The following is a 55,865-nucleotide window of genomic DNA, read 5'->3' as shown; positions in this document are numbered from 1 at the left end:
GCAATGGGAAAGGATGACGAGCACGCTGAAGATGATCACCTTGAGGAACGACCAGAGCACGTCCTCGGGCGGCAGGAACAACGTGAAGTAGTGGTCGTAGGTGCCCGCGGACTGGCCGTAGAGCCAGATGGTGATCTGCCGCGAAGCCAGGTAGGACGAAAGCAGGCCGACGGCGTAGAGCGGGATGACCGCGGTGACACCGGCGATCACCCGCGTCGTCACGAGGTACGGCAGGCTCGGCACGCCCATCACTTCGAGCGCGTCGATCTCCTCGGAGATCTTCATCGCCCCTAGTTGCGCGGTGAAGCCGCAGCCGACGGTGGCCGAAAGCGCGAGCCCGGCCGAAAGCGGCGCGACCTCGCGGGTGTTGAAGTAGGCCGAGATGAACCCGGTCAGCGCCGCGGTGCCGAGTTGGTTCAGCGCGGAATAGCCCTGCAAGCCGACGATGAGACCGGTGAACAGCGTCATCCCGATCATCACGCCGAGCGTCCCGCCGATCACCGCGAGCGCGCCGGTGCCGAAGCTGACTTCGGTCAGCAGGCGGAAGATCTCGCGTCCGTAGCGCCGGATCGTGCGCGGGGTCCAGGCCAGCGCCCGGAAGTAGAACGACAGCTGGCCCCCGAAGCCTTCCAGCATGGCGCCCGGACGCGCGATGATCTCGAGGGTCCGGTCCGAAACATTGGGTTCGGCTGCCATGTCACATCGCCTTCGGCGGGACGATCCGCAGGTAGATCGCGGTCAGCACGACGTTGATCAGGAACAGCAGCAGGAACGTGATCACGACGGCCTGGTTCACCGCGTCACCGACGCCCTTCGGCCCGCCCGCCGGGTTGAGCCCGCGGAAGGCCGCGACCACCCCGGCGACGAAACCGTAGAGGAGCGCCTTGATCTCGCTGATCCACAGATCCGGCACCTGTGCGAGCGCGTTGAAGCTCGCGAGGTACGCGCCCGGGGTGCCGCCCTGCATGACGACGTTGAAGAAGTAGCCGCCGAGCACGCCGACGACGCTGACCAAACCGTTCAGCAGCACCGAAACCACGATCGCGGCCAAGACGCGGGGGACGATCAGGCGCTGGATCGGGTTGACCCCGAGTACCTCCATCGCGTCGATCTCTTCGCGGATCTTGCGGGCGCCGATGTCGGCGCAGACCGCGCTGCCGCCCGCGCCGGCCACCAGCAGCGCGGTGATCAGCGGGCTCGCCTGCTGCACGATGGCGAGCGCGCTGGCCGCGCCGGTGAACGACTGCGCGCCGATCTGCTGGGTCAGCGAACCGAGTTGCAGCGCGATGACCGCGCCGAACGGGATCGCGACCAGCGCCGTCGGCAGGATGGTGACGCTGGCGAAGAACCAGCACTGCTGAATCCACTCGCGGAACTGGAACGGGCGTTTGAAGATCGCGCGCAGGACCTCCCACGACAGCGTCGCGAGCCTGCCGACCTGTGTGAGCGCACCCATACCGGGGACAGACACCGTCGCTCCCACAGAACCTCCCAGTCGTCTGCCCCGAGTCTTACTCCACCCGCTGACGCCTCGTTGCGTTAGCGGTGTTCACTTTGCTCTCGGCACCTCCGCGTCAGAACTTGAGAGCGTGCGTGGCCGTGGCACCACCATCGGCGACGAACTCCGAGCCCGTGCTGTACGAACTTTCGTCACTGGCCAGGAACAGTACGAGTTTCGCGATGTCCTCCGGCTGCCCGACGCGGCCCAGCGCGACTTTCTTGCCCACCCACGACATGTCGACTTTCTGCCCGCCCGCGGCGGCGGCGACCATCGGGGTGTCGATCGCGCCGGGATGGACCGAATTGACCCGGATGTTCTTCGCGCCGAGTTCGAGCGCCGCGACCTTGGTCATGCCGCGGATCGCGAACTTGCTCGCGCCGTAGGCGACGAGATAGGGCATCCCGGCGAGCCCTTCCACTGAGGACACGTTGACGATGGAGCCGCCTCCGGCCCCGGTCATCGGTTCAACGACCGAACGCATCCCGAGAAACGCCCCGATCTGATTGACCCGGATGACGCGTTCGTAGTCGGCGAGCGTGGTCTTGCCGAGTTCCGAGAAATGCAGGATGCCCGCGTTGTTGACCAGCACCGTCGGCGGGCCGAACTCGGAAACCGTCCGCTCGATCGCGGCATCCCACTCGGCCTCGTCGCCAACGTCGAGATGCTGGTAGACGGCCGATTCGCCAAGATCGGCGGCGAGTTTCTCGCCGTCGAGGTCGTTGATGTCGGCGATCACCACCCGCGCGCCCTCGGCGACGAACAGCCGCGCGGCCGCCTCGCCCTGTCCGCGGGCGCCACCGGTGATCAGGGCGACCTTGCCCTCGAGCCTGCCCATCGTCATCTCCTCTGATTCACGGCAGCGACATGATTTCGGACGCGGAGAACATGCGTTCCGGGTCTCGATCGGCGAAGTAGCCGCCCACGTTCGTGACGAGTTCTTCGGTGGTCCACGTGCCATTGACGGTGTCGAACCGCTGCTCCACCGACGGCGGCCGCATGAGCGCGACCATCCCGCCGTAGACGAGGAAGACCTGACCGTTGACGCGGTCGGCCTCGGGCGAACAGAGGAAAGACACGAACGGCGCCACATGGTCGACCGAGAGCGGGTCGACGCCCTCTGGTGCGTCGGCCCCGAAGACGGCTTCGGTCATCGCGGTCCGGGCGCGCGGGCAGATCGCGTTGGCGCGGACGCCGTAGCGGGAGAGACCGCGCGCGGTGGAGACGGTGAGCGCGGCGATGCCCGCCTTGGCCGCGCCGTAGTTCGGCTGGCCGGGGGCGCCGAGCAGGAACGACTCCGACGCGGTGTTGACCACCCGGCCGTACACCGGCGCCCCGTCCACTTTGGACTTGTCGCGCCAGTACGCCCCGGCGTTGCGGGAAAGCAGGAAATGCGCGCGCAGGTGGACGCCGAGCACGGTGTCCCATTCCTCGTCGGACATCGAGAAGAGCATGCGGTCGCGCAGCACGCCCGCGTTGTTGACCAGGACGTGCAGCCCGCCGAAATGGTCGACGGCGGCGGTGAGCAGCGCGTCCGCGGTCGCGGACTCCGAGACGTCACCGGTGACCGCGACGGCCTTGCCGCCCTCGGCCTCGATCTCGTCGGCCACCACCTGCGCCGCGGCCGAGACGTCGTTGACCACCACCGACGCGCCCGCCGCGGCCAGCGCCAGGGCCTCCGCCCGGCCGAGTCCCGCGCCGGCTCCGGTCACGATGGCCGTCTTGCCGTCCAAGCTCACTCCAGGCCTCCTTGCCTCTCCGCACACACTAGAATCTGTTCTCGCCGCATGCAAGGTCCAAATAAACGGCGCTAACCGCGTATGAGCAGGGCGTTTTTCGGACAGCTCGCTACAGCTTGAGTAACACGTTCTACTTGATTCTGGGACACCTCGGCCGATGCGAGGACCAGCTCCTCCTCGTCGTCGAGATCGAAGACCTCGGGCGCGAAGCCGACACAGATCGCGTTCGCCTCGCAGAGCGAGCGATCGACGTCGATCTCCATATTCCCTCCTCGCCGCCACACCTGGTACAACTAGAACAGGTTCTACCCTACCGCCGCGAGCGGCCATGGCACCAGTAACGAGCACCGACGGCAGAGGTGACGGATGCGGATCGACTACACGCCGGAACAGCGCGCCCTGGCCGGGGAACTCCGGGAGTACTTCGCCGGGCTGATGACCCCCGAACGCCGTGAAGCCCTGGCCGGTGACGGCGGCGAGTACGGCGACGGCCTGGTGTACAAGGAAATCGTGCGAGACCTCGGCAGTTCGGGCTGGCTCGCGATCGGCTGGCCCCGCGAGTACGGCGGGCAGGCCAGGCCGATGCTCGACCAGCTCATCTTCACCGACGAGGCGGCCGCGGCCGGGGTGCCGGTCCCGTTCCTCACGGTGAACACCGTCGGGCCGACCATCATGCGCTACGGCACCGAAGAACAGAAGGCGTTCTACCTGCCGAAGATTGCCGCCGGGGAGTTGCATTTCGCGATCGGCTACTCCGAGCCGGGCGCGGGGACCGACCTGGCGTCGCTGCGCACCCGCGCGGTCCGCGACGGCGACGACTACGTGATCAACGGCCAGAAGATGTGGACGAGCCTGATCGAGTACGCCGACTACATCTGGCTGGCCGCGCGCACCGATCCCGAGGCCCGCAAGCACAAGGGCCTGAGCATGCTGATCGTGCCGACGACGGCCGACGGCTTCTCCTGGACGAAGGTGCGCACGGTCGCCGGGCCGGGCACGAGCGCGACCTACTACGACGACGTGCGGGTTCCGGTGACCTCCCGGGTCGCCGGGGAGAACGAGGGCTGGCCGCTCATCACGAACCAGCTCAACCACGAACGGGTCGCGCTGACCTCGGCCGCGCCGATCCAGACGTCGTTGCGCGACGTGCGGACGTGGGCGCAGACGACCAAGCTGCCCGACGGCACCCGCGTCGCCGACCAGCCGTGGGTGCGGCTGCACCTGGCGCGGATCCACACGCACGCCGAATACCTGAAACTGCGGAACTGGCGGATCGCGTGGGCGGCCGCGAGCAGTGACCTCGGCCCGGCGGAGGCGTCGGCGACCAAGGTGTTCGGCACGGAATTCGCGACCGAGGCGTACCGGCTGATGATGGAGATCCTCGGCGCGGGCGCCGTGGTCCGCGAAGGCTCCCCCGGCGCGCTGCTGCGCGGCCGGATCGAACGGCTGCACCGCTCGTCGCTGATCCTCACCTTCGGCGGCGGCACCAACGAGATCCAGCGGGACATGATCGCCGCGACCGCCCTCGGCCTGCCCGTCACGCGCTAGGAGGCATTGATGGACTTTTCGCTCACCGAAGCGCAGCAGGATCTCGCGTCGCTCACGCGCCGGATCCTGACGGACAAGGTCACCCCCGACGTGCTGGGACCACACGGTTCCGGCGGGTTCGACGCTCCACTGTGGACAGCGCTGGCCCAGGCGGGAGTGGTGGACGCCGCGCTGCCGCAGAGTGTCGGCGGTGGCGGGTTCGGGTTGCTGGAGCAGTGTTCCGTGCTGGCCGAGATCGGCCGCGCGGTGGCGCCCGTGCCGTATCTGACGTCGGTCGTCATGGCCGCGGCGGCGGTAACCGAGTTCGGGGACGGGCGGTTGGCCGAGCGCTGGGTCGTCCCGGTCCTGCGCGGCGAGCACGTCCTCGCGGTGGCGCTGCCGGACTACGGCGTGCCGTGCGGCTTCACCGCCGAGGCCGACGGCGACGGCTGGCGGCTGACCGGCGCGCAGACCGCGGTTGCTTCGGGCGCGTTCGCGCACGGATTCCTCGTGGAGGCCGCGATCGACGGCGGTCGTCAGGTGTTCCTGCTCGACCGGGACTCGGTGACCGTCTCGCCGCAGCGGACCGTCGATCACGCCGACGCCGCCCTCGTCGAACTGTCCGGCGCGAAATCGGCGGTGTCGCTGGGCGACGTCGGTGAATGGCTGCGGCTGCGCGGCACGATCGGCGTCTGCGCGCAGCAACTCGGCGTCGTCGAACGGGCGCTGGAGCTGACGGCGGCGTACGCGCGGGAGCGCGAGCAGTTCGGCCACCTCATCGGGAGTTTCCAGGCGGTGCGGCAACGGCTCGCAGACGCCTATGTCGACGTCGAAGCCGTCCGGCTGACGTTGTGGCAGGCCGCCTGGCGGCTGAGCGAAGGACTTCCGGCGGCCGAAGAGGTCGCGACGGCGAAGTTCTGGGCGGCCGAGGCAGGGCACCGCGTCGCGCACACCGCCGTGCACGTCCACGGCGGGGTCGGCATCGACGTCGACCACACGCTGCACCGCTACTTCGTCGCCGCGAAACGGCTCGAGTTCACGCTGGGCGGGGCGACCGCGCAGGCGCGCGGGCTCGGCGACCTCCTGGCCGCGGACCCGGCATGACGCCCACGGTCACGGAACTCCTGCTCGCCCGGGCAGAAGACCCGTCGACCGGGCTGCTGTTCGAGGACCGGCGCTGGTCCTGGGCCGAGCACGTCCAAGCCTGCGCCGGTCACGCCGCCGCGCTCACCGCGATGCTGCGTCCCGGCGGGCATTTCGGGCTGCTCGCGGACAACATCCCGGAGTTCTCGTTCCTGCTCGGCGGCGCGGCGCTTTCCGGACATGTCCTGGTCGGCCTGAATCCGACGCGCCGGGGCACGGCGTTGGCCCGCGACATCGCGCTGGCCGACTGCGAGCTGGTGTTCGCCGAGGACCACTATCTGCCGCTGCTGTCCGAGACCGGCGTCCCGGTACTGCCGCTGAGCGATCTCGAACCGCTGCGGGAGGCTGTCGTGCCCGCGGCCGCGAAGCCCGAAGACCTGCTCATGCTGATCTTCACCTCCGGCACCAGCGGCGACCCGAAGGCCGTCCGGTGCACACACGGCAAAGTCGCCTACCCCGGCGAGATGCTGGCCACCCGGTTCGGACTGTCCACACAGGACACCGTGTACGTGTCGATGCCGATGTTCCACTCCAACGCCATCATGGCCGGCTGGTCGGTCGGGCTCGCCGCGGGCGCGGGGATCGCGCTGCGGCGGCGGTTCTCCGCCTCCGGATTTCTTCCGGACGTCCGGAAGTTCGGGGCGACGTACGCCAACTACGTCGGCAAGCCGCTGTCCTATGTGCTCACCACTCCCGAGCGGGACGACGACGCCGACAACCCGCTGAAACTGGTCTACGGCAACGAAGGCGCGGAAGCCGACCTCGCCGCGTTCGGCACCCGGTTCGGCTGTCATGTGGTCGACGCGTTCGGTTCGACCGAGGGCGGCGTGAACTTCGGCCGGGACGCCACCACGCCGTCCGGTTCGCTAGGCCGCCTGCTCGACAGTGTCGCGATCCGCGACCCGGAGACCGGGAAACCCTGTCCCCCGGCGGAATTCGACGCCGCCGGGAAGCTGCTCAACGCCGCCGAGGCGGTCGGCGAACTGGTCAACACCGGCGGCGCGGGCTTCTTCGCCGGGTACTACGGCGATCCCGACGCCGAGGCCGAGCGGATGCGCGACGGCATGTACCACACCGGCGACCTGGCGTACCTCGACGCGGACGGCTACTGCTACTTCGCCGGTCGGCTCGGCGACTGGCTCCGCGTCGACGGCGAGAACCTCGGCACCGCCCCGATCGAACGCGCGCTCCTCCGGCATCCCGCCGTCCGTGAGGCGGCCGTGTACGGGGTGCCGGATCCGCGAGTGGGCGACCAGGTGATGGCCGCGCTGGTCTGCCGGACCCCAGTCGACGCGGCCGAACTCGCCGCTTTCGTGGTGGCGCAAGGCGATCTCGGGCCGAAACAGCGGCCCCGGTTCGTGCGGGTGGTCGAGGAACTACCGCAGACGGCGACACACAAGGTCCTCAAACGAGAACTGGCCGCCGAGGGCTCCAGAAACGCCTGGAAACTCCGGTACCCCCACCCCTAACCTCCGCAATTAGTCACCTACTTGCGGTAGTTGGCAACGCGAACCCCCGCAAGTAGGTGACTAATTGCGGGGTGGGTGGGATCCCAGGGTCGGGACCGGTGATCTTCCCGATGCCCCGGCATCGGTGCGCTCCCTACGTTCGGTGCCATGACACGAACACTGCGCCGGATCGGCGTCCTCGCCACCGCGCTCGCACTGCCCGCCGTACTCGTCACGCCGTCCGCGTCGGCGGCACCCGTCCGCTTCAGTCTTCCCGCGCCGACCGGCCCGTACGCGGTCGGCAGCACCGACCTGCATCTGGTCAATCACTCCCGCCAGGACCCGTGGGTTCCCGGCGTCACCAGGGAACTGATGGTCACCGTGCGCTACCCGGCCCTGCCGAGCGGAAAGCCGAAAGCGCCGTACATGGCGCCGGGCGTCGCGAAGACGGTGGCCGAGGGCGACGCCGTCAAGCTGGGCATCGACGCGGATCGGCTCGACTACCGCTTCCCCACCCACTCCCGGATCGGCGCGCCCGCGCTCGGCGGCGAGCGGCCTGTGGTGCTGTACTCGCCCGGCGGTACCTTGTCGCGTTCACACGGCACCACGCAGATGGAACAGCTCGCGAGCGAGGGTTACGTCGTGGTGGCCATCGACCACACCCACGAGGCCGAAGCCGTCGAGTTCCCCGATGGCCGCGTCGCGAAGAAGGCCTTGCCGCCGTCGAGCATCGAGGTCTCCCAGCGGATGATCGCGACCCGCGTCCAGGACACCCGCTTCGTCCTCGACTCACTCCACCTGACCCGGGTCGGCATGTTCGGCCACTCCGCCGGCGGGTTCACCGCGGGCGAGACGATGGTGGAAGACCGGCGCGTCGTCGCCGGGGCGAACATGGACGGCAGCATGGCCCACTCGCAGTCGAAGCGGATCTTCGGCCGCGTCGCCGACGAAGGGCTGGACCGGCCGTTCCTGCTGATGAGCGCGGGTAACCACAGCGCCGCGTCGGACGCGTCCTGGCAGGAATTCCTGCGCAACCAGCGCGGCTGGACCCGCGAGACGCGGCTGCCGGACGGCGAGCACTTCAGCTTCACCGACTACCAGACCTTGTTGCCACAGCTGGGCAACACCCCGGCCGCGTTCATCGGCACCGTCGACCCGGCGCGGAGCGTCGCCGCGCAACGCGCGTGGCTCTCGGCGTTCTTCGGCAAGAACCTGCGTCACCGAAGCAGCGACACGACCAGTGTGTCCTTGAGCCAGGCCTCGTAGTCGTCGTGCGTCCACCCGGCCTCGGTGACGAGGTCGGCGTGGACGCCGGCGCCCATCAGAGCCACGGCGACGTCGGCCGCCCGGGGAACCACCTCGCGACCGCTCTCGCAGACCTGTCCGATGACCAGTTCGATCCCGAGCCGGTTGCGCCGCGCACCCTCGGCCTGCGTCGCGGCGATGTCCGGGTCCACGGCCGCACCGGAACCCAGCATCGTGACGATGTCGCCGCAGCGTTCCCGGACCTGCCGCGCGACCCTGGCCAGCAGGCCGAGCAGCTCGACCGGGTCTTCGGTCCGCCGCGCCTCGGCGACGAGGTCGGGAATCCCGGCCTCGTCGTCGAGGAGGTCGACGAGCCCGCCGAGTACACCGGCCTTCGAACCGAAGTGGGCGTAGATGGTCTGCGGGGACACCCCCGCTTCCTGAGCGATGAGGCGGATCGGGGTCCGCGCGTACCCGCGATCGGCGAACAGCCCGCGGGCCGCGGTCAGGATCGTGCGCAACGTCAGCGCCTCGCGGCGGTCGCGCAACCGGACGATGCCGGGAAGGTCCGCGGGCATGTACACTCCCGAAACTTGGAACGTTGTTCTAAGTAATGGATCGCTGTTGCAAGGGAGGATAGCGATGACCACCGAGGAAATCATCACCGAACTGGAACGCGCCTGGAACGCGGGCGACGGGGCGGCGTGGGCAGCGTGCTTCGCCGAGGACGCGGACTTCGTCGACGTCGTCGGCCGCATCCAGCGCGGCCGCGCGACCATCGCTCGCGAGCTCCAGAACATCTTCGACACCATCTACCGCGGTAGCACGCTGGAGATCCGTCAGCTGTCGAGCCGCCCGCTCGGCGGCGGGTTCGACCTCGTGCACACGGCGACCGTGCTGTCCATCCCCGCCGGCCCCCTCGCCGGTCAGGTCCGCGGGGTACAGACGAAACTCGTCCACGACGGCGAGATCGTCGCGTTCCACAACACGATCCGGGGCAATATCGCGGAGTTCACCGGCCACGACGCGGATCTCGCCGCCCGGTCGCCCCTGGGTTGGGATTCCTGATCGGGGCCGTCCACGGGACACTGTCGGCGTGACGCACCTGAGAAAGCACTGGCTCTGGCCGCTCGTGATCAGCGTGCTCGCGCTCGGCGCCTTCGCCGGGCTCGGCCTGCTGACCCGGGCGGTGCTCGGCTCGCGGGGCAACCGGGCGCTGGCCGACACCGGCGAGTTCGGGGTGTGGTCGCTGCTGATCGGGGCGTCGGCGGTGCTGTTCGCCTTCCTGTTCGCGCACTCGGTCCGCCTGACGGCCTGGCGCCGCCTGGCCGGTGTCGCGGCCTGGAAGCCGGCGCTGGCGTACGGGATCTTCGCGGCGATCCTGTTCGCGTTCCAGTGGAAGACCGGTTCGCCGATCGGAGACCTCAAGCCCGCGACGGCGATCGGGATATCACGGACCCTGCTCGCTCTCGGCCTGATCGCGGCGGCGCCCGCGGTACTGGGCTTGTGGCTCAACCACACCCGGCTGCGCCGGATCTCGCGGGTGTTCGACGGCGAGACGCGGGCGCACGCGGACGACGTGCTCGGCGAACTCCTCGACTGCAAGCGCGCCAACGGGGTCTGTCTCACGGTACTGGCGCTCATCGTGTCCACGGCGGTCATCGACGCGGGGGCCCAGCGCCGGGCGTTCCTCGCGACCGGCACCCCGAAGGAGGCCTTCCCGGCGGAAAGCGTGCTGCTCTACGGCGCGCTGTTCACCGCGATCTCGTTGCTGTTGTACGTCCCGGTGTTCCTCGCGTGGAAGAGCCGGTGCGTGCGGCTGGTGGACGAGATCTACCCGCTGCCGCGCGACGCGCGCCCCACCGAGGACTGGCTGGCGGGCCGCGCTCGCCTGACCCAGCTTCTGGGCACCGACGCCACCGTGGGCAAGACCGTCACGGCGGCGTTCGGGATCCTCGCGCCACTCGCGACGAGCGTGCTCAGTGTGGTGCTGCCCAGTCTCAAGTAACGGCGTTGATCGGCCGCAGCCGTCGCGGCCCGGTGTCGGGGCGGGACGGTGGCGGGCCCAGCACGATTCGGGCGTTGGCGACGAAAGCACCGTCCGGTGAGGCCAGGATCGGGTCGAGCGTCATCGAGCGGATCTCGGGGTTGTCCTCGGCGAGCGCCGCGACGCGCAGCACGATGTCCTGCAACGCGGCCAGATCAGCCGGTTCGTCGCCGCGGTACCCGGTGAGCAGCGGTGACGTCCGCGGTTCACGCAGCAGCGTGGCGGCGTCGACGTCGGTGAGCGGGACGGCGCGGTAGGCCCGGTCCCCCAGCAGGGTGCTGACCAGACCGGAGAGACCGAACGACACGAGCGAGCCGAACGACGGGTCGTCCTGGAGCCCGATCACGCACGAGATGCCCTTCGGTGCCATCCGCTGGACGTAGACGTCGTCGTCACCGGAGACCTCCCGCAGATCGAGGTACGCCCGGCGCACTCCGTCCACAGAGGACAGATCGAGTCGCACCCCGGCGAGGTCCGGCCTGCCGCGCAGCCGCTCGTCGACGGCCTTGAGGGTGACCGGGAAACCCAGGTGCTCGGCCGCTTTCACCGCGTCGTCCGCGGAGGTCACGACCTGGAACGGGACGACGTCGACGCCGTAGCAGCCCAGGAGCCGGACCACGTCGTCGTCGGAGAGCAACGTCGCCTTGCCGTCCTCGCCGGCCAGCAGCTCCTCGACGACCGCCTGCGCCTGCTCCGCGTGCAATCCCGCCGGCCGCACCAGGTTGCCCTGCGGCCGCTGCCGCCAGGCGGCGTAGCGCACGACTCGCGCGAGCGCGTTCACCGCGCGCTCCGGGCTGGGGTACGACGGGACCGAACCCCGCGTCGGCACGCCGTCCTCGGACAGCACGGCCAGTTCGTCCGGCACCCCCTCGACGGCGAGGAAGGTCGACACGATCGGCTTGTTCTTGTCCATCTCGACGACTGCCTCCCGCAGCGCGCGGGCGTAGGCGGTGCCCGGGATCGCGAGCGGTGGCACGAAGACCACGACGAGCGCGTCGGTCTCCGGGGAGTTCAGTGCTTCGCGCACGGCACCGGCGAACTCCTCCGGACTCGCCTGCGGCCCGACGTCGACCGGATCGGAGGCCAGCCGGAGGCCCTGCGCCCGCGCGGTGTCGGCGGCGAGCAACCCGATCGCGCTGGAATTGCCCACGATGGCGATCCGTGGCCCGGCGGGTAGCGGCTGGTGGGCGAAGACCAGCGCGGTGTCGAAGAGTTGCGCGAGCGTGTCGACGCGGACGACGCCCGCCTGCTCGAACAGGGCCTGGACGCTGGATTCGTCGACCTCGGCCGAGGTCGCGGCGAGCTGCGGGCGAACGGCGTGCCTGCCGGACTTCACCGCCACCACCGGCTTCGTCCGCGCCAGCCGCCGGGCGAGCCGCGCGAACTTGCGCGGATTGCCGAACGATTCCAGGTACAGCAGGACGAGGTCGGTCGCCGGATCGGTTTCCCAGTACTGGAGGAGGTCGTTGCCGGAGACGTCGGCCCGGTTCCCCGCCGAGACGAACGTCGAGAGCCCGAGGCCGCGCGACTCGGCGTCGGCGAGGATCGCGGTGCCCAGCGCGCCGGACTGGCAGAAGAACCCGGTGCGGCCGCGGGCGGGCAGGCGCGGTGCGAGGGTGGCGTTGAGCCGGACCGAGGCGTCGGTGTTGAGCACGCCCAGCGCGTTCGGCCCGACGACGCGCATGCCGTGCGCCCTGGCCTCCCCGACCAGCCTCAGTTCGGCGTGCAGCCCATGCGGCCCGGCCTCGGCGAACCCGCCCGAGACGATCAGGAGTGTCTTGACCCCTTTCGCCAGCGCACCGTCCAAAACGGACTCGACGGCTTCGGCGGGGACGGCGACCAGCGCGAGGTCGACATCGTCGGGAATGTCCACGACGGACGGATACGCGCGCACGCCACGGACGGACTTGTGCTCCGGATTGACCGGGTAGACGGTTCCGGCGAAGTCGGCGCTCAACAGGTTGGTGAGGGCGACGTAGCCGATCTTCGTCGGATCGGTGGACGCGCCGATCACCGCGACCGACTTCGGGTGCAGCAGGTTGTGCACGCTGCGCGCCTCGGCGGCCTGCTCCCGCGACCGGGCGACCGCGAGGGACTCCTCGGTCGGGTCGATGTCGAACTCCAGGTGCAGCACGCCTTCTTCGATCTCGCGGCTGACCTGGTAACCCGCGTCGCGGAACACACGGACCATCCCCGCGTTCTCGGCGAGCACTTCGGCGACGAACCGGCGCAGCCCGGATTCCGAGGCGGCGGCGGCCAGATGCTCCAGCAGGATCGACCCGAGCCCGCGCCCCTGGTGGGCGTCGTCGACGACGAACGCGACCTCGGCCGACGGTCCGTGTTCGAGCCGTTCGTAGCGGCCGACCGCCACGATGTCGTCGCCCAGCAATGCGACGAAGGCGACCCTGTCGTGGTGGTCGACGACGGAGAACCGTTCCAGATCCCGCTGTGGGATCCGGGGATAGGCGCCGAAGTACCGGAAATACCGGGTGCGTTCGGACAACCGGCCGTGGAACGCGACGAGCCCGTCGGCGTCGCTGGGGATCACCGGGCGCAGGTGCACCGTGCCGCCGTCGGAGAGCAGGACGTCGGCCTCCCACTCGCGCGGGAAGTCGAAGGGGTCGCGGTTACCGGTGCCCTCACTGGTCATGTCAGTCCCTCGGATCGTCCGGATCGAGGCCGTGCAGCGGGAAGATCGCGCGGCGGGTGTCGCGGATGGCGATGTCGACCGGCTCGTCCGTCCCGTCTCCCCACGGGACGAAAGCGGTGTCGCGGTCGTCGGACATGCGGGCCGGGATCTCGGCGTTCGGCGCGGCCCTGGAGATGGACGCGACCCAGTTCGGCGGCAACGCCGTCTCCGGATCGACGTCGCGGTCGAGCACGGTGGCGAGCAGATGGGTCCAGGAACGCGGGACCACGCGGATCAGCTGGTAGCCACCGCCGCCCACGGCGAGCCAGCGGCCGCCGGCGTGCGCTTCGGACAGTTCGCGCAGCCGCCGGTAGATGGCGCGGTGACCGTCCACCGAGAGCGAGAGGTCGGCCAGCGGGTCCTCTTCGTGCGAGTCGACCCCGCACTGGGTGACGAGGATCTGCGGCCGGAACTGCTCCAGCATCGACGGCACGACCGCTTCGAACGCCCGCAGCCAACCGCCGTCACGGGTGCCGGGCGGTAGCGGGAGGTTGACCGCCGTGCCCTCGGCGCCGCCCTTGCCGATCTCCGCCGAGTAGCCGGTGCCGGGCCACAGCGTGAACGGATGCTGGTGCAGGGACACGGTCAGCACGCGGGGATCGTCGTAGAACGCGGCCTGTACCCCGTCGCCGTGGTGCACGTCGGTGTCGACGTAGGCGATGCGGTCGAAACCGTGGTCCAGCAGCCACGAGATCGCCACCGAGCAGTCGTTGTAGACGCAGAAGCCCGACGCCCTGTCCGGCATCGCGTGGTGCAGCCCGCCGGCGATGTTCACCGCGCGGGTCGCCTCGCCGTCGGCGATCTTGCGGGCGGCGAGCAACGTCGAGCCGACGACCAGCGCCGAGGCCTCGTGCATGCCGGTGAACACCGGGTTGTCCTCGGTGCCGAGCCCGTGCGCGAAATCGGCGCCGGTCATCGGCGCCTGCCGGACGGCCTCGATGTACTCGCCGATGTGGACGCGGCGGAGTTCGTCGTCCCCCGCCGGGCCGGGGACGAGCAGTTCGACGCCGTCGAGCACGCCCAGTTCGGTGGCGAGCCGGATGGTCAGTTCGAGCCGCACCGGATTGAACGGATGCTCGCCACCGAGGTCGTAACCCAGCAGCGAGGAGTCCCATACGACGGCCGGTGCTCGCATGGCACGGACTCTAGTGCCCGAAAGCGGCTCGTGCCCCGTTCCGGACCGCGGCGGGTCAGCCGGGCAGGTCCCCCGTGGCCACCGGACGCTCCGGATCACGGGACCAGTGCGACCACGAACCCGCGTACAGCGCCGCGGGCTCCGGGTGACCGGCGACCTCGAGCGCGAGGACGACGGACGAGGCGGTGACGCCCGATCCACAGTAGACACCGATCGAGGTCTCCGGGGTCACGCCGAAGCCTTCGAACCGCTCGGCCAGTTCCGAGGCGTCGCGCCAGCGGCCGTCCTCCGCGAGATGCCCGGAGAAGGGCGCGTTGACGGCGCCGGGGATGTGCCCGGCGCGCGGGTCGATCGGCTCGGTCTCCCCCGCGTACCTCGGCTTGGCCCTGGCGTCGAAGAGCAGTCCATCCCTGGCCAGGGTGGCGGCCTCGGCCGCGTCCAGCACCGGCATACCGCCGGGCTCCACGACGATGTCGCCCTCCTCGGGTGCGGGGACCTCGTCCGTGAGCGGGCGCTCCTCCTCGACCCAGGCGGCGAACCCGCCGTCCAGCACGGCGACCTCGGTGTGCCCGGCCCAGCGCAGCAGCCACCACGCCCGGGCCGCGACCGATCCGTCGGAGTCGTCGTAGACCACGACCGGGTGACCGGCGCGGACCCCCGCCGCCCGCAGATGCCGTTGCAGCGTCTCCGGATCGGGCAGCGGATGACGTCCGCCGTCACCCGGCTCCCCGGCGAGCGCCGTGTCGAGGTCGACGTACACCGCCCCCGGGAGATGTGCCTCACGATAGGAATCGGCACCGGGCGGGCCGACGAGCCGCCAGCGGACGTCGAGGACTACGGAGCGTGCCGGTTCCGGTGTGGAGAGCTGCGCGGCGAGTTCGCTGGTGGTGATCATGGGGCGCATGGGCCCATCTTCCCGCCCCTCGTGGCTCCACGCCCAGCTTGGGAGACTTTTCCCGCTTCGAAGCTTGTTGTCCCCACGCCTGCGTCGCTGTCGGTGCCAGCGACTACGATGAGCTACGCGGACGAAGGGGACAGCGTGAACGATCTCATCGACACCACAGAGATGTACTTACGTACGATCTACGAGCTCGAAGAAGAGGGTGTCGTCCCGCTGCGGGCCCGGATCGCGGAGCGGCTGCAACAGAGCGGCCCGACCGTGAGCCAGACCGTCGCCAGGATGGAACGTGACGGACTGGTCGTGGTCGCGGACGACAGGCACCTGCAGCTGACCGACCACGGTCGCGAACTCGCGATCGCCGTGATGCGGAAGCACCGGCTGGCCGAGCGCCTCCTGGTCGATGTGATCGGCCTGGAATGGGAGCACGTCCACAACGAGGCCTGCCGCTGGGAACACGTGATGAGCGAGGCTGTCGAGCGCAAGCTGGTCAAGCTGCTCGACCACCCCACCACCTCGCCCTACGGCAACCCGATCCCGGGACTGGACAAGCTCGGCGACGGCGATCCCGCCCCGCCGGCCGAAGCCGACCTGGTGCGGCTCGACGAGTTCGCCCGCATGGGTGGCGGCGACGTCGAGATCCGCCGCATCGCCGAGCACGTGCAGCTCGATGAGACGCTGATGACGGAACTGAAGTCGGTCGGCATCGTGCCCGGTGGCCGGGTCAAGGTTGGCAAGACGGCGCCCGGCGGGACCATCGAGGTCACCGGCGGGAACAATATCGCCCAGGTGCCCGTTTCGGCGCTGCACGCCGTGCTGGCGCAGGCCAGGTGAGGGCCGCGTCCGACGCCGCGGCGACCTTCCGGACCCTTCACGACCGGGCTCCGGCGGGGGTGTGGTCCGCGCCCGGCCGGGTGAACCTGATCGGCGAGCACACCGACTACAACGACGGTTTCGTGCTGCCGTTCGCCCTGCCGCACCGGCTCGCCGCCGCGGCGAGCCCGCGCGAGGACGGCGTCCTGACCGTCGCCACCCTGGGGTCGGACGGCCGGGTCCAGGAATCCGGCCCGCTCACCATCGCCGACCTGCGCCCCGGCGCGGTCGAGGGGTGGGCCGCGTACCCGGCGGGGGTCGCCTGGGTACTGCGTGACCAGGGCTTCGGCGGCGGCGCGGACGTGGTGATCGCGGGGAACGTGCCCTCGGGGGCGGGACTGTCCTCCTCCCACGCGCTCGAATGCGCCGTCGCGCTCGCCCTCCTGGGGCTCGCGGGCGTCACTCCGGGGACCGGCGCGGGCGCGCCGACCCTGCACGAAGTGGCCCGCTGGGTACAGCGTTCGGAGAACGACTTCGTCGGGGCGCCGACCGGCCTGCTCGACCAGACCGCTTCCTTGTGCTGCACGGAATCGAACGTGCTGTTCCTCGACGTCCGCTCCGGCGAGATGGAGCAGGTGCCGTTCCCGCTGGAGGAATCCGGCGTCCGGATCCTGATCATGGACACCCGCACGAAGCACTCGCACGCCGAGGGCGGCTACGGCGAACGCCGGAGGGGCTGCGAGCGCGCCGCGGAACTGCTCGAAGTGAAGGCGCTCAGGGACATCGGCGTCGACGGGCTGGACACCGCGCTCGCCAAGCTGCCGGACGAACTGGTGCCGCTGGTGCGCCACGTGGTGACGGAGAACCAGCGGGTCCTCGACACCGTGGACCTGCTGCGGGCTGGCCGGATCACCGAGATCGGCCCCCAGCTGGACGCCTCGCACGTCAGCATGCGCGACGACTACCGGATTTCCACCCGTGAACTCGACCTCGCCGTCGATTCGGCCCGCGAAGCCGGGGCGCTCGGCGCACGGATGACCGGCGGCGGCTTCGGCGGTTCGGCGATCGCACTGGTCCGCGAGTCCGATGTGGACACTGTGGGGCGAGCGGTGAAGGCCGCGTACGAGGCGGCGGATCTGCGCCACCCCAGGCTGTTCACCGCGGTCCCTTCGCGCGGCGCGGGTCACGACGAGCTGTAGGCCGTGTCCTAGTACCCCCGGGCGCGACGGATGCCCGGGGGCGTGGAGACTGGGCCGCGACCGCATCCGCAGCAGAAAGGCGCGAACGTGACCGACGAACCGACCAAGACCCTGAAGCTGATGGTGACGGGCGGAGCCGGTTATGTGGGCAGCGTCTGCGCGGCCCGCCTCATCGAGGCCGGGCACGACGTCACCGTGGTCGACGACCTCTCCACCGGACACGGCGACGCGGTGCACCCGGACGCCACCTTCATCGAGGGTGACGCCGCCGAGGTCGCGCGGCGCGTTCTCGGCGACGGGTTCGACGGTGTCCTCCACTTCGCCGCCAAGTCGCTGGTCGGCGAGTCGATGACGGATCCGGCGAAGTACTGGGAAGGCAACGTCCTGACCTCGCTCCGTCTGCTCGAGGCGATGCGCGACCACGGCACGAAGCGACTGGTGTTCTCCTCCACCGCGGCCACCTACGGCGAACCCGAATCCTCCCCCATCCCGGAAACCGCGCCGACGCAGCCGACGAACACCTACGGCGCGACGAAGCTGGCCATCGACCACGCGATGACGTCGTTCTCGCGCGCTCACGGCATCGCCGCGGTGAGCCTGCGCTACTTCAACGTCGCGGGCGCCTACGGCTCCTTCGGCGAGCGGCACACCACCGAAACCCACCTGATCCCCCTCGTGCTCCAGGTCGCCACCGGGGACCGCGAGCGGATCCAGATCTTCGGTGACGACTACCCGACCGCGGACGGCACCGCCATCCGCGACTACATCCACGTGGTCGACCTCGCCGACGCGCACCAGCTGGCCCTGCGCCACGCCGTCGACGGCGAGCACCGCGTCTACAACCTCGGCAGCGGCACCGGTTTCTCCGTGCTCGAAGTGATCGAGGCGTGCCGCCGCATCACCGGTCACGAGATCCCCGCCGCGGTCGCGCCGCGCCGGGCGGGCGACCCGTCGGTGCTGGTGGCCTCCAGCGAGCGCGCGGGTGACGAACTCGGGTGGAAGCCCGAGCGCACGGACCTCGACGGCATCGTGGCCGACGCGTGGGAGTTCACGCGGTCCCGCCAAGCGGCCCGAGGCTGAGCACGAGCGGGCTTTCCGCCCGCTGCCGCAGGATGATCCCGGCCACTTCGGACGGAGCCAGCATCCCGTCCAAGGCGGCTGTCAGCAGCCCGGTCATCCTGTGCTCCTGATCGACTTCGCGGGCCCTGGCCAGCGCCATCCCGGCGACGGTCAGGTCACCGCGGGCGTAGGCGGCGTGCGCCTTCAGGCACAGTGCCTCGGCGGATTCCGGCGCGGGAAGCTCACGGGCGAGGCAGAGCCAGAGATCTTCCGCGGTCCGCGCCAGCGGCGAGTCCACCGGCGCGGCGGTGAGCAGGCAGGCGTCCCGGACTTCGACGAGGGAAAGCGCCCAGGCCAAGCGGACGGCCTGGTCGTCGGTGATCACCTGGTCGCCACTCTCGACACGGGCGAGCGCGGCGTTCACCTCGGCGAGCCCCGCCTCGGCGACGGCGTCTCCTTCCCAGGGCGGCTCCGGCAGCCGGGTCAGGAGTTCGGAACGCCGCGCGAGCGTTTCTGGCGGACCGGCTTCGAAAAGACGCTCCAGGTCTTCCCTGCTCTCGCGGGCGACGTGGCCGACGCTGGTGGCGACGGCGGCGATCACCGACTCGCGAGGGTCGGGCAGGAGGCCGCCGCAGTCCCTGTCGCGGTAACACCCCCACCGCACGCCGGCGGTGATGGACGGTACCCACAACGAGTGCAGCAGGGGGATGCCGTGCTCGGCGAGTGCGGATTCCAGGCGCCGGACGAAACGGCGGCGCGGCGGCCGCCCGGCCGGATTCGGGGAACCGCCGCCGACGACGGCCACCGTGGCGCCGGTGTGCGCGGTCGCGGCGAGCCTGCCCGCGAGGTCCCGCGCCTGTTCCTGTTCGAGTCCGGGCGGTGGGAGGTCCACGCGCAGGGTCATGCCCTGTCGCTTGCGGTCCGGCCCTCGCTGCCCGAAGACGACGACGGAGTTCTCGGGGTGGAACCCGAGGATGTACGGGATCGCGGCGAGCAGGTCCGCCGGATCCTTCAGATCGACCTTGGTCCTGCCGGTCGGGGTGGAAGTGGTCATGCCCCCACCCTGCGGCGGGAATGGGGCCGCCGGGTGGGGGCAGGACACATCTGTGGACAGCCGGGACCGTTGTGCACAACCGCCGCGGACCGGTCGCGGGGACGCGGATCCTGTCGGTGGGGTGGTCTATCGTGCCCGGCCCCTCGGGGTCAGTCGCAGTGTTCGAACGGGCTCTCGTAGGCGTTCGTCCCGACCGACCCGCCCCACTTGACGCAGGTCGCGGCGGCCGTCTTCTTCACGGGCCCGGCGTAGTAGGTGAAGCTGCCGGAATCGGTCGTGCGAGCCGAACCCTGGACCTCGAGGAACGCCGACACCGGCGACGCGGTGCCGAGCGAAACCGCCTTCAGCGTGGTCACGCAGTTGGACTTGGCCGACGAGTTGTAGAGCAGGTACGCCGTGCCGGAGCCGTTGGCGAGCGCCTGCGAGTCGACCACCGAGAACCCGCTGCCGCACACCTCGGTGGCCTCGTACGGGTTGCCGCCGCACGAGTTCTTGCTGGTGAAGTTCGTGTGGCCGTAGTACGGCACCGCGACCCCGTTCAGCTTCGCCTTCTGCGCCGTTCCGTTGAGCCGCTGTTCGAAGTGCAGGTGCGGACCGGTCACTCCGCCGGTCGCCCCGGCCGTGCCGATCTGCTTGCCGAGGCTGACGGCCTGGCCGACCGAGACCGACTGGGTCGACAGGTGGGCGTAACGGGTGGTCCAGCCGCCACCGTGGTTGATCTCGACCCAGCGCCCGTAGCTCGTGCTGCCTTCGTTGGCGACCCGGCTTACGGTGCCACCCGCCGAGGCGAGCACCGGCATCCCGGTGATCCCCGACTTCTGGAAGTCGACCGAGTTCGCCGGGCTGTGCCCGCTGAACGTCGCGGCCGTGACCGTCACCCCGCATTTGAACGGGACCTGGAAGTTCGGAGCCGCCGACGCCTGCGTCGTTCCGGCCAGGGTCAGGCCGAGCGCGGGGATGACGGTGGCCGCGGCGAGTACTGCGAGGCGGCGCAACCTGGACATGGAGACCTCCATCGGATGGGGAAGCCGGACGCCGCGAAGCAAAGCCGGACGAAATACATTTTCCATACAAGGCCGAGGTCGGGTCGGCGTTTTCGGCCAGGAAACGCCGGATGCCACGTTCCCCGCGGGGAACGTGGCATCCGGAACGGGACGACTCAGCCGAAGGCGGCGCGCAACGCGGGCTTCCCGCCCGCCACCGGCAGCACCACGGTGGTCCGGTTCAGTTCGAGCGAGATCCCCGCCCCGGGCTTCGGCCGGAGCGTGTAGTCGTGGTCGCTGGAAGCCAGCAGGAACTCGATCTTGTGCCCGGCCGCGAGCAGGTAGTCCTTCGCCACCAGCTCGACCTCGATCTGATAGCTCTCACCGGGGGTGATCGGGTCGGTGCGGGCCGGGTCGCGGCGGTTCTGCGGGTCGGTCCAGCCGCGGGTGATCACCTTCGCCGTACCGTTCGGGGCGCGGTCGACGAGCACCGCCGTCACATTCGCGGCGGGCTTGTCGAAGGACACCGACAGACCGACCTTCGCGGTGCCGGCCAGGCGTACGGGCTGCTTCGCGGCGGTGGTCGAGTACAGCAGCCGGTTGCCCGACGAGGCCGCGTTGGCGAGCTGTTCGACGGTCTTGCTCGCGTCGTCGGCCAGCTTCTCGACGGCGGCCTTGCCAGGAACGGAGTTGCGCGTGTCGAGCTTGCCCTTCGAGGAGCCGCCGGGCCACGGGTAGAGCTTCACGTCCTGGGTGCCGGGCAGCGGCCACTCTGGCTCGTCCACCCACGACTTGTCCTCGCGCTGGATGGTGGCCTTCGGCTCGCGTTCGATGCCGTTGTCCAGGTCGTAGAGGTAGTGCGACATCCACTTGTTCAACGTGGCGAGCCAGACGTCGCGGCGGAGGCTGTACGGGTCGGCGTGACCGGACTGGTGCAGCCAGATCTTGTGCTCGACGCCGTGCTGCTTCAGCGCCTCGTACCAGCGCGTGCCCTGGTCGGTCTTGACGTTCCAGTCGCCGAGGCCGTGCACCACGAGCACCGAGGCCCGTACCTTCCGCACGTCGTTGCGGTAGTTCCGCACGTCCCAGAAGGGGCTGTAGTCGCCGGTCACCCGGTCCTGGTCGACGGCGATGCGGTCGATGAGCGGACGGCAGACGGCACGGTCCTGGCGCGTGTACACGTAGTCCGCGAGTACGTCCGCGTCCTCGCCCTGGAAACCGCCTGCCGCGACGACGGCGCCGTCGTTGCGGTAGTAGTCGTACCAGCTGGAGATCGCCGCGATGGGGACGATCGTCTCCAGTCCCTCGACGCCGGTGCTGGCGACCGCGTTGGGCAGCGTCCCGTTGTAGGAGACGCCGGTCATGCCGGTCTTGCCGGTGCTCCAGTCCGCGACCGCGGCCTTGCCCGCGGCGTCGCGCGCCGTCGCCCTGCCGTTCAGCCAGTCCACAATGGACTTCGCGCCGATGGTCTCGTTGACGTCGCCGGTGCTCGGGCAGCCGGTGGACTGGCCGCTGCCGAGCGATTCGCCGTACACCACGGCGAACCCACGGGCGGTGAAGTAGTCCTGGTAGCGCCAGCTGATCGGCGCCGGGTTCGGGCCGACGGTCTTGGTCGCGATCCGCGGGCCCGCGGGGGCGCGTTTGGCGCCGGGCACGTACAGCTCGGTGTCGACGTTGTGGTTCGCGACGTCGTTGCCGCCCGCGTAATACGGGCTGGCCTGGTAGACGACCGGGACCTTCATGCCCTGCTGGGTCGCGCGCGGCCGCACCACCTCCGCGTGCACGAGGTCGTCCTTGCCGTCGCCGTCGCTGTCGACTGGCGCGGTGACCCAGACGTTCTCCCGGATGACCTCCGCCGGGTCGAACACCGGCTGCGCCTGACCGTCTTTGAAGACCGGTGTCGGCGGGGCGTCGGCTTGGGCCGGCAGAGCCGTCGCTGGAAGAACCAGGACGGCGGTGAACAAGGCGGCGAGCCTGGCGACTCTCACGTGACCCCCAAAGGCGGGCGGGCAAGACGAAGCTGAGGCTTCCGGCCACCCGAACAGGTGTCAAGAGACTAACGTCGGAGGCATGCCGAGCATCGTGGAAGCACCGATCGTCGCCGTCACCGTGTACCCCCACCATGCCCGGATAACGAGACGGGCCTCGGCACGCCTTGACGACAAGGACACACGGTTCAGTTTCGCCGGTCTGCCCTGGAACCTGGACTCCGATTCGGTCCGGGTCACCGGCTCCGGTCCGGCGGTCATCGCGGGGGTCGACGTCGCCGTCGAGCGCCATCCCGCGCCCGCCGACGCTTCCTTGCGCGCGCTGACGGAGCAGCGGCACGCCGACCAGGCCGTGGTCGACGAGGTCGCGGACGCCGTCGCCGCGGAGACCGCGAAGGTCGAGCTGCTGACCGGGGTGGCGAAGCGGAGTGGCGGCAGGTTCGCGAAGGCGCTCGCGGCGGGCACGGCGGAGCCGCCCCGGGTCGCGGAGGTGACCGACGCGCTCGGCACGCAGTTGGCGGGCGCGCTGGGCAAACGCCGCGAACTCGGCATCCGGCTCGCCCGCCATCGCGGCGACCTCGGCGCGCTGGACCGGGAGATCCAGGCGAAGCAAGGGCTGTCCGATGTGGACAGTGCGACGGTCACGGTCGAACTGGAAAGCCAGGAGGACGGCGCGGAGTTCGGCCTCGAACTGTCCTATGTGGTCGCGAACGCGAGCTGGGAACCCGGTTACGACGTCCGCGTCCGCGGTGAGGACGTCAGCGTGACCTGGTACGGGAGGATCACCCAGCACACCGGCGAGGACTGGCCCGAATGCGAGCTGGCCCTGTCCACCGCGCGACCGGCGAACACCGTGGAGGTCCCCGAACTCGAACCGTGGTTCCTCGACCGCGTACGCCCGGTCCAGCCGGCGATGGCACGCGCCGCGTACGGCGGGGCGTCACCGATGGGCGGCGGGATCCCGGAAGCGGTGAGCATGGCGCCGCCCGCGTCCGCCAGGGCCCCGATGGCGGTGCGGACCGCGACCGCCGAGGAGGGGGCCACCGCGGTCACCTACCGGCCGGGACGTCCGGTAGCGGTGCCTTCGGGCGCACAGGGCCACCGCACGACGCTGGCACAGCTGGACCTGACGGCGAAACTGGGCTATATCACCGCTCCGGCGGTCTCGTCGGAGGCATACCTGCGGGCGACCGTGGTCAACACGTCGGAACACACGCTGCGGCCGGGGAAGGCGTCGGTGTTCCACGAGACGGAGTTCGTCGGCACCACGCGGCTCGACGTCTGGGCGCCGGGCGAGGAACTCGAACTCGCCCTCGGCGTGGACGACCGGATCCGGGTCGAACGGGAACTCTCGCATCGCTCGGCGAGCAAGGCGACGCTGTCCGGCGTGCGCAAACGGGAGGCCGCCTACACCACGACCGTCAGCAACCACAGCCCGCGCGAAGCGGTCGTGACCGTGCTGGACCAGGCGCCGGTCTCCCGCGACGAAGCGATCACGGTCCGCGACGTCCGCGCGGTGCCCGAGCCGGTGGAGCAGACCGATCTGGGTGAGTTCACCTGGCGGCTGACGCTCGCTCCGGGCGCGAAGGGTGTCGTGACGCTCGGATACCGGGTGGATGTCGCGAAGGGCGTGGAGCTTTCCGGCTGGCGCGAGTAGCCGTCGACGATGTTATGAACGGACCTTTCATAACAGATTTTGTTATGAAAGGTCCGTTCATAACAGGCTCAGCCCTGCGAGATGTACGCCTCGAGCTGTTCCTGACTCTTCTCCAGCTGTTCCATGCGCGTCTTCACGACGTCGCCGATGCTCACGATCCCGGCGAGCCTGCCGTCCACCAGGACCGGGACGTGCCGGATGCGGCGTTCGGTCATCAGGACCGACAGCTGGTCCACCGAGTCCTCGGGGGTACAGCTGGCGACCATCTTCGTCATGATCGCGGACACCGATCCGTCGAGCAGCTGGGGCCCGCGCTCGTTGAGCCGCCGCACCACGTCCCGTTCGGAGACGATCCCGACGATCCCGCCCTCGTCGTCGACGACCACCAGGGCGCCGACGTTGTGCTCCGCCAGTCTCTCGAGCAGCTCGGTGACGTTCGTCTCCGGCGAGACGGTCGCGACGGCCGCCCCCTTGTTCCGCAACAGATCGGAAATCCGCATACGCGCTCCTCCCGGATGGGTGACCTGAGTCACTCCAGGTTATGGCCTCACCGCCGTGCGCGAAAGTCCGGAGAGTCCGATTCGATGCCCAACCTGGTCGCGAGCGCGTCGTAGGCCTCGATGATCCCGGTGCCGTACGGGTCGTCGCCGAGCGCGCCGAGTGTTCCCCGCCCGAGCTCCCATTGGGCCTTCGCGGCCTCGTGATCACCGAGTTTGCGGTAATCCTCGGCGAGGTTGAGATGCAGCGACGGGTAGAACCCGCGCACGGCGAGGGTCGCGTGATACTCCTGGGCGCGTTCGTCGGTCAGCGAGTCCGCGGCCGCGAGCGCGCGGAGATCCCAGGCGAGTTCGTCGGCCGGGTCGTCGCGGACGTCGGCCATGTAGTGCGCGAGCGCGCATCGGTGCAGCGGGTCGCCTTCCTCGCCGATCCGCTCCCACAGCGCGGCGAACTTCTCGCGCGCGCCCGCCCGGTCGCCGGAGATGTGCAGCTGGAGGCCGGCGTGGATCTCGGCCATCACGTCGTCGCTCATTTGACCTCCGAAGCGGGCGCCGCCCAGGTGTTGCACGACGACGTCGCCTTCCCCGAGAACCCGGCTTTCGCCCATTTCAGCTGGTTACGGCTACTGCCGTGGGTGTCGCTGTCGTCGGTGTCGCCGTAGGTGTCGAGCGCGGCGGCGGCCAGCGAAGTGCTGATCGACCCGCGGCCGGCGGCGGCCGCGAGGGCGAGCGCGCCGAAGCAGTTCGCCTGGAGTTCGATGCGGCGGACCCGTTCCTTGTCGGCCGGGCTGTCCTCGTCCGGCGAGGTCATCTTCTCCGCGGCGGCCGACAGGATCCCGCTGGAGCGCTGGATGTGGTGCCCGTACTCGTGGGCCATGGTCGCGAGATGACGGGACCGTTCGAGTCCGGCGTCGCTCAGCATCCACTCGGTCGGCGCGTAGATCGTGGTGTCACCGCCGCAGTAGTAGGCGACGGCCTCTGCCTCGCTCGGCACCTTCCCGCAGGCGCTCGTCTCCGGCAGCGTCACCTGCACGGTCACCGTCAGCGCGGGCTCGTTCGCCTGGTCCAAAGCCGGTTTCCAGGCTTCGGCGAGACAGGAGGCGAAGGTCTTGTAGTACCTCTCCAGCTTCGCGGGGTCCCGGCTGATCGCCGGCAACCGGCAGGTGACCGCGCCGAGCGCGACCCCGTCGGCCAGCAGCGGGTTCGTTTCCAGCTCCCGCACCTCCTCGGGCGCGGGTTTGGCCGGCGCCTTGGCGCGTTCGGAAGTGAGCGCGTCCGGCACCGGGAGGGCCTGGCCGTCGATCTCCCGCGGTCCGCCAGCCATCGCCATCCCGGCGGCGGTCAAGGCCGCGACGATGAACAAGCCGACCACGGCGGTGCCCGTATCGCGGGATGCCTCGTCGGTGCCGGTCATGGTCTCCCCCCAGCGTGCGAGCCCCCAGCATACGAAACACCACACCTGGTGGCGCCGGGGCCGACACCCCGGCGAGACTGTCAGCATGAGTGACGAGGACCCGTACCTGTGGCTGGAAGACGTGACCGGCGGCGAAGCGCTGGACTGGGTGCGAGCCCGCAACTCCGAGTCCCTGGCGGAGCTGTCCCTCGGCGAGCGGTTCGCCGGCATCCGTGACGAGGTCCGCGAGGTCCTCGACGCCGACGACCGGATCCCGTACGTCCGCCGCCGCGGCGAGTACCTGTACAACTTCTGGCAGGACTCGGCCAACCCCCGCGGCCTGTGGCGCCGCACCACCCTCGAGCAGTACCGGCTCGACGCGCCGGAGTGGGACCTCCTGCTCGACGTCGACGCGCTGGCCGAGGCCGACGGCGAGAACTGGGTGTGGCAGGGCGCCGCCGTCCTGCGGCCGGGCTACGACATCGCATTGGTCGAACTGTCGCGAGGTGGGGCCGACGCGACCGTCGTCCGCGAATTCGACCTCGAAGAACGCCGCTTCGTCGAGGACGGGTTCTTCGTGCCCGAAGCCAAGACCCGGATCGGCTGGATCGACCGCGACCGCGTCTACATCGGCACCGATTTCGGCGCGGGAACGTTGACCAGCTCGGGTTATCCGAGGCTGGCCAAGGAATGGCGGCGCGGTACCCCGCTCGAAGAGGCGACGGTGGTCTTCGAGGGCAAGCCGGACGACGTCTCGGTGTCGGCCCACCACGACCCGACCGAGGGATACGAACGCGACTTCGTCTACCGGTCGATCGACTTCTACCGCACCGAGCGGTACGTCAGGACGCCTGGCGAGCTGAAGCGGATCGAGGTCCCCGAAGACGCACAGACGTCCTCACACCGCGAATGGCTGCTGATCCGGCTCCGCTCGGACTGGACCGTCGACGGCACCACCTACCCGTCCGGCACCCTGCTCGCCTCCGGGTTCGACGCCTTCATGGCGGGTGAGCGCACCTTCACGACGCTCTTCACGCCCGACGCGCACACGTCGCTGGAGTACTGGGCGTGGACGCACAACCATCTGCTGCTCTCGACGCTGTCCGACGTCCGGACGGAACTGCGTGTGCTCACGCCGTCGGACGACTGGAGCTCGCAGCCGCTCGCCGGCGCCCCGGAGCTGGGCACGGCGCAGATCACCGGCACCGACCCCGACGTCAGTGACGAGTACCTACTCGACTCCAGCGGCTACACCCAGCCGTCGACGCTGAGCTACGGGCACGTCGGCGGCGACGTCGAAGTCCTCAAGCGCGCGCCCTCGTTCTTCGACAGCGAAGGCATGACGGTCTCGCAGTACTTCGCGACGTCGGAGGACGGCACGAAGATCCCGTACTTCGTCGTACGCCCCTCCGGCGCCGAAGGCGGGCCGACGCTGCTGACCGGGTACGGCGGCTTCGAGGTCTCGCTGACCCCCAGCTACAGCGGCGTGATCGGCCGAGGCTGGCTCTCGCGCGGCGGGACCTACGTCGTCGCGAACATCCGCGGCGGCGGCGAATACGGGCCCGCCTGGCACACCTCGGTCACCAAAGCCAAGCGGTACAAGGTCTACGAGGACTTCTCGGCCGTCGCCGCCGACCTCGCCGAGCGCGGCATCAGCGAGCCGGGCCGCCTCGGGATCCAGGGCGGCAGCAACGGCGGGCTGCTGATGGGCGTCATGCTCACGCGGTACCCGCACCTGTTCGGCGCCATCGTGAGCCAGGTGCCGCTGCTGGACATGAAGCGATACCACAAACTCCTCGCGGGCGCGTCGTGGATGGCGGAGTACGGCGACCCCGACGACCCTGCGGAATGGGACTTCATCGGGAAGTACTCGCCGTACCAGAACGTCCACAGTGGACGGGACTATCCGCCGGTCCTGTTCGTCACCTCCACCCGGGACGACCGGGTGCATCCCGCGCACGCGCGCAAGATGGTCGCGCGGATGCTGGAGCAGGGGCACGACGTGCGGTACCACGAGAACATCGAGGGCGGCCACGGCGCGGCGGCCGACAACGAGCAGCTGGCGTTCAAATGGGCGCTGATGCTCGAATTCCTGTGGGAGAAGCTCGCCTGACGTGTCATGAAAGGGTCTTTCAAGACCCTCTTCGTCCTGAAAGACCCTTTCATGACACCCGGCTCACTCCGCCACCTTCGCCAGCACCACCCCTCCGACGATCAGCGCCATCGCCGCGAACCGCCCGAAACTGAGCGGATCCTTGTGGATCACGACGCCGAACACGATCGCGCCCACCGCGCCGATCCCGGTGAACACGGCGTACGCGGTCCCCACCGGCAGCGTGTCCATCGCCTTCGAAAGCAGATAGACGGCCGCGACGCCGAGGACGAAACAGAGCACGGTCGGCCAGAACCGGGTGAAGTTGTCCGTCGGTTTGATGCTCTGCGACCAGGCGACCTCGACGATCCCGGCCACCAGCAGGATTCCCCAGCCCATCAGGCCGCCCCGTCCGCCGAGGCGAACGATTCCGCCGCCCGCAGCGCCGTTTCCCGCGACGCGACCCGGTCTGGGTCGCGCGGACTCAGCCGAGGGTCGACGAGCGCGTTCGTGAGTTCGGAATGCAGGAACGTGACGTCGTGGACGTCGTAGTGCCCGGCGAAGAAGTCACGCAGATAGCGCTCGTGATGGTCGACAGGCTCCCTCGGTGTTCCCGGCAGGTAGGTACCCCCGCGCGCCCCGGCGACCACGAAAGCCTTGCCCGCCAAGGACATCTTCGGGAACGTCACCTGGTCGATCCACAGCTTGAGCGTCGCGGGGATCGAGAAGTTGTACATCGGCGCCCCGATCAGCACGACGTCGGCGGCGAGCAGTTCGGCCAGCAGCGGCTCGACGACGGCCCACGCCTCACGCTGCTCAGGAGTCTTGACCACCGAGGCGTAGCCGGCCGGGTCGGTGATCCCGGCGGCGAGGAGGGCGTCGCAGATCTCGGTCCACGCCTGCCCGATCGGCGGCACCGGATCCGCGGCCACGTCGCGGTAGGTGTAGCCCGCGCCGGGACGCGCGGCCCGCCAGACGTCGGCGAAGCGAGCGCTCAGTTCGCGGGAGAACGACGTGCCGCGGGCACTGGAGTCAAGGTGGAGAAGGTGGCTCATCGGGGCCTCCGGACCAGGAAGTGGACACGGCGTCCACTTGCTTCGCCCGGTACAAGTGGACGCCGTGTCCGGATATTCCCTAGGCTGCGAACATGCCGACGGAAGATCTGCTCGCGAACGGCCCGGGACGAGAACGGTCGGACGCCGCCCGTAACCGCGCGAAGATCCTGGAGGCCGCCGAAGCGCTCTTCGCCGCACGTCCGGCCGCGGACGTCACCATGGAGGACATCGCCAAAGCGGCCGGGGTCGGCCGCGCCACCCTGTACCGCCGCTACCCGGACCGCTCGGCGATCGCCGTCGCCCTGCTGGACGAACACGAGCGGGAGTTGCAGGAGCGACTGCTCACCGGCCCTCCCCCGCTGGGCCCCGGCGCGCCGCCCGCCGAGCGGCTGGCCGCGTTCTACGCGGCGATGACCGGTCTGCTCGCCCGGCACGCGCATCTCGTCCTCGGCACCGAAGTCGGGCACTCACGGTTCACCACCGGTCCGTACCGGCTGTGGCGCACGCACGTCCGTTTGCTCGCCGAGCAGGCGGGCGCGAAGGACCCGGACGCGCTCGCCGACATCCTGCTGGCGCCGCTCGCCCCCGAGGTCTTCCTCTACCAGACCGGCGAACTCGGCCTGAGTCCCGAACGCATCACCGACGCGCTGAGCGAGCAGGCGCGGCGGGCACTGTCCTGATCAGGCGGCGAGGCCGTCGACGACGACCTTCATCACGGCCTGCCAGTGCTCACGTTGCGCGGCACGCTCCTCCGGCCCGGCGAGCCGCTCCTGATGGAAGACGACGGTCGTCTTGCCCGGCCCGGCCGGACGGAGTCCCACCTGGACCGTGCTCTCGTGGTCCCAGTCCTTCGGCCGCCAGGTGAGACGGATCTTCTCGCGCACGCGGTAGCCGCGGACCTCGCCGACGGTGCCCTCGGCCGTCTCGTACGGCGCGCCCTTCTCCGGTTCCAGCCGCACGTCGCCCAGCCAAGCCGTCAGACCCGGTCCCGAGAGGTACTCCCACACGTGTTCCAGCGGATAGGCCACCGTCTTGGACACGCCGATCTCCCAGCCCGCGTCCTTCGTCTTCCCGATCATCACGCCTCCGCCGTAACCGTCTTACCTGGTTTCTGAAACCGACTATAGTGGTTACATGACTCCGGGAACAAGACTTCTCGTGAACGCCCAGGGCGAGCGGTACCGGTTCGATCCGGGCAGCCTCAGCCTCGAACTCATGCTGACCGGCGGCCCCGGCCCGTACGAGCGCTACGAGATCGCGCATACGCCGCCGGACCTCGCCGAGTGGTTCACCGGCTCCCGGCTGGCGCTGACAGCGCCCTTGACCGACGTCCAGATCCGGCCGTCCGAACTCGCCGCGCTCAAGGAACTCCGGGACGCGCTCTACCGCGTCGCGCCCGCCCTCGCCCGCGGCGAAGCGCCGTCGGACGAAGACCTCGTCCTGCTGAACGACGCGACCGGGGCGACCCCACGGCCGGTGATCGACCCGGAAACGCGGCGGCTCGCCTGGGCGCCCCCCATCACCGGCAAGCAACTCCTGGGCGCCGTCGCCCGCGACGCGATCGGGCTCATCGCGGGCGAACGGTCCGGCCGCGTCCGCGAATGTTCGGCCGACGACTGCTACCTGCTCTTCTTCGACACATCCCGCTCGGGCAACCGCCGCTGGTGCTCGATGGAGCGCTGCGGCAACCGCGCCAAGATCCGGGCCTACCGGGTGCGGACCGAAACCACGTGATCGCTAGGATTCCCGGCGATGCAGGGTGAGGCGAAACTGGAACAGCGCGTCGTGGAGACGGCGGAGAAACTGCTGGCCACGCGGAAATCGGTGACCGCGCTCGACGTCCTGACCGGGATCGGCTGGCTACCGGACACCGTCCTCAGGTCCTGGCAGCAGGGCCGGATCCCCGACCTGTCGACGGCCTTGCCGGTGAACGCGGAGAAACTGAGCTTCGCTCTCGGCGCGCTCCGGCGATGGGCGACCGGGAAAAGCCTCGAAAGCACGGAAATCGAGCACGTCGGAGCGACTCGCGACCGAGCCCCGCTGAAGGCGACCTCAGGCGAACTGGCCGGACTCGAACCGGTCTTCCGGACACAGTGGATCATGCCAGGGTTGTCCGAAGCCAAACGCGCGCAAGTCGTGGCCAGGCAACGGAAAGCACCCGATCTCATCGTCTGGGTGGCTTTCAAGGACTGGGCGTGCGCCGACTGCGGTGGCACCGGCGACCTGCTGTTCCTGGAGAACGAGGTGCCACACTGCCTCGACTGCGCCGACCTCGGCCACCTGGTCTTCCTGCCTTCGGGCGACACCGCCCTGACCCGCCGCGCGAAGAAGGCGAGCCGCCTCTCCGCCGTCGTCATGAAGTTCAACCGGTCACGGAAACGCCAAGAGCGACAAGGGATCCTGGTCGAGGACGCGGCGTTGCGCAGCGCCGAGGACCAGTGCCTCGCCGACGAAGACGTCCGTGACCGACGGCGTGGACGCGACCGCGAACGCCGCGCGCACGAGGACGTCGAGTTCACCGCCCGGTTCTTCGCCGCGATCACCGAGATGTTCCCCGGCTGCCCGCCGGAACGAGCCCGCGCCATCGCCGAACACGCCGGTCTGCGCGGCAGCGGCCGGGTCGGCCGGTCGGCCGCCGGACGGGAACTGGCCGAACGAGCGGTGTTCCTCGCCGTCATCGCCTCGATCCGGCACCTGGACACCGACTACGACGACCTCCTCATGGCGGGCGTGGAACGACAGGCCGCCCGCGACCGCATTCAGACCGCCATCGACGCCGTCCTCGACCGCTGGCGTTCCTGATCCCTGCGGCCGGTCACAACAGATAGTGGGCTCGGCCCCACGTGCCGAACTCGGCACCGGTACAGGGCAGGCGCATACCTGTGGCCCGGACCAGGTCGATGAGATTTCCAGCAGCCACTTCGGTCAGCTTCCCGTCCCGGCAGGCCCGGGCCAGGAGCCATACGGTTCCGTGAACTTCAAGGCCGTACCGCCGGGCCACCCGGATCGCGGCCTGGTCATCGGTTATCGCAATACCGCCTCGCAATTCGGCTACAGCGAAAACGCTGGCTCCTCCCCGATCGCGCTCACTCGCACCGATCCGTTCCGCCCACTTCACGAAACATTCGAGCTCTTCGAGCGTGTCGAGCCGATGCACCTTGATCCACTCGAGCTCCAGTGCGTCCTGAAGGGCCGGATGAGCCGACGAACCACGGCGTAGCTCCTCAATGACCACGTAAGTCGTTCGACATTCGTCGGAGACGAGCAGATCCCGCAGTACGTCGAGCCGGTCCGCACGAGCGAAATGGTTCAGGCACATCGCATCGAGGACCAGGGGGCGCCCGGCGGTCACGAGCCGGAGCTCATCTCGGTCTCCGGGAGGTCGTCGATTCCGATCTCGCCGTGCATGAGCTCGACTGCCCTGGCAGGCGTGACGTAGCTCTGCCTCAAGGCCTTCATCACAGCGCGCGCATAGCTCGGCGGGACCCGCACCCCTTCCAGATCAGGTTGCGGATCCCATCCGACGGCGTCCCTGAGCTCTGCTCGCGTCGGCGCCTCCGAGAACCATCTCGTGAGGCGATCCCCGTCGAGCAGGCCGACGTAACCGGCCTGGCGCACGGTCAACGACCATGAGGTGCGGTAGACGGCGGACAACCGGATCAGTTCACCCCGCAGGTCACTCGTCGACACCCGCTCGATCGCACCGGAAGGAAGGAGGAACTCCGCTGCGAACGCGTCGATGACCCGTTCCCGCTCTTCACGCGACGTCGAGACACCGAGATCAGCTGAATACTCGTCTCCTAGCACCAGATGACCGAGCTCATGGGCCGCGGTAGCCCGTCGCCTGCCCGGATCGGCAAGCCTGCTGACCACGGACACCCCGAGATCGCCGTCAACCAAGGAGGCGCCATCTCCAGGAAGGTCGGAGACCAGAACGTACTGCCCGGCACGTTCGCATTCCACCATCAGCGTCCGGATCGGCTCCTGCCCGAGAGCATGTCGCTCTCGCAGCCAGAGGGCCGCCACGCGGGCCCCTTCCGCATCTGTCACCGGGCTGTCGTACACCACAGCCTTGCCTGGCTCGAGAAGATCGAGAGAGACCATCTGGCGAACGTCATCCAGCCAAGCCAGCAGCTTGGCCTCCAACCGGTAGGAGTCCCTGGACACGGCGCTGTCCGTGTCATCTACCAGGCTGGTACGCCGTGACAGGACAGGTGGCCGCTCGCGGAGAAAGTGCCCCATTGGAACTTGGAGCGCGGAAGCCAGCTTCGCCAGCTCGAGTGCATCGATCTGGCGACCGCCGGATTCGATCTTGGCGATCTTCGTCCGCTCCAGGCCAACAGCATTCGCAAGGTCGGCTTGCGACATCCTCGCCGCCAGCCGACTCTCCCGGACACGCTCGCCAACCTCAGTCCATTCCACCGGACCAGTGTGGTGCGATTTTCGCACATTCGTCAAGTCGACCTGTGAAAACAGCACGGCCGGGTTGTGCTCCGGCGTCTGTCACGTTCCGGCCGCGGGCCTCGTCCAGAGCGCATGTTCACCGCTTACCTCACCGTGGCCATCGTGACGATCGTGATCAACGCCGGAATCGCCGCCGCCGACCTCGCGCGTATCCCGTTCGTCCTCAAGAACTCCGCCGAAGTCGACGTACCCCAGTCCTGGATCCCACCACTGGCCTCGCTCAAAGCGGCGGGTGCGGCCGGACTGCTGCTCGGCCTGCTCGGGGTGCCGTACATCGGGACAGCTGCGGCCGTCGGGCTCGTGCTGTTCTACGTCGGCGCCGTCATCACCCACGTACGCGCACGCGTCCTCTACAACATCGCCTTCCCCGCCGGTTTCCTCGCGCTGGCGGTGGCGACGCTCGTCCTCGATCTCGCTCAGGCCAGGTAGGGACCGAAGTGTTCGGCGACGAGCCGATCTCGCTCGATCCGGTTGCGTTGCGCGCGTTCGGGATCGCTGACCCGGTGCGCCACCGCGGCGGCCCGGGGCACCACGCGAAGCTGGTGCTCACGGAAACCGTCGGTGGGCACCATCACGATCATCCGCCGCGGTGACTCCAGCAGCGGCGCGACCAGGTCCGGGCGCCCAGCCCTCGGCGAGGACTGGGCGCCCGGAGACCAGCGCGCGCAGATCGTCCAGCGCCCATTCGAACCACACCGGGAAACCGGCGATCGTGTCGGCGGCCATCCGTTCGGGAGTGGTGGCCACCCATACGGTCTCCGGGTCAGGATCCGTGGCGGGCAGACCATCGCGGACGCGGTGAGCGATGCGGCGGTCCTGATGGGCGCGGGCGTCGTGGAAGTCGTAGTGGTAGACGGTGATGCCGTGACGATGCGCCAGCAACCGGGCGACGGTCGACTTCCCCGCCCACTGGCCGCCGCCGAAGGGATCGATGACCTCACTGTCCGTCTTCGCCACGCACTCGCCTCCGGTGTATCGGAGATCAGCTGCAACCGGAGGTCGCTCCGCAGCCTTCGCAGGCGTAGCAAGAACCGGCGGGCCGCATCTTGGTGCCACAAGTCATGCAGAGAGGCGCGTCGGAAGCCGTGCCGAGGTTCAACTCCACCAGTTCCGCCGTCGAATGCGCCACCCGCTTGGCGGGGTCCGCGGCCGACGAATCCACAGTGGACCGAAGTGCCTCGATGTCGACGTTCTCCGGTTCCGCGGCCGGCGCGGCACCGTAGTTCGCCTCGACCTGTGCCGACCGCTCGTCGGCGGTGAAGATGCCGAGCTGCACACGCTTTTCGTACGGCAGGTAGTCCAGCGCCAGCCTGCGGAACAGGTAGTCCATGACGCTCGTGGCGATCCGGATGTCCGGGTCGTCGGTCATCCCGGCGGGCTCGAAGCGCAGGTTGGAGAACTTCGAAACGTAGAACTCCAGCGGGATCCCGTGCTGCAGACCGACCGAGATCGACATCGAGAACGCGTCCATCACGCCCGAGAGGGTCGAGCCCTGCTTGCCGAGCTTCACGAAGATCTCGCCGAGCCCGTCATCCGGATAGGAGCCAGCGTGCAGGTAGCCCTCAGCACCGCCGACGGTGAAGGACACCGTCTGGCTCGGACGTTTCTTCGGCAGGCGCTTGCGGACCGGCCGGTACTCGACGACCGTCTCCGCCTCGGCCTTCTCCTTCTTGCCGCTGGACAACGGCTGCCCGACCTTGCAGTTGTCGCGGTAGATCGCGAGCGCCTTGAGACCGGACTTCCAGCCCTGGAAGTAGATCTCCTCGACCTCCTCGACGGTCGCCGACTCCGGCATGTTGACCGTCTTGGAGATCGCGCCGGACAGGAACGGCTGCACCGCGGCCATCATCCGGACGTGCCCCATCGGCGCGATGGACCGCTCCCCCACCGCGCAGTCGAACACCTCGTAGTGCTCGGAGCGCAGTCCAGGAGCGTCGACGACGTGACCATGCTCGGCGATGTACTCGACGATCGCCTCGACCTGTTCGGCCTGGTAGCCGAGGGCGGCCAGCGCGCGCGGGATCGTCTGGTTGACGATCTGCATCGAACCACCGCCGACCAGCTTCTTGAACTTGACCAGCGAGAAGTCCGGCTCGATGCCGGTCGTGTCGCAGTCCATCATGAAGCCGATGGTGTTGTGACTGACGAAGCCATTGGCGACGTAGGTGACGTTGTCCGGAACCGACAGGTCGTAGGTGGGCTGAACGCCGCCGTCCTCATTGGACTCGACAGGCTCGAAGAGGTAGTCGAGCGCCCGGCCCAGCCGGGGATCGAAGGTCTCGGAGTAGGGCTGGCGGTCGCCCTTGGCCGAGCCATCCGGCTCCAAGCACACCATCGCCCGCGCCTTGCGCTCACCGATGAATCCGACGATCTCGTCGAAGATCATGGCGTGGTCGACGTTACGCAGCCGAATCTGAACTATCGGCCCGCCGAACCCGCTGGTCGTCCGGCGGGTCGTGGTCGCCATGCCCAGAGCCAGCAGCAGGGTCCGGATGTCTTCGCCGAAAAGCTCCGAAGAGGTCGAGACGCTCGGAACTCCTTCGAGCACGGTCCCGTCCGCCTCGAAGACTCCGCGCAGGAAAGCGGCGTAGATCTCGGGGTCGTTGGTCTCCCGGATGCTTGCGGGGACCCGGGGAGTCCATCCCTTGCCGACGTGGTCGGAACCGGGAAGCTCCTTCGCGAATCCAGCCGCCTGCCACCATCGGGCCAGCCGGACGGACTGAAGTGTCACCTCCTGGTAGCCCTGACATTGACGGACCGCGGGTTCAAGACCGAAGAGCCCCTTGCTCAGGATCCGCAACCGGTCGACGACATCGAGATCGGCGTCGGCCACACAGAGCCGGATGCCCTTCGGGTGCAAGCTGCCGTCGCCTTCGAAGTACCCCACCAGTTCCGCGAGATCGGCGGTGACCTGGTCCGGCACCCGGATATCGCGGTCGCCCGCGTAGTACGCCTGGTCGAGCACCGGCAGCGGCACCCGGCGGGGGTCGCCGACCAAGCCGCCCAGTTGCAGGGGCACCAGGTCGCCGGACTGGATGTCGGCGAGTCGTTTCCAGACCCAGGACCCGGTCTCCGACTCCACCACCTTGACCCGGTGGGCGAGAGTGCCCTGGATCCGGTATCCGCCCTTGGTCTCGATCCGGCGGGTCGGCTCCTCGCCGTTGACGAAGAACTTCGCGGCCCGGCGCGGCCCCTCGTCGGTCGCGACCGTGAATTCGACATCCTGCCAACGATCCCCGTACAGATCGCCGAGTTCGGAGAGCCGGGCCAGCCCGCGGTCGGTGGTGACAAGGGTGTCCGCGGTCAGGCATCCGGTGGGCGCGAGTACCGAAGCCTGCGCGTTGCGCCAGCCGCTGGTCTCGCCCAGTTCGATACCGCGCTTCCATTCCTGGGTCGCGAGCGCGCGGACCGCGGCGTCGTGGGCGTGGTAGGTCCGCACCAGTTCGTTGGCCGCGGCGTGCTTGCGCATGACCCGTTGATGCGCCTCGGAGTTACGCGCGTAGCCCTCGTACGGTCCGACGACCGCGGCGAGTTCGGCCGAACGCCGGTACGAGACGCCGGTCATCAGCGAAGTGATCGCGGCGGCGAGCGCGCGTCCGCCGTCGGAGTCGTAGGCGTGCCCGAGTGCCATCAGCAGCGCGCCGAGGTTCGCGTACCCGATGCCCAACTGGCGGAACTTACGCGTTGTCTCGCCGATCGCCTCGGTCGGGAAGTCGGCGAAGCAGATCGAGATGTCCATCGCGGTGATGACCAGCTCGACGGCCTTCGCGAACAGCGGTGCGTCGAAACCGCCGTCCTCGGTGGCGAACTTGAGCAGGTTCAGCGAGGCGAGGTTGCAGCTGGAATTGTCCAGGTGCATGTATTCGGAGCAGTTGGCGACCACGGCCCCGCCGACGATGTAGGAATGATTGCGGGGCTCGGTCAGGTTGAATGTGGTCTCGAAACCTCGAGAAACCCGGGAAGCCAGCCGAACCGTCTCGTCGACGGAGTAATAGCCGTGGCGGCCTGTGGCATCAGCCAGTTTGGCGGCCTTTTCACTGTGCTCGAATCCGATCAGCTCGGCGAATTTCGCCAGATGCCTGCCCGTGATCCGGAGGTCGAAGCTCTCGCCGTCACTACCGTAGACGCGTTCATCGCCGCTCTTGGTGACATACCGGAACGATGCCACCTTCGTACCCGTGCGATAGATACGCCCCCGGATACCGAGGCTGGCCAGCAGCTCCTGGACACCGATCAGAAGTTCCTCGGAGCGACTGCCGAGACCGACGTATCGGGTGCCGTTTTGCTCCTGGTTCACCACACAACCGTCAGCGTCGAAAAGACCGCGCAGGAACGCGCCCACGATGTCCTCAGGAGCGACGTAGATCGACTCCGGGACCACTTTTGCCGGAGAACGCCCTGTCGAAACCCCCAGCGCCTTGAGCATCAGGCCGAAACGACCCCGCATAGCCCTGAGTTGCACCGTGCCGTTGGATTGGAGGCTGGGCTTGCTCTCGAAGCCGGTGATCGAGGCCAGCAGGGCACGATGCCTCGGCATGAGGACATCTCGCTCCCATTCACTCCCATAGACCGTCGTCGCGCCCGCATCTGTCAGGCAACCGTCTCCGACCAGCCAGCCAAGGTACTGAGCCAGTCCGGTGTCCCACTTCTCCGGTACCGCACGAAGAGCCTTGCCGCGCGCTTGATGCGCCACCTGTACCGCGAGCGGCGGCAATGCCGCGGAAGCGTACGGACGCGGAGCGTATTCGACCGATCGTACGACCCGGTCTTCCGCGGTGAGCTGGTCGGCGTGCACCCAGCCCTGGTTCGCGGTCCATACCCGATGGTTGGGTGTGCACCGCAAGCGTGAGCCGTCGCTGAAACGAAGTTCGACGATCTCATTGGTGCCGGTGACCATGTACCTCGTAGGTTCTGTCGCGACGATCCTGGCCACCGGGTCATCGGCATGGGTCACGTCATTGGTGTAGACGGCGAACCGTTCACCAGCCGCTGCCTGGCGCACGAGGTCGCCGATCCGCACTAGACCAGCGTCGGTGACCACCCGCTGGTCGCCGGGGAAACACGGGTTGGACGCGGTGATGCGGCCCGATTCGGGGCAGGTGTGCCAGTCGTTGATCGTGTCGTCGTATTGCAGTCCCGGGTCCGCGCATTCCCAGGCGGCCTGCGCGATGGTGCGGAACAGCTTCTTGGCGTCGACCCGGTCGATGACCTCGCCGGTCATCCGCGCCCGCAGGCCGAACTCGCCCTCGGACTCGACGGCCTGCATGAACTCGTCCGAGACACGGACCGAGTTGTTCGCGTTCTGGTACTGGACGGAGGTGATGTCCGAACCGGAGAGGTCCATGTCGAACCCGGCGTCGCGGAGGACCTTGATCTTCTCCTCTTCGCGGGCCTTGGTCCGCACGAACTCTTCGACGTCCGGGTGGTCGACGTCGAGCACGACCATCTTCGCCGCGCGCCGGGTGGCACCGCCGGATTTGATGGTGCCCGCGGACGCGTCGGCGCCGCGCATGAACGAGACCGGGCCGGACGCGGTGCCGCCCGAGGACAGCAGCTCACGCGAGGAACGGATGCGGGAGAGGTTCAGGCCGGCACCGGAACCGCCCTTGAAGATCAGGCCCTCCTCGCGGTACCAGTTGAGGATCGACTCCATGGTGTCGTCGACCGCGAGGATGAAACACGCCGAGACTTGCTGTTTCGAGGTGGTGCCGACGTTGAACCACACCGGCGAGTTGAAGCTGAACACCTGGTGCAGCAGCATCCAGGTCAGCTCGTGCTCGAAGACCTCGGCGTCGTCGGGGGTCGTGAAGTAGCCGTGTTCGCGGCCCGCGTCGACGTAGGAGTGGACGACGCGGTCGATCAGCTGCTTGAGGCTCTGCTCGCGCTGAGGTGAGCCGACGGCGCCGCGGAAGTACTTGCTGGTGACGATGTTCGTCGCGTTGACCGACCACGAGTCGGGGAACTCGACACCCCGCTGCTCGAAGTTGACCGTGCCGTCGCGCCAGTTCGTCATCACGACGTCCCGCTTCTCCCAGGTGACCTGGTCGTACGGGTGGACGCCCTCGGTGGTGAAGACGCGCCGGACGGTGAGCCCGCCGGCCTGCTTCTTTTTCCCACTCGTCCGCGCTGTGTCCGGGTTGCCTGTTCCCACGGTCTCGGTCATGGGTCTTCCCTCACTCCCACGCGGGAGGCGGCATCAGCCGTCTTTCGCGTCTTGATCGCTCTCGTCCGGTGCGGCGGCCATGGCCTCACGAAGGTCCGAGATCTCCTTCTCGAAGTCCTCGACCGAGGAGAAGGAGCGGTAGACACTGGCGAACCGGAGATAGGCGACGCCGTCGAGTTCGCGCAGGGGGCCCAGGATCGCCAGGCCGACCTCGTGACTCGGGATCTCCGCCAGCCCCGCCGACCGGATCGATTCCTCGACCCGCTGCGCGAGCTGCTGCAGCGCGTCGTCGTCGACCGGCCTGCCCTGACAGGCGCGGCGCACCCCACGGACCACCTTGTCCCGGCTGAACTGCTCGGTGACCCCGGATCGTTTGACGACGGCGAGCACCATCGTCTCCGAAGTGGTGAAGCGCCGGCCGCAAGCGGCGCACGAGCGCCTCCGCCGGATCGCCTGACCCTCATCCACCTCTCGGGAGTCGACGACCCGAGAGTCCGCATGCCGGCAGAACGGGCACCTCATCCGCCGATCACCTTCCCCTCCGCGCCGGCCGGTCCCGAGTGGACGCCCCGCCCCCGCCGCCACGCAACGACGGGAAAGATCGACCTGTGGATCGATCTGTGGACATCCGGTGGGTGAACACCGGCCAGCTGTGGACAACTGGTACCGAGTCTACCCCAAGCTATGGACCAACTACAGCCATGTAACTACTACATATAGCGGTGGAGAGTAGAACGCAGGTCGGACGCACGCAAGCGCAGCGACGGGCCTGATCAGACACGAAAGGGGACATCACCCACGGCGGGTGAGAGCGTCCTCCAGGATCACCTCCCACCCTCAGCGACCTCGGCCGCGACGGGGACCGTGAGCGGCAGCCCGGGCACGAGAACGACGTCTTCCAGGGAGTTGAGCTCCTTGATCTTGGCGACGACCGCGCCGGTGTCGCTACCTGGCGCGAACCGGGCCGCGAGATCCGACAGCGTCTCCCCCGCGGAAACGGACACCGTGGTGGTCCGTTCGGGCACCGCGGCGCCGGGAATCCCGGCCAGGAACAGACCCAATCCGGTGACGACCCCGGCGACGAGCAAGGCCATCGCGACGAGCGACGGCCACCGGAGCGGGAGCCGCCTTGGCGCCGGGCACGCCGGCGAGGCGGTGGCGACGCCAGGGCGACGGCCTGCCACGACCCGTGCCCTGGTCGGCGGGCGCAAGGGCTCGGCACGCCTGCCCCGCACCACCCGCACGGGCCGGGTCAACCCTGCCGGAACGGGCCCGGGGGAACTGGGTCGCACCAGTCCTCGATCGGCCAGAATCGACATCGGAACCTCCTCGCAAGTCCTGCTTCACTCAGGTCCAGCACCGGGCGGACCCGGCGATCAAGATCGAACAAGCGTTCTATCGAACGCCCGTGCGAATGTGTACCACCTTCCACCGACAAAAATCGAGCGACACGGCGTGTCCATCGAACAGATGTTTGAAATCGTCGTCCCGGCGGGCTAACGTCGTTGACCAGGGCGTCTGCTGTGCGGACGCCGCCGGTGCCGTGGGCGGCAAGATCGCCCACCACCGGCGAAGACACGCGAAGTCGGTCCGGGGAACCGGATGTGCTGGGAGGCGACGCAGGAGATGAAGGAGCGATACGGTGGCTAAGGAGAGCAAGGTGGGGAGCGCGCCTAGGCGCTCGGGCAAGGTGCGCGCCTTGCCCGAGGTCTACGAGGTGGACGAGACCCTGACCGTGCGGCAGCAGCAGATCCTCGACGTGATCAAACTGTGGGTGAGCCGGTTCGGCTACCCGCCGAGCGTGCGTGAGATCGGCGAGGCGGTCGGGCTGACCTCCACCTCGTCGGTGTCGCACCAGTTGCAGGCCCTGCAGCGCAAGGGTTATCTGCGACGCGACCCGAACCGTCCGCGCGCGGTGGGCGTGCTCGCCGCGACGGACGACAACCCGATGGGCATCGACGTCGAGCAGCCGCAGTCCGCCGCGAAGGCCGCGTACGTGCCGCTCGTCGGCCGAATCGCCGCCGGTGGGCCGGTGCTGGCCGAGCAGGCGATCGAAGACGTTTTCCCGCTGCCGAGGGAAATCGTCGGTGAGGGTGAGCTCTTCCTGCTCAGCGTCACCGGTGACTCGATGGTCGGAGCCGCCATCACCGACGGCGACTGGGTCGTCGTGCGCCAGCAGCCCACAGCCGACGCCGGCGAGATCGTGGCGGCGATGATCGACGGCGAGGCCACGGTCAAGACGTTCAAGCGCAAGGACGGCCACATCTGGCTGATGCCGCACAACGAGGCGTACGAGCCCATCCCGGGTGACGACGCCACGATCCTCGGCAAGGTCGTCGCCGTCCTCCGCAGGCTTTAGTCCAGAGCTGGAGCAGGCCGGGATCCCGGGTCACACGAGACCACGGGTCAGACCCGGCAAGCTTCGGCCGACTCGTCGCCTTCGGGTCAGGCACGCCGTTTACGGAGCCTGCCGACCAGGAGGAAGCCGCCGATCACGACGATCGCGGCGATACCGACCTGCACGTACGGGAAAGTGGACTCCTGGCCCTTGCCACCGGCCACGGGCGTCCCGCCCGAAGTGCTGCCCTCGGACTTGGCCGCGTCCACGGCGAGGGCGGCCGCGCCCTTCACCGCGCGGATCTGCTCTCCGACGCCCTCCCCGCCGGACAGCAGGGTTCCGTCCGGGTCGAAGGCGAGTGCCTCCCCCTGTTTCTCGTTCGGCAGGGGCACGCGCACGGGCTCGCGCTGCAACGCGCCCGCCAGATCGCCGTCGGTGACGGCATAGAGATAGGCGTCGGTGTAGGTACGCAACGCGACCACCGACCCGTCGGCCATCGACGCCGCCCCGGTCACCGTCATCGAGCCGATCGACCCGGCAGGCCCGCCCGTCGTCGAGGTCTCCTTGATCTGCAACGACCCCACGCTTTCCAGCGGCGTCGGGCCGGGACTGGCGAGCGGCCCGGTGGGCCGGTACACCTTCGAGGTGCCGAACAGGTCCTTGGTGATCAGGTACGGAGTGCCCGAGCGGTCCATGATCAGCGCTTCGACGTCGTGTTGCCCGTCGGGATAAGTGAGCCGGTGCAGGGTCGCCTTGCCTTGCGGGGTCAGCGAGATCAACGCGACCGTGTCCCGCTTCTTGCGGTTGTCGCCGGTGTCGGAAAGCCAGAACGTGCCATCCGCGGTGCGGGCGAGATCCTCGGGATCGTAGGGATCCGTCGGGGCCGAGATGACCTTCTGGACTTTGCAGTCCCGGCCGAGAACGAAGACCTGCGTCTTGGTGCCGCCGTCGTTGAGGGCGTACAGGTGCTCGCCGTCCGAAACGAGGCCGGACAACTCGCTGAGCCGGGAATCGCGGTTCACGCACACCGGCTGCGGTGCCGGGATCTCCTGCGCCGCGGCGGGAGCGGCCCCGCCGATGAACACTCCCAGCACGATCGCGGCCGCGACAATCCCCCGCACATCCACCTCCGTACCGTGGAACCCCTGAAGCCCCACACTACGGAGACGTCCGGGACGGCGCGCAGTTCGGTGCGAACGCCGAGATGGGGCGGAATGTCGCGTAGGCCACGTTCGCCGTCGGGCCGGGCCGAACGCCGTGAAGGCCTCCTTCCCTACCTTGAGAGTAGGGAAGGAGGCCTTCACGGACCTGCCTTGCTTACAGAGCCGAGCCGTCCGTCTGGAAGTCGCTCAGCGCGGCGGCCAGTTCGGGCCGTCCCCGGACGACCAGCCGCGTGCCGGTCTCGACGTGCTCCTCTTCCAGCACCTCGCCGTCGGCGTGGGCGCGGGAGACGAGTTCGCCTCGCGAGTACGGGATCAGCACCTCGACCACGATCTCCGGCCTCGGCAACCGCTCCGCGATCACCTCGGCCAGTTCCGTGATGCCGGTGCCGGTCCGCGCCGACACCTGCACCGAACCGGCCATCTGGTGCCGCAAGCGGACCAGTGACACCTCGTCGGCGGCGTCGGCCTTGTTGATCACCAGCAGCTCCGGCGGGAGCGGCTCGGAACGGCGCTTCGTGATCTCGGCGAGCACTTCGCGCACCGCGTTGACCTGCTCTTCCGGCGTCGGGTCGGCACCGTCGACGACGTGCACGAGCAGGTCGGCGCTCGCCGCCTCCTCCAGCGTCGAGCGGAACGCGTCCACCAGCTGGTGTGGCAGGTGCCGCACGAAACCGACGGTGTCGGTCAGCGTGTACGTGCGGCCGTCGGGTGTCTGTGCCCGCCGCGTCGTCGGGTCCAGCGTGGCGAACAGCGCGTCCTCGACCAGCACCCCGGCACCGGTCAGCGCGTTGAGCAGGCTCGACTTGCCGGCGTTGGTGTAGCCGACGATCGCGACGCTCGGCACCTCGTTGGCCACCCGGCGACCACGTTTGGTCTCACGGATGGTGTCCATCGCGGCGATCTCCCGGCGCAGCTTCGACACGCGTTTGCTGATCCGCCGCCGGTCGGTTTCGAGCTTCGTCTCACCGGGGCCACGCAGACCCACGCCACCGTTGGCGCCGCCCGCCCGGCCACCGGCCTGCCGGGACAGCGCCGCACCCCACCCGCGAAGCCGCGGGATCAGGTACTGCAGCTGGGCCAGCTCGACCTGCGCCTTGCCCTCCTTGGAGCGGGCGTGCTGCGCGAAGATGTCGAGGATCAGGGCGGTGCGGTCGATGACCTTCACCTTGACCTTCTCCTCCAGCTGGCGCAGCTGGCCCGGCGAGAGCTCACCGTCGCAGATGACCGTGTCGGCACCGGTGGCCGCCACGATCTCGCGCAGTTCCTTGACCTTGCCCGAGCCGATGTAGGTGGCGGGATCCGGGCGGATCCGCCGCTGCACCAGGCCTTCCAGCACCTCGGAGCCCGCTGTTTCGGCGAGCCGGGCGAGTTCGGCGAGCGAGGCCTCGGACTGGAGGGCACTGCCCTCGGTCCACACACCGACCAGAACGACGCGCTCCAGGCGCAGCTGCCGGTATTCGACCTCGGTGACATCCGCGAGTTCGGTGGACAGGCCCGCTACCCGGCGGAGCGAGGCGCGGTCCTCGAGCTCCAATTCGCCGGTCGAAGGGTCCATGTCGTTCAGATCGTTGTGTGTCAGTTCCGTCATCGTGCCTCCATGGTCCCACGTTTCGGCGGCGGGACCGAATTCATTACCTGCTCGGATACTTCGACAAGTAGATGGCCGTGCGTTTCGCGTCGGGATCCACCGGCCGGGTGATGAAGTCGTCGACAAGCTCCATCAGCCGCTCTTCGAACTCGGCGATCTGCTCGTCCGGTACCTGGACGACCATTCGTGTCTGCTGCACGTCGTCGAATCCCACATCGGCGATCTCGGCAAGATAGGCCTCGAAGATCGCCTGATCGATCCCCCTGTCGCGGGAATCAAGATGCCACGACAACCCGGTCGAGCGATACGGAATTTCTTTCGCACCGCGTGTGCCGCGTCTCGGGGGGAGCGCTTCGAGGAACCCTGTGTCGACGAGACGGCGCACGTGATGCAGCGTCGTCGCCGGGTCCCGATCGAGCCGTTCGGCGAGTTCCTTGTTGGTCAGCGCCTCGGAGTAGGTCAACCGGATGATGCGCAGCCTTATTCCGGAGGCCATCGCGGCGATCTCGGCTTCGGTCGCGGCGCGTCGTGGGGTAGGCACCGGGACAGCCTAGAGCGAAAGTGATTGACAGTTTCCAATCACTCACGCCAAGGTGGCGTCGTGCGCAGAGACTCCCTCTTCTTCCACGCGGACTTCCGGCGGCTCTGGGCGGGCGACACGGCCAGTCAGGTGGGCGCCTTCGCGGGCCACACGGTGATTCCGCTGCTCGCGGCCACCGTGCTGGCCGCGACACCGTTCCAGATGGGACTGCTGACCGCGGCCGAGACCATCGCGTTCCTGGTGATCGGCCTGCCCGCCGGGGTGTGGGTGGACCGGATGCGGCGGCGCGCGCTGATGCTCCGGGCCGACTTCGTCCGCGCGGCCTTGCTGCTCAGCATCCCGGTGGCCTGGTGGGCCGGGGTCCTGTCCCTGACCCAGCTGGTCGTGGTCGCCACGCTCGTCGGCACCGCGACGGTGTTCTTCGACATCGCCTACCAGTCGTATCTGCCGAGTCTGGTCGGCCGGGAGCATCTCCTCGAAGGCAACGCGAAGCTCCAGGCCAGCCAGTCCGTGGCGTTCCTGGCCGGTCCGGGTATCGGGGGCGGGCTGGTGCAACTCGTCGGTGCGGCCAACGCCGTGCTCACGACCGGGCTCGGTTTCCTCACGTCGGCGCTGTTCCTGCTGCGGATCCGCACCGTCGAACCGGAGCCCGAGCGGCACGAAGACACGAAGCTGCTCCCCCAGATCGTCGAGGGACTGCGGTTCGTGTTCACCGACACCACACTGCGTTCGATCGTCGCCTGCACGGCGACGGCCAACCTGTTCAACGGCGTCTTCGTCGCGGTGGAGATCCTGTTCCTGAACCGGGAACTGGGTTTGTCCCCCGCGGCCGTCGGCCTCGTGCTCGCGACCGGCGGGGTGGGCGGCATCACGGGCGCGATCTTCGCCAACGCCATCACCCGGCGGATCGGGCAGGCCCGGTCGATCTGGCTCGTTCCGCTGCTGACGTGGCCGTTCTACCTGCTGCTACCGCTGGCCGCGCCGGGCTGGCGGATCATCCTGTTCCCGGTGGCCATGATGATCGCCGGGTTCGGGATCATCGTCTACAACGTCGCGCAGGTCTCCTACCGGCAGGCCGTCTGCCCGGACCGGCTGCTCGGCCGGATGAACGCGAGTGTGCGGTTCGTCGTCTGGGGGATGCTGCCGCTGGGCGGGCTGCTCGGCGGTGTCCTGGGTGAGGTGATCGGGATCCGGGCCACGCTGTGGGTCGCCGTGGCAGGCGAGACCGCGGCGCTGCTGTGGGTGGTCTTCTCCCCGCTTCGGAAGCTTCGCGACCTTCCCAAGGAGCCGGTCGCGGTCGGCTAAGAGCCGAGCCCGGCCCACCAGGTTTCGTCGAGTTCGCCGCGCGCGACGATCTCGGCGGGACCGGTGAGGGTGGACGCGCCGCGGCGCACCTCGACGATGACGCGGCCGCCGGGGATGTCGACGGTCGCTTCACCGGTGTCGGTGCCCGCGAGGTGCAGCGCGGCCGCCACCGCGGCGACCGTGCCGGTTCCGCAGGACCGTGTCTCGCCGACGCCGCGTTCGTGGACGCGCATCTTCAGCGCGTTGTCCCCCAGGAGGTTGATGAACTCGAGGTTCACCCCGTCCGGGAACACGTCGGCGTCGAAGTCGGGCTGGTCGCGCAGGTCGAGTTCGTCGACGTCGTCCTCGACGACCGACACCAGATGCGGGTTGCCGACGTTGACGGCGACCCCGGAGAACGGCTTCCCGGCGACCACGGTGACCGAGGTGCCGGTGATCGTCGCCGGTCCCATCATCACGGTCACCGAACCGTCCGCGTGCATCCGCACCGGCCGGTCGCCTGCCCGGGTGCCGATGACGAAATCGCGTTCGGTCACGAGCCCGGAATCGACCAGGTGGCGCACGAAGACCCGCACGCCGTTGCCGCACATCTCGGCGATCGAGCCGTCGGCGTTGCGGTAGTCCATGAACCATTCGCCGCCGGACTCGACATCCAGTGCGGAAGACCGCACGATCCGGAGCACACCGTCGGCCCCGAGACCACGCTGGCGATCACACAGCGCCGCCACCCGCGCCTCGGTCAGCTCGAGGCGGCCGTCAGGGTCGGGAAGCAGCACGAAATCGTTCTGTGTGCCGTGTCCCTTAAGGAATTCGATGCCGCCCATGGCGCTCAGGTTACTGGGCCGTCGCCTCGAGGACGCGTTCGGCCAGCCGCTCCGAACCGCCGTCGAACCACTCGATGCGCTTGTCCCGCCGGAACCAGGAACGTTGCCTCCGCACGAACCTCCGGGTTGCCTGCGCGGTGGCCTCGGCGGCGGTCTTGAAGTCCTCGTCGCCGTCGAGCGCGGCGATCACCTGTTGGTAGCCCAGCGCCCGTGATGCCGTGAGCCCGTCGCGAAGCCCTTGGCCCAGCAGCGTCCGGACTTCGCCGACGAGTCCGGCTTCGAACATGATCTCCACGCGGCGGTCGACGCGGGCGTCGAGTTCGGCCGGTTCGCGGTCGATGCCGATCAGGACCGTGTCGTAGCGCGCGGGTCCCGGTTTCGGCAGGTTCGCCGAGAACGGTTCGCCGGTGATCTCGATGACCTCCAGCGCGCGCACGATGCGGCGGGTGTTGGTCGGCAGGATGGCCGTGGCGGCGACCGGGTCCAGTCCGGTGAGCCGGTCGTGCATCGCGGCGACGCCGATCTCGTCGGCCTCGGCGGTCAGCCGGGCGCGAATGGCGGGGTCGGTGCCCGGGAACTTGAGATCGTCGAGCACGGCCTGGATGTAGAGCCCCGACCCTCCGGTGAGGATCGGCACGCGGCCGGCGTCGAGGAGGTCTTCGACGCGTTCGCGCGCGTCGCGCTGATACGCGGCGACGGAGGCCGTCTCGGTGACGTCGAGGACGTCCAGCAGGTGATGCGGCACGCCTCGCCGCTCCTCGGCGGTCGCCTTGGCCGTCCCGATGTCCATCCCGCGGTACAGCTGCAACGCGTCGGCGTTGACCACCTCACCCCCGAGGGTGAGGGCGAGGTCGACCGCCAGCGCGGTCTTCCCGGTCGCCGTAGGCCCGACGACCGCGACCGGCCGGATCACGCGTGCTCCCAGACGGCGACGTGGTAGCCGACACCGAACGGCGCGGCCGAATAGAGGACGTCGGCGGTCCATTCGCCGTCCGCCGCCAGCCCGGCGAGCACCTGCCAAGGCGCGCGGCCGCCGGCCCCGAGTTCGGCCGCGAAGTCCGGATCGAGTCCGGCCAGCCACCCGGCGTCGGCCCTGGCCAGCGCGTCACGGACTCGCTCGTCGAGGAACTCGGCTCGTTCGTCCTCACCGCCGGGGGAACGCGGGCCGTGCCGGCTCGAACCGTCACCGAGAACGAGCACCGCGACGGGCTCCCCCAATTCACGTCCGAACAGTTCGCACTGGTCAGGCGGGGTGCCGGGGTCGACGAGACGGACGCGAGCGGACGTCGCGCCGCCCTGCTCACGCAACCAACCGGCCACGAGCGCGGGCAACGGCAGCTCCGTTTCGGGCCCTGTCACCCGGCCGAGTGAGACACCGAGGTCGACGCCGAAACCGCGGAAAGAGCCGCTCGCGTGTTCCGGGACCTCCGGTGCGCCCGCCGCCGCGCCGATCACGAGCCAGTCTTCAGAAGCGCTGGTCAGGCGGCGCACGGCTTCGAGGCAGGCTTCGCGCAGCTCGGCGCACTCGTCCGCCGCTCCGGCGGCCAGTTCGGGGATGAGCAGCGGGGGTTGCGGGAGCACGGCGACACGGCGGATCACGGCCGCCGACGTTACCTTCCCTCGCCCGAACGACCGGCAACCCACCGACACAAAGGGTCCACCGGAAGTAGGATCACTGCTCTCTGGTGCTTCATCTGGTTCCACGGTGGACGCTGAGCTGCTTGAATGCCGCAAGGGGTTGATACCCCCGAAGCACGACGGCAACGCATTACCCGGCCCCGCCGCTTGGCGGGGCGCCCGCGCCAGCGGGCGTACAGGCGATAAGGAGCCTGCGATGGCCCAGGAGAACACGTCCACCGGTACCCCGGCTCCGCACCCGGTGCCGCACGCGCTCGGTGGCGGGCACCCCGCACCCCCCGTGCCGCCCGCCGAGCCCAGCCCGTCCGCTTGGGGCAGGGTCGACGACGAAGGAACGGTCTACGTCAACACGCCCGACGGCGAACGCGCGGTCGGTGTCTGGCAGGCCGGGAGCCCGGACGAGGGTCTGCTCCACTACGCGCGCCGGTTCGACGACCTGCGCACCGAGGTCGAGCTGCTGGAGACGCGGCTGGAGTCCGGTGCCGGTGATCCGAAGCACGCGCTGGCGACGGCCACGCAGCTGCGTGACGGTCTCGCCGAAGCCGCCGTCGTCGGCGACATCGCCGCGCTGGGCGGGCGCATCGAACAGGTCATCGCCCACGCCGAAAAGGCACTGGCCGCGGCCAAACAGGAACGGGAAGAGGCCCGCGCGGCCGCCGTCGTCCGCAAGCAGGCCCTCGCCGACGAGGCCGAGAAGCTCGCCGCCGAGTCGACGCAGTGGAAGGCCGCGGGCGACCGGCTGCGCGCGATCCTGGACGAGTGGAAGACCGTCAAGGGTGTCGACCGCAAGACCGACGACGAGCTGTGGAAGCGGTTCTCCAAGGCCCGCGAGGCGTTCAACCGGCGGCGTGGCTCGCATTTCGCCGAGCTGGACAAGCAGCGCGCGGGTGCCAAGAACCGCAAGGAAGAACTGATCGCCGAGGCCGAGGCGCTCTCGGAGTCCGAGGACTGGGGCGACACGGCGGGCCGCTACAAGGACTTGATGACCGAGTGGAAGGCCGCCGGTCGCGCGCCCAAGGACAGCGACGAAGCGCTCTGGCAGCGTTTCCGTGCCGCGCAGGACAAGTTCTTCGCGCGCCGGTCCTCGGTGTTCTCCGAGCGGGACGCCGAGTTCGCGACCAACGCGCAGCAGAAGGAAGAACTGCTCGTCGAGGCCGAGAAGATCGACCCGGCCTCGAACCTCGACGCGGCGAAGAACCACCTGCGCAAGATCCAGGAGCAGTGGGACGAGATCGGCAAGGTCCCGCGCGAGCGCATCCGCGAACTGGACGGCCGTCTGAAGGCCGTGCAGGACTCGATCAAGTCGGCCGAGGACAGCAAGTGGCGGCGGTCCGACCCGGAGGCGCAGGCCAGGGCGGCGCAGTTCCGCGAGCGGGTCGAGCAGTTCGAGTCGCAGGCGGCGAAGGCCCGTGCGGCGGGCGACGAGCGGCGCGCGAAGAAGGCGGACGAGCAGGCCGCGCAGTGGCGTGAGTGGCTCGAAGCGGCTGAGGCGGCCATCGCGGACCGGTGACCCGGGCCCTGAAGTACATGAGGGAATGACAGTGCTGCGATGAAGGACGCTTTCATAGCGAAATTTGCTATGAAAGCGTCCTTCATCGCAGTCGGGAGTGGATGTCGGCGGTGGGCGGCGGGCTGTGGCGGGACGGGCCCTCAGCACAGATACCCGCGTGCTATGAACGGTGAGGGTCGGGCTAGCTCCGCGAGAAGGCGGTTCGGCGACATTCAACGTCCCGAATCCTCCCCACTCGTCCGCCAACCCCGGAGAACGTTCCGAGCGGCCGCGGTTAATTCCACTGTGGAGGGACGCATCGCTCGTTAGTGCGTATTCGGGCGCTCTCCGCGCTCAGCCGTGCTCAACTTCGATCATGAACCAGACACTGATTCCCCCAGTACGCCGGGCGCTCGCCGCCCTGGCGATCAGTTGCGCTCTGGTGGCAGGGCTCGCGCCTGCCGCGTCGGCGATCGGTTCTCCGGCACCGGTCCCGGCCTCTCCCGAAATCAGCAAGAAGAAGGTCAAACTCGATGCCTCGCTCAGCAAGAAGCAGGCCGAGGTCAACGAAAAGGTCACCCTCAAAGGGAAACTTCAGGTCGAGGGCGGCTCCCGGTCCGACGGCACGGACGGCCTCGAAGCGATCATCGTGCAGCAGCTTCAGGGAAGTGTCTGGGTGAACATCGCCGACACCACCTGCCGGCCGAACTCGACGTTCTCCCTGAGGCTCAGCTTCTCCTTCAGCGCGGTGATCACGCTACGGGCGTACCACCCCGAGACGACGCTTTACGCGAGCGCCTACACGTCCAGCAACCTGACGCTGCGCGTCGGCTGAAGGTCCTTACCACTCACGACCCACCCGGCCAGGCCGCCGAGGTTCTCTTCTCTGGGAGTCCGTGAAGGCCTCCTTTCCTACTCTCAAGGTCAGGGTCCCGGCAAAGTCGAGATCTTGCAGGTCAGGCGACTATTCGCCACCTGCGTGAGGCTGACGGTGAAGGAATTGGGACGTTCAACGTCCCAATTCCTTCACCGTCAGCGGGCACAACGGTTGCGGAGCCCCTGAGCGGGGAAGAATCCGGACGTTCAACGTCCGGAATCCTCCCCGCTCGACCCTTTCAGGCACCAGCGATGCCAAACCCGGATCACCAAGAGCAGCACTGACCAGCAGCTCTGCGACTTTGCCGGGACCCTGACTCTCAAGGTAGGGAAGGAGACCTTCACGGACCGTGGTCTCGACCCAGCGCCTAGCTACGCGAGAAGGCGGCACGCATCCAATAGATGGCCAGCGCGACGGTGGCGAACCAGGCGAGGATCATCCCGAAGCCAGGGCCGCCACCGGCCGCGCCGGTCGCGTGCGAGGACTGCTGGGACCAGATCGCGAGCATCCCGTCGACCGAGGCGAACCAGCCGCCGGCGGCGCAGACCCAGGCCAGCCACCAGCGCCGGGTCACCAGCGCGACGGCGGAGGCGAACACCCCGATGCCGGTGGAGGTCGCGGCGAACAGCTGCGGGATCCCGCCGCCGCGGCCGAGCAGGACGTCCCAGCCAGCGTGCTCGCCGACCCAAGGCAGCAGTTGCGCGATCAGCAGCACGAACGCCAGCACGGCGATGGAGAACCCGCGCCTGCCCAGTTCGATCGTCTTGGCCGCGCGCTCGCCGACCTCGTCGATCTCGGCGGCGAGTTCGTCGATCTTCGGTTCGGTCATAGCGCACATCCGCTCACCGGTTCCGGCGCGACGGCCGGGGCACCGAAGCCCGGCAGGCCCAGCGTCACGCCGTTGGTCTTCGGCCGGATCCCGGCCTCGGAGTTGTCGCCCGCCTTCGTCCGGCGGTGCGACAGCAGGTCACCGTCGGCGACGAGGTGGTGCGGGGCGCCATAGGTCACCACGGTCTCGACGACGTCGCCGGGCCGCACCGAGCGGTCCACCAGCGGTCCCGTCGGCGCGAAGTGGACGAGCCTGCCGTCACGGGCACGGCCGCTCATCCGGTGCGTTTCGGAGTCCTTGCGCCCTTCGCCGGAGGCGACCAGCAGCTCGACCCGGCGGCCGACGATCTTCTTGTTCTCGTCCCAGGAGATGTCGTTCTGCAGTTTCACGAGCCGTTCGTAGCGCTCCTGCACGACCTCCTTCGGCAGCTGCCCGTCCATCTCGGCGGCCGGTGTGCCGGGCCGGATCGAGTACTGGAAGGTGAACGCGCTGGAGAACCGCGCCTGCGCGACCACGTCGAGCGTGGCCTGGAAGTCTTCCTCGGTCTCGCCGGGAAAGCCGACGATGATGTCGGTGGTGATCGCGGCGTCGGGCATCGACTCGCGCACGCGGTCGAGGATCTTGAGGTAGCGCGCCGAGCGGTAGGACCGCTTCATCTCGCGCAGCACCCGGTCCGAGCCGGACTGCAGCGGCATGTGCAGCTGGTGGCACACGTTCGGCGTCTCGGCCATCGCGTCGATGACGTCCTCGGTGAACGCCGCCGGATGCGGCGAGGTGAACCGGACGCGCTCCAGCCCGTCCACCGAACCGCAGGCGCGCAGGAGCTTCCCGAACGCGAGACGGTCGCCGAATTCGACGCCGTAGGAGTTCACGTTCTGCCCGAGCAGGGTCACTTCGAGCACGCCTTCGGCGACGAGCGCCTCGACCTCGGCCAGGACCTCGCCGGGACGGCGGTCGCGTTCCTTGCCGCGCAGCGCCGGGACGATGCAGAACGTGCAGGTGTTGTTGCAGCCCACCGAAATCGACACCCAGCCCGCGTACGCCGACTCGCGGCGCGCGGGGAGCGTCGAAGGGAAGGTCTCGAGTGCTTCGAGGATTTCGACCTCGGCCTCGGCGTTGTGCCGCGCGCGTTCCAGCAGCGTCGGCAACGCGCCGATGTTGTGCGTGCCGAACACGACGTCGACCCACGGCGCGCGTTTGACGATCTCGCCGCGGTCCTTCTGCGCGAGGCAGCCGCCGACGGCGATCTGCATGCCCGGTTTCGCGGTCTTCTGCGGCCGGATATGCCCCAAGGTGCCGTACAGCTTGTTGTCCGCGTTCTCCCGCACCGCGCAGGTGTTGAACACGATCAGGTCGGGTGTGGCCTCGCCGTCACCCGGTACGTAGCCGGCGTCCTCGAGCTGCCCGGCAAGACGTTCGGAGTCATGCACGTTCATCTGGCAGCCGAAGGTGCGGATCTGGTAAGTGCGCGCGCTCATCTCGCCTTCGAGGGTACGCGGACGGGGTTCCATGGCACGATCGACCCTCATGAGGAGACCGGCGGTACTGGCGACGGTGGTCGCCGTGGTCTGCGCCCTGGTCACCGGGTGCGGGCCCGATCTGTCCGCGACGCACGTGCGCATCGCGGCGGGGCTCGACGGCGGTGTCTACGACAAGCTCGCCGAGGCGCTGGCCGACGCGTGGGCCGCGCAGCTGGGCACCGAACGGCCCGAGGTCCAGGAGACCGAGGGGTCGCCGGACAACATCGGCCGGGTGCGCTCGGGCCGGGCCGACGTCGCGTTCGTCGCGGCGGACGTCGCCACGGAGAAAACGGCAGGGCTGGCCGCGCTGGCCCGCGTGCACGACGACTACCTGCACGTCATCGTCCGGGCCGACTCGTCGATCGAGTCGTTCGCCCAGTTGCGGGGGCGCAAGGTCGCGATCGGCTCGCCGGACTCCGGCGTCGAGTTCCTGTCGAGGCGGTTGCTGGAGGCGTCGGGCCTGACCGGCGCGATCGACCAGCGCAACCTCGGGCTCACCGAGGCGCTGCCCGCGCTGGAGAACCGGCAGATCGACGCCGTCATCTGGTCCGGCGGCGTGCCGACGCCGTCGATCACGGAGCGGGTGCGGACAGTCGGGCTGCGGCTGCTCGACATCACCGACCTCGCGGACGCCCTGCGGGCCACCAGCCCGGTGTACCGCACGGCGACCATCCCCGTGACGGCCTACAACCTGGCGGAGCCGGTGACCACGCTGGTGTTGCCGAACTTCCTGGTGGTGCCCGCCTCGATGTCGGACGACGTCGCCGAAGCGCTGGTCCGCGGGTTGTTCGACGCGCGGGACGAGCTGGGCAAGGTGGCCGGGGCCGCGCTGTCGATCGACGTCCACCCCGCCATCGAGACCTCTCCCCTGCCGCTGCATCCCGGCGCGTTGCGCTACTTCCGAGCGCTCAAGAACTGACGACCGGCAGGGTCACGGTCACTTCGAGGCCGCCGCCCTCAGGTGAGCCGAGCCGCAGCGAACCGTCAGAGCGGACCATGATCTCGGTGACGATCGCCAGGCCGAGGCCGGATCCCGGCACGTTCTGATGCGCGGTGCTGCGCCAGAACCGGTCCGCCGCGCGCTCCAGTTCGTCGTCGCGCAGGCCGGGCCCGTGGTCACGGACGGCGATCTCCACCTGCCCGTCCGCGACGGCGACGGTGACCCGCACCTCGGTGCCCGGCTCGGTGAACTTGAGCGCGTTGTCCAGCAGCGCGTCGAGCACCACTTCGAGCCCGCGCGCGGGCGTGAGCACCCGCAAACCGCCGCCCAGCCCGGAAGCGACCAGCGAGACGTCGCGCGTCGCGCCGACCACGGTCCAGTCGGCGACCCGGGCGCCCACCACCTCGTCGATGCCGACCGGCACCAGTTCGCCCCCCGATGCTTCGGCACGGGCCAGCGAAAGGAGTTCGTCGAGGATCTGGTTGAGCCGTCGCGCGTCCACGACGGCGGCTTCGAGGTCCGCCGCGGCCAGGTCGTCGTCGACGTGCCCGTCGAGGTTGCCGAGCCGGATCTTCAACGCGGTCAACGGGTTCCGCAGCTGGTGGGAGGCGTCGGCGACGAACGCGCGCTGCGCCGACAGCGCCTCGTCGACGCTGGCGGCCATCCGGTCGAAGGACCGTTCGAGCTGACGCAGTTCCGGCGGACCGCCCGACTCCCCCACCCGCTCGACCTCACGTCCGCTGACCACGGAGGCGACCAGGGCGCCGGTCGCGTCGTCGAGACGGCGGACCGGGCGCAGGATCCAGCGCACCACCGGCACCGCCACCACCAGCGCGAGCCCGAACGCCAGCACCGCGCCCGCCGCGATCAGCAGCCACCACCACAACAGTGCGGTGCGGGCCTTCTCGGTCGAGGACAGCGTGATCACCGCGCCCCGCACCTCGCCGTCGATCAGAATCGGCTCGGCCAGCACCAGCGGCTCGGTGTTCCACGGCATCAGCAGCGGGCCGGGCTCCGAACGCCGTCC

The 55,865-nt window shown here is 69.2% G+C and carries 53 protein-coding genes and 1 pseudogene (2 of these 54 running past the window's edge); 20 read left to right on the top strand and 34 right to left on the bottom strand.

The features are described 5' to 3' along the window. From ACLARN_RS14005 to ACLARN_RS13985, 5 genes are all read right to left on the bottom strand, one after another. Positions 1-696 carry the 5' portion of an MlaE family ABC transporter permease gene (locus ACLARN_RS14005; protein ID WP_409491798.1) on the bottom strand. 153 nt of this gene lie to the left of the window's left edge, so only the first 696 of its 849 coding nucleotides appear in the window; its start codon is at positions 694-696; the stop codon falls past the left edge of the window. A gap of 1 nt (position 697) precedes the next feature. Continuing rightward, entirely contained in the window at positions 698-1,456 is a 759-nt protein-coding gene (locus tag ACLARN_RS14000; protein ID WP_101606438.1) for an MlaE family ABC transporter permease, read from the bottom strand. Between the two features lie 118 nt (positions 1,457-1,574). After that, positions 1,575-2,336 (bottom strand): glucose 1-dehydrogenase, encoded by a 762-nt coding sequence (locus tag ACLARN_RS13995; protein WP_409491797.1) that lies wholly within the window; start codon positions 2,334-2,336, stop codon positions 1,575-1,577. A 16-nt stretch (positions 2,337-2,352) separates the two neighbouring features. Then, positions 2,353-3,237: a 3-oxoacyl-ACP reductase gene (locus ACLARN_RS13990; protein ID WP_409491796.1), complete on the bottom strand. Its 885-nt coding sequence runs from the start codon at positions 3,235-3,237 to the stop codon at positions 2,353-2,355. A gap of 71 nt (positions 3,238-3,308) precedes the next feature. Further along, on the bottom strand, positions 3,309-3,500 hold the full coding sequence (locus tag ACLARN_RS13985) for a ferredoxin (RefSeq protein WP_409491795.1): 192 nt from the start codon (positions 3,498-3,500) through the stop codon (positions 3,309-3,311). Between the two features lie 103 nt (positions 3,501-3,603). Here ACLARN_RS13985 and ACLARN_RS13980 point away from each other — a divergent pair, with 103 nt between their 5' ends. From ACLARN_RS13980 to ACLARN_RS13965, 4 genes are all read left to right on the top strand, one after another. Next, positions 3,604-4,785, top strand: coding sequence for an acyl-CoA dehydrogenase family protein (locus ACLARN_RS13980; protein ID WP_409491794.1), 1,182 nt, complete (start codon positions 3,604-3,606; stop codon positions 4,783-4,785). Positions 4,786-4,794: 9 nt separating this feature from the next. Then, on the top strand, positions 4,795-5,868 hold the full coding sequence (locus tag ACLARN_RS13975; RefSeq protein ID WP_409491793.1) for an acyl-CoA dehydrogenase family protein: 1,074 nt from the start codon (positions 4,795-4,797) through the stop codon (positions 5,866-5,868). Then, positions 5,865-7,376, top strand: coding sequence for a long-chain-fatty-acid--CoA ligase (locus ACLARN_RS13970; RefSeq protein WP_409491792.1), 1,512 nt, complete (start codon positions 5,865-5,867; stop codon positions 7,374-7,376). Before ACLARN_RS13975 ends, ACLARN_RS13970 begins: the two co-directional genes overlap by 4 nt. Positions 7,377-7,523: 147 nt before the next feature. Then, the gene (locus ACLARN_RS13965; protein WP_409491791.1) at positions 7,524-8,621 is read left to right on the top strand and encodes an alpha/beta hydrolase family protein; all 1,098 of its coding nucleotides are present in this window, start codon (positions 7,524-7,526) and stop codon (positions 8,619-8,621) included. Here ACLARN_RS13965 and ACLARN_RS13960 read toward each other — a convergent pair. Beyond that, on the bottom strand, positions 8,573-9,178 hold the full coding sequence (locus ACLARN_RS13960) for a TetR/AcrR family transcriptional regulator (RefSeq protein ID WP_409491790.1): 606 nt from the start codon (positions 9,176-9,178) through the stop codon (positions 8,573-8,575). The two genes, ACLARN_RS13965 and ACLARN_RS13960, sit on opposite strands and share 49 nt — an antisense overlap. Positions 9,179-9,242: 64 nt before the next feature. Here ACLARN_RS13960 and ACLARN_RS13955 point away from each other — a divergent pair, with 64 nt between their 5' ends. Continuing rightward, entirely contained in the window at positions 9,243-9,668 is a 426-nt protein-coding gene (locus tag ACLARN_RS13955; protein WP_409491789.1) for an SgcJ/EcaC family oxidoreductase, read from the top strand. Positions 9,669-9,696: 28 nt separating this feature from the next. Beyond that, entirely contained in the window at positions 9,697-10,608 is a 912-nt protein-coding gene (locus ACLARN_RS13950; protein WP_409491788.1) for a hypothetical protein, read from the top strand. Here the strand turns inward: ACLARN_RS13950 and ACLARN_RS13945 are convergent. Genes ACLARN_RS13945 through ACLARN_RS13935 form a run of 3 tightly spaced genes read right to left on the bottom strand, consistent with a single transcriptional unit; the run spans position 10,601 to position 15,375 of the window. Beyond that, on the bottom strand, positions 10,601-13,297 hold the full coding sequence (locus tag ACLARN_RS13945) for a GNAT family N-acetyltransferase (protein WP_409491787.1): 2,697 nt from the start codon (positions 13,295-13,297) through the stop codon (positions 10,601-10,603). The two genes, ACLARN_RS13950 and ACLARN_RS13945, sit on opposite strands and share 8 nt — an antisense overlap. Before the next feature lies 1 nt (position 13,298). After that, a complete protein-coding gene (locus ACLARN_RS13940; protein ID WP_409491786.1) occupies positions 13,299-14,471 on the bottom strand; it encodes an acetoin utilization protein AcuC in 1,173 nt (390 codons plus the stop codon). 55 nt (positions 14,472-14,526) lie between these two features. After that, positions 14,527-15,375 (bottom strand): sulfurtransferase, encoded by an 849-nt coding sequence (locus tag ACLARN_RS13935; RefSeq protein ID WP_409491785.1) that lies wholly within the window; start codon positions 15,373-15,375, stop codon positions 14,527-14,529. A 108-nt stretch (positions 15,376-15,483) separates the two neighbouring features. On the opposite strand from ACLARN_RS13935, the gene ACLARN_RS13930 reads away from it, so the two are divergent. The 3 genes from ACLARN_RS13930 (at position 15,484) to galE (ending at position 18,461) form a co-directional block, all read left to right on the top strand. Next, positions 15,484-16,203 (top strand): metal-dependent transcriptional regulator, encoded by a 720-nt coding sequence (locus ACLARN_RS13930; protein WP_084749284.1) that lies wholly within the window; start codon positions 15,484-15,486, stop codon positions 16,201-16,203. Beyond that, complete coding sequence (galK, locus tag ACLARN_RS13925; protein WP_409491784.1) at positions 16,200-17,381, top strand: galactokinase; 1,182 nt, start codon at positions 16,200-16,202, stop codon at positions 17,379-17,381. Before ACLARN_RS13930 ends, galK begins: the two co-directional genes overlap by 4 nt. A gap of 120 nt (positions 17,382-17,501) precedes the next feature. Then, a complete protein-coding gene (galE, locus tag ACLARN_RS13920) occupies positions 17,502-18,461 on the top strand; it encodes a UDP-glucose 4-epimerase GalE (protein ID WP_409491893.1) in 960 nt (319 codons plus the stop codon). Here galE and ACLARN_RS13915 read toward each other — a convergent pair. The 3 genes from ACLARN_RS13915 to ACLARN_RS13905 form a co-directional block, all read right to left on the bottom strand. Beyond that, positions 18,430-19,494, bottom strand: coding sequence for a DUF4192 domain-containing protein (locus ACLARN_RS13915; protein WP_409491783.1), 1,065 nt, complete (start codon positions 19,492-19,494; stop codon positions 18,430-18,432). The two genes, galE and ACLARN_RS13915, sit on opposite strands and share 32 nt — an antisense overlap. A 149-nt stretch (positions 19,495-19,643) precedes the next feature. After that, positions 19,644-20,498: a M23 family metallopeptidase gene (locus ACLARN_RS13910; protein ID WP_409491782.1), complete on the bottom strand. Its 855-nt coding sequence runs from the start codon at positions 20,496-20,498 to the stop codon at positions 19,644-19,646. A gap of 155 nt (positions 20,499-20,653) precedes the next feature. Further along, complete coding sequence (locus ACLARN_RS13905) at positions 20,654-22,465, bottom strand: Xaa-Pro dipeptidyl-peptidase (protein WP_409491781.1); 1,812 nt, start codon at positions 22,463-22,465, stop codon at positions 20,654-20,656. A gap of 82 nt (positions 22,466-22,547) precedes the next feature. On the opposite strand from ACLARN_RS13905, the gene ACLARN_RS13900 reads away from it, so the two are divergent. Further along, positions 22,548-24,122, top strand: a complete 1,575-nt coding sequence (locus ACLARN_RS13900) for a DUF4139 domain-containing protein (protein WP_409491780.1) — start codon at positions 22,548-22,550, stop codon at positions 24,120-24,122. A gap of 68 nt (positions 24,123-24,190) precedes the next feature. Here the strand turns inward: ACLARN_RS13900 and ACLARN_RS13895 are convergent, their stop codons facing one another. The 3 genes from ACLARN_RS13895 to ACLARN_RS13885 are packed head-to-tail and all read right to left on the bottom strand — an operon-like array spanning position 24,191 to position 26,033. After that, positions 24,191-24,622, bottom strand: coding sequence for a CBS domain-containing protein (locus ACLARN_RS13895; protein WP_409491779.1), 432 nt, complete (start codon positions 24,620-24,622; stop codon positions 24,191-24,193). Positions 24,623-24,669: 47 nt separating this feature from the next. After that, positions 24,670-25,152: a hypothetical protein gene (locus ACLARN_RS13890; protein WP_409491778.1), complete on the bottom strand. Its 483-nt coding sequence runs from the start codon at positions 25,150-25,152 to the stop codon at positions 24,670-24,672. Beyond that, positions 25,149-26,033, bottom strand: a complete 885-nt coding sequence (locus ACLARN_RS13885) for a neutral zinc metallopeptidase (RefSeq protein WP_409491777.1) — start codon at positions 26,031-26,033, stop codon at positions 25,149-25,151. The genes ACLARN_RS13890 and ACLARN_RS13885 overlap by 4 nt, the downstream gene beginning before the upstream one ends. 85 nt (positions 26,034-26,118) lie before the next feature. Here ACLARN_RS13885 and ACLARN_RS13880 point away from each other — a divergent pair, with 85 nt between their 5' ends. Beyond that, positions 26,119-28,125 (top strand): prolyl oligopeptidase family serine peptidase, encoded by a 2,007-nt coding sequence (locus ACLARN_RS13880; RefSeq protein ID WP_409491776.1) that lies wholly within the window; start codon positions 26,119-26,121, stop codon positions 28,123-28,125. A 63-nt stretch (positions 28,126-28,188) separates the two neighbouring features. Here ACLARN_RS13880 and ACLARN_RS13875 read toward each other — a convergent pair whose 3' ends face one another. Then, positions 28,189-28,503: a DMT family transporter gene (locus tag ACLARN_RS13875; RefSeq protein ID WP_409491775.1), complete on the bottom strand. Its 315-nt coding sequence runs from the start codon at positions 28,501-28,503 to the stop codon at positions 28,189-28,191. Beyond that, positions 28,503-29,159, bottom strand: a complete 657-nt coding sequence (locus ACLARN_RS13870; protein WP_409491774.1) for an FMN-dependent NADH-azoreductase — start codon at positions 29,157-29,159, stop codon at positions 28,503-28,505. Before ACLARN_RS13870 ends, ACLARN_RS13875 begins: the two co-directional genes overlap by 1 nt. A gap of 92 nt (positions 29,160-29,251) precedes the next feature. On the opposite strand from ACLARN_RS13870, the gene ACLARN_RS13865 reads away from it, so the two are divergent. Next, the gene (locus ACLARN_RS13865; RefSeq protein WP_409491773.1) at positions 29,252-29,839 is read left to right on the top strand and encodes a TetR/AcrR family transcriptional regulator; all 588 of its coding nucleotides are present in this window, start codon (positions 29,252-29,254) and stop codon (positions 29,837-29,839) included. On the opposite strand, the gene ACLARN_RS13860 is transcribed toward ACLARN_RS13865, so the two are convergent. Further along, positions 29,840-30,238: an SRPBCC domain-containing protein gene (locus tag ACLARN_RS13860; RefSeq protein ID WP_409491772.1), complete on the bottom strand. Its 399-nt coding sequence runs from the start codon at positions 30,236-30,238 to the stop codon at positions 29,840-29,842. 55 nt (positions 30,239-30,293) lie between these two features. On the opposite strand from ACLARN_RS13860, the gene ACLARN_RS13855 reads away from it, so the two are divergent. Together ACLARN_RS13855 and ACLARN_RS13850 are read left to right on the top strand one after the other, a co-directional pair. Further along, entirely contained in the window at positions 30,294-30,893 is a 600-nt protein-coding gene (locus ACLARN_RS13855; RefSeq protein WP_409491771.1) for a CGNR zinc finger domain-containing protein, read from the top strand. Positions 30,894-30,911: 18 nt separating this feature from the next. Further along, positions 30,912-31,961 (top strand): DUF2293 domain-containing protein, encoded by a 1,050-nt coding sequence (locus tag ACLARN_RS13850; RefSeq protein ID WP_409491770.1) that lies wholly within the window; start codon positions 30,912-30,914, stop codon positions 31,959-31,961. Between the two features lie 13 nt (positions 31,962-31,974). Here the strand turns inward: ACLARN_RS13850 and ACLARN_RS13845 are convergent, their stop codons facing one another. Together ACLARN_RS13845 and ACLARN_RS13840 are read right to left on the bottom strand one after the other, a co-directional pair. Beyond that, complete coding sequence (locus ACLARN_RS13845; RefSeq protein WP_409491769.1) at positions 31,975-32,511, bottom strand: hypothetical protein; 537 nt, start codon at positions 32,509-32,511, stop codon at positions 31,975-31,977. Further along, on the bottom strand, positions 32,508-33,581 hold the full coding sequence (locus ACLARN_RS13840) for a helix-turn-helix domain-containing protein (protein ID WP_409491768.1): 1,074 nt from the start codon (positions 33,579-33,581) through the stop codon (positions 32,508-32,510). Before ACLARN_RS13840 ends, ACLARN_RS13845 begins: the two co-directional genes overlap by 4 nt. Positions 33,582-33,695: 114 nt before the next feature. Here ACLARN_RS13840 and ACLARN_RS13835 point away from each other — a divergent pair, with 114 nt between their 5' ends. Then, positions 33,696-34,052: a DoxX family protein gene (locus ACLARN_RS13835; RefSeq protein WP_409491767.1), complete on the top strand. Its 357-nt coding sequence runs from the start codon at positions 33,696-33,698 to the stop codon at positions 34,050-34,052. Here ACLARN_RS13835 and ACLARN_RS13830 read toward each other — a convergent pair. From ACLARN_RS13830 to ACLARN_RS13810, 5 genes and pseudogenes are all read right to left on the bottom strand, one after another. Beyond that, positions 34,040-34,195: a hypothetical protein gene (locus tag ACLARN_RS13830; protein ID WP_409491766.1), complete on the bottom strand. Its 156-nt coding sequence runs from the start codon at positions 34,193-34,195 to the stop codon at positions 34,040-34,042. The two genes, ACLARN_RS13835 and ACLARN_RS13830, sit on opposite strands and share 13 nt — an antisense overlap. Continuing rightward, a complete protein-coding gene (locus tag ACLARN_RS13825) occupies positions 34,170-34,580 on the bottom strand; it encodes a hypothetical protein (protein ID WP_409491765.1) in 411 nt (136 codons plus the stop codon). Before ACLARN_RS13825 ends, ACLARN_RS13830 begins: the two co-directional genes overlap by 26 nt. A gap of 25 nt (positions 34,581-34,605) precedes the next feature. After that, positions 34,606-39,714, bottom strand: a pseudogene (locus tag ACLARN_RS13820) (LAGLIDADG family homing endonuclease); the annotation flags it as partial. Between the two features lie 105 nt (positions 39,715-39,819). Next, the gene (nrdR, locus tag ACLARN_RS13815; protein ID WP_037304189.1) at positions 39,820-40,308 is read right to left on the bottom strand and encodes a transcriptional regulator NrdR; all 489 of its coding nucleotides are present in this window, start codon (positions 40,306-40,308) and stop codon (positions 39,820-39,822) included. A gap of 302 nt (positions 40,309-40,610) precedes the next feature. Beyond that, on the bottom strand, positions 40,611-41,105 hold the full coding sequence (locus tag ACLARN_RS13810; RefSeq protein ID WP_409491764.1) for a LysM peptidoglycan-binding domain-containing protein: 495 nt from the start codon (positions 41,103-41,105) through the stop codon (positions 40,611-40,613). Positions 41,106-41,428: 323 nt separating this feature from the next. Between ACLARN_RS13810 and lexA the strand changes: the two genes are divergently transcribed. Further along, positions 41,429-42,145, top strand: a complete 717-nt coding sequence (gene lexA, locus ACLARN_RS13805; protein WP_409491763.1) for a transcriptional repressor LexA — start codon at positions 41,429-41,431, stop codon at positions 42,143-42,145. Between the two features lie 86 nt (positions 42,146-42,231). Here lexA and ACLARN_RS13800 read toward each other — a convergent pair whose 3' ends face one another. The 3 genes from ACLARN_RS13800 to ACLARN_RS13790 form a co-directional block, all read right to left on the bottom strand. Then, positions 42,232-43,245 carry a hypothetical protein gene (locus tag ACLARN_RS13800; RefSeq protein ID WP_409491762.1) on the bottom strand — a complete coding sequence of 338 codons (1,014 nt, stop codon included), beginning with the start codon at positions 43,243-43,245 and terminating at the stop codon, positions 42,232-42,234. 196 nt (positions 43,246-43,441) lie between these two features. Further along, positions 43,442-44,875 carry a GTPase HflX gene (gene hflX / locus ACLARN_RS13795; protein ID WP_409491761.1) on the bottom strand — a complete coding sequence of 478 codons (1,434 nt, stop codon included), beginning with the start codon at positions 44,873-44,875 and terminating at the stop codon, positions 43,442-43,444. Positions 44,876-44,918: 43 nt separating this feature from the next. After that, on the bottom strand, positions 44,919-45,416 hold the full coding sequence (locus ACLARN_RS13790) for an ArsR/SmtB family transcription factor (RefSeq protein ID WP_409491760.1): 498 nt from the start codon (positions 45,414-45,416) through the stop codon (positions 44,919-44,921). Between the two features lie 60 nt (positions 45,417-45,476). Here ACLARN_RS13790 and ACLARN_RS13785 point away from each other — a divergent pair, with 60 nt between their 5' ends. Further along, positions 45,477-46,721: an MFS transporter gene (locus tag ACLARN_RS13785; protein ID WP_409491759.1), complete on the top strand. Its 1,245-nt coding sequence runs from the start codon at positions 45,477-45,479 to the stop codon at positions 46,719-46,721. On the opposite strand, the gene dapF is transcribed toward ACLARN_RS13785, so the two are convergent. From dapF to ACLARN_RS13770, 3 genes are read right to left on the bottom strand one after another with little or no spacing between them, the layout of a single operon-like run. Next, a complete protein-coding gene (gene dapF / locus ACLARN_RS13780) occupies positions 46,718-47,545 on the bottom strand; it encodes a diaminopimelate epimerase (RefSeq protein ID WP_409491758.1) in 828 nt (275 codons plus the stop codon). The genes ACLARN_RS13785 and dapF overlap by 4 nt on opposite strands. 10 nt (positions 47,546-47,555) lie before the next feature. Then, positions 47,556-48,458: a tRNA (adenosine(37)-N6)-dimethylallyltransferase MiaA gene (gene miaA / locus ACLARN_RS13775; RefSeq protein ID WP_409491757.1), complete on the bottom strand. Its 903-nt coding sequence runs from the start codon at positions 48,456-48,458 to the stop codon at positions 47,556-47,558. Further along, positions 48,455-49,144 (bottom strand): class III extradiol dioxygenase subunit B-like domain-containing protein, encoded by a 690-nt coding sequence (locus tag ACLARN_RS13770; protein ID WP_409491756.1) that lies wholly within the window; start codon positions 49,142-49,144, stop codon positions 48,455-48,457. The genes miaA and ACLARN_RS13770 overlap by 4 nt, the downstream gene beginning before the upstream one ends. Positions 49,145-49,379: 235 nt before the next feature. Here ACLARN_RS13770 and ACLARN_RS13765 point away from each other — a divergent pair, with 235 nt between their 5' ends. Next, entirely contained in the window at positions 49,380-50,693 is a 1,314-nt protein-coding gene (locus tag ACLARN_RS13765) for a DUF349 domain-containing protein (protein WP_409491755.1), read from the top strand. 355 nt (positions 50,694-51,048) lie between these two features. Next, positions 51,049-51,507 (top strand): hypothetical protein, encoded by a 459-nt coding sequence (locus tag ACLARN_RS13760; RefSeq protein WP_409491754.1) that lies wholly within the window; start codon positions 51,049-51,051, stop codon positions 51,505-51,507. A gap of 409 nt (positions 51,508-51,916) precedes the next feature. Here the strand turns inward: ACLARN_RS13760 and ACLARN_RS13755 are convergent, their stop codons facing one another. Continuing rightward, the gene (locus tag ACLARN_RS13755) at positions 51,917-52,378 is read right to left on the bottom strand and encodes a hypothetical protein (RefSeq protein WP_409491753.1); all 462 of its coding nucleotides are present in this window, start codon (positions 52,376-52,378) and stop codon (positions 51,917-51,919) included. Further along, positions 52,375-53,889, bottom strand: coding sequence for a tRNA (N6-isopentenyl adenosine(37)-C2)-methylthiotransferase MiaB (miaB, locus tag ACLARN_RS13750; protein WP_409491892.1), 1,515 nt, complete (start codon positions 53,887-53,889; stop codon positions 52,375-52,377). Before miaB ends, ACLARN_RS13755 begins: the two co-directional genes overlap by 4 nt. Before the next feature lie 16 nt (positions 53,890-53,905). Between miaB and ACLARN_RS13745 the strand changes: the two genes are divergently transcribed. Further along, positions 53,906-54,817 carry a TAXI family TRAP transporter solute-binding subunit gene (locus ACLARN_RS13745; protein WP_409491752.1) on the top strand — a complete coding sequence of 304 codons (912 nt, stop codon included), beginning with the start codon at positions 53,906-53,908 and terminating at the stop codon, positions 54,815-54,817. Here the strand turns inward: ACLARN_RS13745 and ACLARN_RS13740 are convergent. After that, positions 54,807-55,865, bottom strand: partial view of an ATP-binding protein gene (locus ACLARN_RS13740; RefSeq protein WP_409491751.1) — the 3' portion only. The gene runs 351 nt beyond the window's last position; 1,059 of the gene's 1,410 nt are visible here — the last part of the coding sequence; its start codon lies off the right edge, out of view; it ends in the stop codon at positions 54,807-54,809. The genes ACLARN_RS13745 and ACLARN_RS13740 overlap by 11 nt on opposite strands.

The sequence above is a fragment of the Amycolatopsis sp. cmx-11-12 genome (genome assembly GCF_046269425.1).
Lineage (GTDB): Bacteria > Actinomycetota > Actinomycetes > Mycobacteriales > Pseudonocardiaceae > Amycolatopsis.
Note: the sequence above shows the minus strand (reverse complement) of the source record. Positions and strands in the feature narration are given on the sequence as shown.

Excerpts from the sequence above, each read along its gene's own strand:
- ACLARN_RS14000 (WP_101606438.1), bottom strand. The coding sequence starts at position 1,456 with ATGGGTGCGCTCACACAGGTCGGCAGGCTCGCGACGCTGTCGTGGGAG.
- ACLARN_RS13995 (WP_409491797.1), bottom strand. The coding sequence starts at position 2,336 with ATGGGCAGGCTCGAGGGCAAGGTCGCCCTGATCACCGGTGGCGCCCGC.
- ACLARN_RS13985 (WP_409491795.1), bottom strand. The coding sequence starts at position 3,500 with ATGGAGATCGACGTCGATCGCTCGCTCTGCGAGGCGAACGCGATCTGT.
- ACLARN_RS13980 (WP_409491794.1), top strand. The coding sequence starts at position 3,604 with ATGCGGATCGACTACACGCCGGAACAGCGCGCCCTGGCCGGGGAACTC.
- ACLARN_RS13975 (WP_409491793.1), top strand. The coding sequence starts at position 4,795 with ATGGACTTTTCGCTCACCGAAGCGCAGCAGGATCTCGCGTCGCTCACG.
- ACLARN_RS13970 (WP_409491792.1), top strand. The coding sequence starts at position 5,865 with ATGACGCCCACGGTCACGGAACTCCTGCTCGCCCGGGCAGAAGACCCG.
- ACLARN_RS13965 (WP_409491791.1), top strand. The coding sequence starts at position 7,524 with ATGACACGAACACTGCGCCGGATCGGCGTCCTCGCCACCGCGCTCGCA.
- ACLARN_RS13960 (WP_409491790.1), bottom strand. The coding sequence starts at position 9,178 with ATGCCCGCGGACCTTCCCGGCATCGTCCGGTTGCGCGACCGCCGCGAG.
- ACLARN_RS13955 (WP_409491789.1), top strand. The coding sequence starts at position 9,243 with ATGACCACCGAGGAAATCATCACCGAACTGGAACGCGCCTGGAACGCG.
- ACLARN_RS13945 (WP_409491787.1), bottom strand. The coding sequence starts at position 13,297 with ATGACCAGTGAGGGCACCGGTAACCGCGACCCCTTCGACTTCCCGCGC.
- ACLARN_RS13940 (WP_409491786.1), bottom strand. The coding sequence starts at position 14,471 with ATGCGAGCACCGGCCGTCGTATGGGACTCCTCGCTGCTGGGTTACGAC.
- ACLARN_RS13935 (WP_409491785.1), bottom strand. The coding sequence starts at position 15,375 with ATGCGCCCCATGATCACCACCAGCGAACTCGCCGCGCAGCTCTCCACA.
- ACLARN_RS13930 (WP_084749284.1), top strand. The coding sequence starts at position 15,484 with ATGAGCTACGCGGACGAAGGGGACAGCGTGAACGATCTCATCGACACC.
- galE (WP_409491893.1), top strand. The coding sequence starts at position 17,502 with ATGGTGACGGGCGGAGCCGGTTATGTGGGCAGCGTCTGCGCGGCCCGC.
- ACLARN_RS13915 (WP_409491783.1), bottom strand. The coding sequence starts at position 19,494 with ATGACCACTTCCACCCCGACCGGCAGGACCAAGGTCGATCTGAAGGAT.
- ACLARN_RS13910 (WP_409491782.1), bottom strand. The coding sequence starts at position 20,498 with ATGTCCAGGTTGCGCCGCCTCGCAGTACTCGCCGCGGCCACCGTCATC.
- ACLARN_RS13900 (WP_409491780.1), top strand. The coding sequence starts at position 22,548 with ATGCCGAGCATCGTGGAAGCACCGATCGTCGCCGTCACCGTGTACCCC.
- ACLARN_RS13895 (WP_409491779.1), bottom strand. The coding sequence starts at position 24,622 with ATGCGGATTTCCGATCTGTTGCGGAACAAGGGGGCGGCCGTCGCGACC.
- ACLARN_RS13890 (WP_409491778.1), bottom strand. The coding sequence starts at position 25,152 with ATGAGCGACGACGTGATGGCCGAGATCCACGCCGGCCTCCAGCTGCAC.
- ACLARN_RS13885 (WP_409491777.1), bottom strand. The coding sequence starts at position 26,033 with ATGACCGGCACCGACGAGGCATCCCGCGATACGGGCACCGCCGTGGTC.
- ACLARN_RS13880 (WP_409491776.1), top strand. The coding sequence starts at position 26,119 with ATGAGTGACGAGGACCCGTACCTGTGGCTGGAAGACGTGACCGGCGGC.
- ACLARN_RS13875 (WP_409491775.1), bottom strand. The coding sequence starts at position 28,503 with ATGGGCTGGGGAATCCTGCTGGTGGCCGGGATCGTCGAGGTCGCCTGG.
- ACLARN_RS13870 (WP_409491774.1), bottom strand. The coding sequence starts at position 29,159 with ATGAGCCACCTTCTCCACCTTGACTCCAGTGCCCGCGGCACGTCGTTC.
- ACLARN_RS13865 (WP_409491773.1), top strand. The coding sequence starts at position 29,252 with ATGCCGACGGAAGATCTGCTCGCGAACGGCCCGGGACGAGAACGGTCG.
- ACLARN_RS13860 (WP_409491772.1), bottom strand. The coding sequence starts at position 30,238 with ATGATCGGGAAGACGAAGGACGCGGGCTGGGAGATCGGCGTGTCCAAG.
- ACLARN_RS13855 (WP_409491771.1), top strand. The coding sequence starts at position 30,294 with ATGACTCCGGGAACAAGACTTCTCGTGAACGCCCAGGGCGAGCGGTAC.
- ACLARN_RS13850 (WP_409491770.1), top strand. The coding sequence starts at position 30,912 with ATGCAGGGTGAGGCGAAACTGGAACAGCGCGTCGTGGAGACGGCGGAG.
- ACLARN_RS13835 (WP_409491767.1), top strand. The coding sequence starts at position 33,696 with ATGTTCACCGCTTACCTCACCGTGGCCATCGTGACGATCGTGATCAAC.
- ACLARN_RS13830 (WP_409491766.1), bottom strand. The coding sequence starts at position 34,195 with ATGGTGCCCACCGACGGTTTCCGTGAGCACCAGCTTCGCGTGGTGCCC.
- nrdR (WP_037304189.1), bottom strand. The coding sequence starts at position 40,308 with ATGAGGTGCCCGTTCTGCCGGCATGCGGACTCTCGGGTCGTCGACTCC.
- ACLARN_RS13810 (WP_409491764.1), bottom strand. The coding sequence starts at position 41,105 with ATGTCGATTCTGGCCGATCGAGGACTGGTGCGACCCAGTTCCCCCGGG.
- hflX (WP_409491761.1), bottom strand. The coding sequence starts at position 44,875 with ATGACGGAACTGACACACAACGATCTGAACGACATGGACCCTTCGACC.
- dapF (WP_409491758.1), bottom strand. The coding sequence starts at position 47,545 with ATGGGCGGCATCGAATTCCTTAAGGGACACGGCACACAGAACGATTTC.
- ACLARN_RS13765 (WP_409491755.1), top strand. The coding sequence starts at position 49,380 with ATGGCCCAGGAGAACACGTCCACCGGTACCCCGGCTCCGCACCCGGTG.
- ACLARN_RS13760 (WP_409491754.1), top strand. The coding sequence starts at position 51,049 with ATGAACCAGACACTGATTCCCCCAGTACGCCGGGCGCTCGCCGCCCTG.
- ACLARN_RS13755 (WP_409491753.1), bottom strand. The coding sequence starts at position 52,378 with ATGACCGAACCGAAGATCGACGAACTCGCCGCCGAGATCGACGAGGTC.
- miaB (WP_409491892.1), bottom strand. The coding sequence starts at position 53,889 with ATGGAACCCCGTCCGCGTACCCTCGAAGGCGAGATGAGCGCGCGCACT.
- ACLARN_RS13745 (WP_409491752.1), top strand. The coding sequence starts at position 53,906 with ATGAGGAGACCGGCGGTACTGGCGACGGTGGTCGCCGTGGTCTGCGCC.